At 71.3% G+C, this 57,366-nt stretch carries 52 protein-coding genes and 1 tRNA gene (2 of these 53 only partly in view); 7 read left to right on the forward strand and 46 right to left on the reverse strand.

What is annotated here, in order from left to right; genetic code table 11:
- The 6 genes from carB to pyrR form a co-directional block, all read right to left on the reverse strand.
- Positions 1–1,274 carry the 5' portion of a carbamoyl-phosphate synthase large subunit gene (gene carB / locus ACZ7MF_RS36185; RefSeq protein WP_471482426.1) on the reverse strand. It extends 2,035 nt beyond the left edge of the window, so only the first 1,274 of its 3,309 coding nucleotides appear in the window; its start codon is at positions 1,272–1,274; its stop codon lies off the left edge, out of view.
- The gene (carA, locus tag ACZ7MF_RS36190) at positions 1,267–2,409 is read right to left on the reverse strand and encodes a glutamine-hydrolyzing carbamoyl-phosphate synthase small subunit (RefSeq protein WP_471482427.1); all 1,143 of its coding nucleotides are present in this window, start codon (positions 2,407–2,409) and stop codon (positions 1,267–1,269) included. Before carA ends, carB begins: the two co-directional genes overlap by 8 nt.
- Entirely contained in the window at positions 2,406–2,981 is a 576-nt protein-coding gene (locus tag ACZ7MF_RS36195; RefSeq protein ID WP_471482428.1) for a PH-like domain-containing protein, read from the reverse strand. The genes carA and ACZ7MF_RS36195 overlap by 4 nt, the downstream gene beginning before the upstream one ends.
- Positions 2,978–4,264, reverse strand: coding sequence for a dihydroorotase (locus tag ACZ7MF_RS36200; RefSeq protein WP_356868845.1), 1,287 nt, complete (start codon positions 4,262–4,264; stop codon positions 2,978–2,980). The genes ACZ7MF_RS36195 and ACZ7MF_RS36200 overlap by 4 nt, the downstream gene beginning before the upstream one ends.
- 4 nt (positions 4,265–4,268) lie before the next feature.
- Positions 4,269–5,249: an aspartate carbamoyltransferase catalytic subunit gene (locus tag ACZ7MF_RS36205; RefSeq protein WP_003977339.1), complete on the reverse strand. Its 981-nt coding sequence runs from the start codon at positions 5,247–5,249 to the stop codon at positions 4,269–4,271.
- A gap of 114 nt (positions 5,250–5,363) precedes the next feature.
- Positions 5,364–5,945: a bifunctional pyr operon transcriptional regulator/uracil phosphoribosyltransferase PyrR gene (pyrR, locus tag ACZ7MF_RS36210; protein ID WP_003977338.1), complete on the reverse strand. Its 582-nt coding sequence runs from the start codon at positions 5,943–5,945 to the stop codon at positions 5,364–5,366.
- A gap of 297 nt (positions 5,946–6,242) precedes the next feature.
- Between pyrR and bldD the strand changes: the two genes are divergently transcribed.
- Entirely contained in the window at positions 6,243–6,746 is a 504-nt protein-coding gene (gene bldD / locus ACZ7MF_RS36215) for a transcriptional regulator BldD (RefSeq protein ID WP_007447547.1), read from the forward strand.
- 107 nt (positions 6,747–6,853) lie between these two features.
- On the opposite strand, the gene nusB is transcribed toward bldD, so the two are convergent.
- The 13 genes from nusB to ACZ7MF_RS36280 all read right to left on the reverse strand — a co-directional run bounded on the left by nusB (position 6,854) and on the right by ACZ7MF_RS36280 (position 20,411).
- On the reverse strand, positions 6,854–7,282 hold the full coding sequence (gene nusB / locus ACZ7MF_RS36220; protein ID WP_471482429.1) for a transcription antitermination factor NusB: 429 nt from the start codon (positions 7,280–7,282) through the stop codon (positions 6,854–6,856).
- A gap of 2 nt (positions 7,283–7,284) precedes the next feature.
- Positions 7,285–7,851, reverse strand: coding sequence for an elongation factor P (gene efp / locus ACZ7MF_RS36225; RefSeq protein WP_471482430.1), 567 nt, complete (start codon positions 7,849–7,851; stop codon positions 7,285–7,287).
- A gap of 63 nt (positions 7,852–7,914) precedes the next feature.
- A complete protein-coding gene (locus ACZ7MF_RS36230) occupies positions 7,915–9,021 on the reverse strand; it encodes an aminopeptidase P family protein (protein ID WP_471482431.1) in 1,107 nt (368 codons plus the stop codon).
- A gap of 163 nt (positions 9,022–9,184) precedes the next feature.
- On the reverse strand, positions 9,185–10,078 hold the full coding sequence (locus ACZ7MF_RS36235) for a Pro-rich N-terminal domain-containing protein (protein ID WP_471482432.1): 894 nt from the start codon (positions 10,076–10,078) through the stop codon (positions 9,185–9,187).
- Positions 10,079–10,244: 166 nt separating this feature from the next.
- Positions 10,245–11,891, reverse strand: coding sequence for a 3-dehydroquinate synthase (aroB, locus tag ACZ7MF_RS36240; protein WP_471482433.1), 1,647 nt, complete (start codon positions 11,889–11,891; stop codon positions 10,245–10,247).
- On the reverse strand, positions 11,888–13,072 hold the full coding sequence (gene aroC, locus ACZ7MF_RS36245; RefSeq protein WP_471482434.1) for a chorismate synthase: 1,185 nt from the start codon (positions 13,070–13,072) through the stop codon (positions 11,888–11,890). Before aroC ends, aroB begins: the two co-directional genes overlap by 4 nt.
- 206 nt (positions 13,073–13,278) lie before the next feature.
- Positions 13,279–13,644 (reverse strand): hypothetical protein, encoded by a 366-nt coding sequence (locus tag ACZ7MF_RS36250; RefSeq protein ID WP_471482435.1) that lies wholly within the window; start codon positions 13,642–13,644, stop codon positions 13,279–13,281.
- Between the two features lie 48 nt (positions 13,645–13,692).
- The gene (locus ACZ7MF_RS36255; RefSeq protein WP_471482436.1) at positions 13,693–14,532 is read right to left on the reverse strand and encodes a shikimate dehydrogenase; all 840 of its coding nucleotides are present in this window, start codon (positions 14,530–14,532) and stop codon (positions 13,693–13,695) included.
- The gene (gene mltG, locus ACZ7MF_RS36260) at positions 14,513–16,276 is read right to left on the reverse strand and encodes an endolytic transglycosylase MltG (RefSeq protein ID WP_471482437.1); all 1,764 of its coding nucleotides are present in this window, start codon (positions 16,274–16,276) and stop codon (positions 14,513–14,515) included. Before mltG ends, ACZ7MF_RS36255 begins: the two co-directional genes overlap by 20 nt.
- Before the next feature lie 128 nt (positions 16,277–16,404).
- Complete coding sequence (ruvX, locus tag ACZ7MF_RS36265) at positions 16,405–16,869, reverse strand: Holliday junction resolvase RuvX (RefSeq protein ID WP_046247773.1); 465 nt, start codon at positions 16,867–16,869, stop codon at positions 16,405–16,407.
- Positions 16,870–16,904: 35 nt separating this feature from the next.
- Complete coding sequence (gene alaS / locus ACZ7MF_RS36270) at positions 16,905–19,577, reverse strand: alanine--tRNA ligase (RefSeq protein ID WP_471482438.1); 2,673 nt, start codon at positions 19,575–19,577, stop codon at positions 16,905–16,907.
- A complete protein-coding gene (locus ACZ7MF_RS36275) occupies positions 19,577–19,954 on the reverse strand; it encodes a hypothetical protein (RefSeq protein WP_471482439.1) in 378 nt (125 codons plus the stop codon). Before ACZ7MF_RS36275 ends, alaS begins: the two co-directional genes overlap by 1 nt.
- Before the next feature lie 7 nt (positions 19,955–19,961).
- A complete protein-coding gene (locus tag ACZ7MF_RS36280; RefSeq protein ID WP_471482440.1) occupies positions 19,962–20,411 on the reverse strand; it encodes a DUF948 domain-containing protein in 450 nt (149 codons plus the stop codon).
- Positions 20,412–20,576: 165 nt separating this feature from the next.
- Here ACZ7MF_RS36280 and ACZ7MF_RS36285 point away from each other — a divergent pair, with 165 nt between their 5' ends.
- Positions 20,577–22,766 (forward strand): ATP-binding protein, encoded by a 2,190-nt coding sequence (locus ACZ7MF_RS36285; RefSeq protein ID WP_471482441.1) that lies wholly within the window; start codon positions 20,577–20,579, stop codon positions 22,764–22,766.
- Positions 22,767–22,810: 44 nt separating this feature from the next.
- Here ACZ7MF_RS36285 and rpsD read toward each other — a convergent pair whose 3' ends face one another.
- The 5 genes from rpsD to ACZ7MF_RS36310 all read right to left on the reverse strand — a co-directional run bounded on the left by rpsD (position 22,811) and on the right by ACZ7MF_RS36310 (position 27,961).
- The gene (gene rpsD, locus ACZ7MF_RS36290) at positions 22,811–23,425 is read right to left on the reverse strand and encodes a 30S ribosomal protein S4 (protein ID WP_003977321.1); all 615 of its coding nucleotides are present in this window, start codon (positions 23,423–23,425) and stop codon (positions 22,811–22,813) included.
- Positions 23,426–23,718: 293 nt separating this feature from the next.
- On the reverse strand, positions 23,719–25,074 hold the full coding sequence (locus tag ACZ7MF_RS36295; RefSeq protein ID WP_356866815.1) for a replication-associated recombination protein A: 1,356 nt from the start codon (positions 25,072–25,074) through the stop codon (positions 23,719–23,721).
- A gap of 42 nt (positions 25,075–25,116) precedes the next feature.
- On the reverse strand, positions 25,117–25,779 hold the full coding sequence (locus tag ACZ7MF_RS36300) for a vitamin K epoxide reductase family protein (RefSeq protein WP_030871078.1): 663 nt from the start codon (positions 25,777–25,779) through the stop codon (positions 25,117–25,119).
- 194 nt (positions 25,780–25,973) lie between these two features.
- Complete coding sequence (hisS, locus tag ACZ7MF_RS36305; RefSeq protein ID WP_471482442.1) at positions 25,974–27,233, reverse strand: histidine--tRNA ligase; 1,260 nt, start codon at positions 27,231–27,233, stop codon at positions 25,974–25,976.
- An 11-nt stretch (positions 27,234–27,244) separates the two neighbouring features.
- Positions 27,245–27,961 carry an MBL fold metallo-hydrolase gene (locus tag ACZ7MF_RS36310; protein WP_471482443.1) on the reverse strand — a complete coding sequence of 239 codons (717 nt, stop codon included), beginning with the start codon at positions 27,959–27,961 and terminating at the stop codon, positions 27,245–27,247.
- A gap of 183 nt (positions 27,962–28,144) precedes the next feature.
- Here ACZ7MF_RS36310 and ACZ7MF_RS36315 point away from each other — a divergent pair, with 183 nt between their 5' ends.
- Positions 28,145–28,981 (forward strand): peptidylprolyl isomerase, encoded by an 837-nt coding sequence (locus ACZ7MF_RS36315; protein ID WP_471482444.1) that lies wholly within the window; start codon positions 28,145–28,147, stop codon positions 28,979–28,981.
- 135 nt (positions 28,982–29,116) lie between these two features.
- Positions 29,117–30,346, forward strand: a complete 1,230-nt coding sequence (locus tag ACZ7MF_RS36320) for a DUF349 domain-containing protein (protein WP_471482445.1) — start codon at positions 29,117–29,119, stop codon at positions 30,344–30,346.
- 87 nt (positions 30,347–30,433) lie between these two features.
- Here ACZ7MF_RS36320 and relA read toward each other — a convergent pair whose 3' ends face one another.
- The 15 genes from relA to pgsA all read right to left on the reverse strand — a co-directional run bounded on the left by relA (position 30,434) and on the right by pgsA (position 46,057).
- On the reverse strand, positions 30,434–32,977 hold the full coding sequence (gene relA, locus ACZ7MF_RS36325) for a GTP pyrophosphokinase (RefSeq protein ID WP_471482446.1): 2,544 nt from the start codon (positions 32,975–32,977) through the stop codon (positions 30,434–30,436).
- A 173-nt stretch (positions 32,978–33,150) separates the two neighbouring features.
- On the reverse strand, positions 33,151–33,699 hold the full coding sequence (locus tag ACZ7MF_RS36330; protein WP_471482447.1) for an adenine phosphoribosyltransferase: 549 nt from the start codon (positions 33,697–33,699) through the stop codon (positions 33,151–33,153).
- Positions 33,696–34,817, reverse strand: a complete 1,122-nt coding sequence (secF, locus tag ACZ7MF_RS36335) for a protein translocase subunit SecF (protein WP_471482448.1) — start codon at positions 34,815–34,817, stop codon at positions 33,696–33,698. Before secF ends, ACZ7MF_RS36330 begins: the two co-directional genes overlap by 4 nt.
- Positions 34,818–34,820: 3 nt before the next feature.
- Positions 34,821–36,644: a protein translocase subunit SecD gene (gene secD, locus ACZ7MF_RS36340; protein WP_471482449.1), complete on the reverse strand. Its 1,824-nt coding sequence runs from the start codon at positions 36,642–36,644 to the stop codon at positions 34,821–34,823.
- 135 nt (positions 36,645–36,779) lie between these two features.
- Positions 36,780–37,289, reverse strand: coding sequence for a preprotein translocase subunit YajC (gene yajC, locus ACZ7MF_RS36345; RefSeq protein ID WP_356866834.1), 510 nt, complete (start codon positions 37,287–37,289; stop codon positions 36,780–36,782).
- A gap of 175 nt (positions 37,290–37,464) precedes the next feature.
- Entirely contained in the window at positions 37,465–38,538 is a 1,074-nt protein-coding gene (ruvB, locus tag ACZ7MF_RS36350; protein ID WP_471482450.1) for a Holliday junction branch migration DNA helicase RuvB, read from the reverse strand.
- 47 nt (positions 38,539–38,585) lie between these two features.
- Entirely contained in the window at positions 38,586–39,191 is a 606-nt protein-coding gene (gene ruvA, locus ACZ7MF_RS36355; RefSeq protein ID WP_373906344.1) for a Holliday junction branch migration protein RuvA, read from the reverse strand.
- Positions 39,188–39,754: a crossover junction endodeoxyribonuclease RuvC gene (ruvC, locus tag ACZ7MF_RS36360; protein WP_471482451.1), complete on the reverse strand. Its 567-nt coding sequence runs from the start codon at positions 39,752–39,754 to the stop codon at positions 39,188–39,190. The genes ruvA and ruvC overlap by 4 nt, the downstream gene beginning before the upstream one ends.
- 111 nt (positions 39,755–39,865) lie before the next feature.
- On the reverse strand, positions 39,866–40,618 hold the full coding sequence (locus ACZ7MF_RS36365) for a YebC/PmpR family DNA-binding transcriptional regulator (RefSeq protein ID WP_115741180.1): 753 nt from the start codon (positions 40,616–40,618) through the stop codon (positions 39,866–39,868).
- Positions 40,619–40,667: 49 nt separating this feature from the next.
- Positions 40,668–41,276: a pyridoxal 5'-phosphate synthase glutaminase subunit PdxT gene (pdxT, locus tag ACZ7MF_RS36370; protein WP_471482452.1), complete on the reverse strand. Its 609-nt coding sequence runs from the start codon at positions 41,274–41,276 to the stop codon at positions 40,668–40,670.
- A gap of 11 nt (positions 41,277–41,287) precedes the next feature.
- Positions 41,288–42,199, reverse strand: coding sequence for a pyridoxal 5'-phosphate synthase lyase subunit PdxS (pdxS, locus tag ACZ7MF_RS36375; RefSeq protein WP_471482453.1), 912 nt, complete (start codon positions 42,197–42,199; stop codon positions 41,288–41,290).
- A gap of 110 nt (positions 42,200–42,309) precedes the next feature.
- Complete coding sequence (locus tag ACZ7MF_RS36380; RefSeq protein WP_007447575.1) at positions 42,310–42,852, reverse strand: membrane protein; 543 nt, start codon at positions 42,850–42,852, stop codon at positions 42,310–42,312.
- A 393-nt stretch (positions 42,853–43,245) separates the two neighbouring features.
- The gene (locus tag ACZ7MF_RS36385) at positions 43,246–44,409 is read right to left on the reverse strand and encodes a glycosyltransferase family 4 protein (RefSeq protein ID WP_471482454.1); all 1,164 of its coding nucleotides are present in this window, start codon (positions 44,407–44,409) and stop codon (positions 43,246–43,248) included.
- The gene (locus tag ACZ7MF_RS36390) at positions 44,406–45,335 is read right to left on the reverse strand and encodes a phosphatidylinositol mannoside acyltransferase (protein ID WP_471482455.1); all 930 of its coding nucleotides are present in this window, start codon (positions 45,333–45,335) and stop codon (positions 44,406–44,408) included. Before ACZ7MF_RS36390 ends, ACZ7MF_RS36385 begins: the two co-directional genes overlap by 4 nt.
- A complete protein-coding gene (gene pgsA / locus ACZ7MF_RS36395) occupies positions 45,332–46,057 on the reverse strand; it encodes a phosphatidylinositol phosphate synthase (RefSeq protein ID WP_471482640.1) in 726 nt (241 codons plus the stop codon). The genes ACZ7MF_RS36390 and pgsA overlap by 4 nt, the downstream gene beginning before the upstream one ends.
- Before the next feature lie 207 nt (positions 46,058–46,264).
- Between pgsA and ACZ7MF_RS36400 the strand changes: the two genes are divergently transcribed.
- On the forward strand, positions 46,265–48,463 hold the full coding sequence (locus tag ACZ7MF_RS36400; protein WP_471482456.1) for an elongation factor G-like protein EF-G2: 2,199 nt from the start codon (positions 46,265–46,267) through the stop codon (positions 48,461–48,463).
- Positions 48,464–48,945: 482 nt separating this feature from the next.
- A complete protein-coding gene (locus ACZ7MF_RS36405) occupies positions 48,946–50,601 on the forward strand; it encodes a hypothetical protein (RefSeq protein ID WP_361010791.1) in 1,656 nt (551 codons plus the stop codon).
- Positions 50,602–50,688: 87 nt separating this feature from the next.
- On the opposite strand, the gene ACZ7MF_RS36410 is transcribed toward ACZ7MF_RS36405, so the two are convergent.
- The 4 genes from ACZ7MF_RS36410 to ACZ7MF_RS36425 form a co-directional block, all read right to left on the reverse strand.
- Positions 50,689–51,249, reverse strand: coding sequence for an HIT family protein (locus tag ACZ7MF_RS36410; protein ID WP_471482457.1), 561 nt, complete (start codon positions 51,247–51,249; stop codon positions 50,689–50,691).
- A gap of 89 nt (positions 51,250–51,338) precedes the next feature.
- Entirely contained in the window at positions 51,339–53,315 is a 1,977-nt protein-coding gene (thrS, locus tag ACZ7MF_RS36415) for a threonine--tRNA ligase (protein WP_471482458.1), read from the reverse strand.
- A gap of 92 nt (positions 53,316–53,407) precedes the next feature.
- A complete protein-coding gene (locus tag ACZ7MF_RS36420) occupies positions 53,408–54,682 on the reverse strand; it encodes a hypothetical protein (protein ID WP_471482459.1) in 1,275 nt (424 codons plus the stop codon).
- Positions 54,679–55,245, reverse strand: a complete 567-nt coding sequence (locus ACZ7MF_RS36425) for a DUF4365 domain-containing protein (protein ID WP_471482460.1) — start codon at positions 55,243–55,245, stop codon at positions 54,679–54,681. The genes ACZ7MF_RS36420 and ACZ7MF_RS36425 overlap by 4 nt, the downstream gene beginning before the upstream one ends.
- Before the next feature lie 171 nt (positions 55,246–55,416).
- Between ACZ7MF_RS36425 and ACZ7MF_RS36430 the strand changes: the two genes are divergently transcribed.
- Entirely contained in the window at positions 55,417–56,142 is a 726-nt protein-coding gene (locus ACZ7MF_RS36430; RefSeq protein WP_471482461.1) for an exonuclease domain-containing protein, read from the forward strand.
- 138 nt (positions 56,143–56,280) lie between these two features.
- On the opposite strand, the gene ACZ7MF_RS36435 is transcribed toward ACZ7MF_RS36430, so the two are convergent.
- The 3 genes from ACZ7MF_RS36435 to ACZ7MF_RS36445 form a co-directional block, all read right to left on the reverse strand.
- Positions 56,281–56,352 (reverse strand) — tRNA-Val (locus ACZ7MF_RS36435).
- A gap of 39 nt (positions 56,353–56,391) precedes the next feature.
- Positions 56,392–56,850, reverse strand: coding sequence for an SRPBCC family protein (locus ACZ7MF_RS36440; RefSeq protein ID WP_471482462.1), 459 nt, complete (start codon positions 56,848–56,850; stop codon positions 56,392–56,394).
- Between the two features lie 39 nt (positions 56,851–56,889).
- A protein-coding gene (locus ACZ7MF_RS36445) for an exo-rhamnogalacturonan lyase family protein (RefSeq protein WP_471482463.1) crosses the window boundary here: on the reverse strand, positions 56,890–57,366 show its 3' portion. It continues 2,262 nt past the right edge of the window; the window shows 477 of its 2,739 coding nt (coding positions 2,263–2,739); the start codon falls outside the window, past its right edge — the gene reads right to left on this strand; it ends in the stop codon at positions 56,890–56,892.

Here is a 57,366-nt window from a genome sequence, read left to right on the forward strand (position 1 = left end):
TCCAGCTTGTCGCCGGGCTCGCCGACGAAGGTGAACTGGCTGCCCTTCTTCTCCAGCGAGCGCAGCGCCTTCTGGAAGGCCTCGGTGAAGTTGCGGCCGATGGCCATGGCCTCGCCGACCGACTTCATGGTGGTGGTGAGGGTGGAGTCGGCGCTCGGGAACTTCTCGAAGGCGAACCGCGGTGCCTTGACGACCACGTAGTCGAGCGTGGGCTCGAAGGAGGCCGGGGTCTCCTGCGTGATGTCGTTAGGGATCTCGTCCAGCGTGTAGCCGACGGCGAGCTTCGCGGCGATCTTGGCGATGGGGAAGCCGGTCGCCTTGGAGGCGAGGGCCGAGGAGCGGGACACCCGCGGGTTCATCTCGATGACGATCACGCGGCCGTCCTCGGGGTCCACCGCGAACTGGATGTTGCAGCCGCCCGTGTCGACGCCGACCTCGCGGATGATCGCGATGCCGACGTCGCGCAGGGTCTGGTACTCGCGGTCGGTCAGCGTCATCGCGGGCGCCACGGTGATCGAGTCGCCGGTGTGCACGCCCATGGGGTCGAAGTTCTCGATGGAGCAGACGACCACGACGTTGTCGTTCTTGTCGCGCATCAGCTCCAGCTCGTACTCCTTCCAGCCGAGGATGGACTCCTCCAGGAGCACCTCGGTGGTCGGCGAGAGGGTGAGGCCCTGCCCGGCGATGCGGCGCAGCTCCTCCTCGTCGTGGGCGAAGCCGGAGCCGGCGCCGCCCATGGTGAAGGAGGGGCGGACGACCACGGGGTAGCCGCCGAGCGCGTCGACGCCCTTGAGGACGTCGTCCATGGAGTGGCAGATGTAGGACCGGGCGGACTCGCCGTGGCCGATCTTCTTGCGGACCTCCTCGACGACCTCCTTGAACAGGTCGCGGTCCTCGCCCTTGTTGATGGCCTCCACATTGGCGCCGATCAGTTCGACGCCGTACTTCTCCAGGACGCCGTTGCCGTGCAGCGAGATCGCGGTGTTCAGGGCCGTCTGGCCGCCGAGGGTGGGCAGGAGCGCGTCGGGGCGCTCCTTGGCGATGATCTTCTCGACGAACTCGGGGGTGATCGGCTCGACGTAGGTGGCGTCGGCGATCTCCGGGTCTGTCATGATCGTCGCCGGGTTGGAGTTGACCAGGACGACGCGCAGGCCCTCGGCCTTGAGCACGCGGCACGCCTGGGTGCCGGAGTAGTCGAACTCGGCGGCCTGGCCGATGACGATCGGGCCGGAGCCGATGACCAGGACGGACTGGATATCGGTGCGCTTAGGCACGCTGGCCCTCCATGAGGTTCACGAAGCGGTCGAACAGGTAGGCGGCGTCGTGCGGGCCGGCTGCCGCTTCGGGGTGGTACTGGACGCTGAAGGCCGGCCGGTCGAGGAGCTGGAGCCCCTCCACCACGTTGTCGTTGAGGCAGACGTGGGAGACCTCGGCGCGGCCGTAGGGGGTCTCGGAGACCTGGTCGAGCGGGGCGTCGACGGCGAAGCCGTGGTTGTGCGCGGTGACCTCGACCTTGCCGGTCGTACGGTCCTGCACGGGCTGGTTGATGCCGCGGTGGCCGTACTTCAGCTTGAAGGTGCCGAAGCCGAGCGCGCGGCCCAGGATCTGGTTGCCGAAGCAGATGCCGAAGAGCGGGGTGCCGCGCTCCAGGACGCCCTGCATCACGGAGACCGGGTGGTCGGCGGTGGACGGGTCGCCGGGGCCGTTGGAGAAGAACACGCCGTCGGGCTGGACGGCGTAGACGTCGTCGACGGTGGCCGTGGCGGGCAGGACGTGCACCTCGATGCCGCGCTCGGCCATGCGGTGCGGGGTCATGCCCTTGATGCCGAGGTCGACGGCCGCGACGGTGAACTTCTTCTCACCGATCGCCGGGACGACGTACGCCTCGGTGGTGGCGACCTCGGCGGAGAGGTCGGCGCCGCTCATCTCGGGGGCCTGGCGGACCTCGGCGAGCATGGTGCCCTCGTCGGGCAGGGCCTGGCCGGAGAAGATGCCGACCCGCATGGCGCCGCGCTCGCGCAGGTGGCGGGTGAGGGCCCGGGTGTCGATGCCGGAGATGCCGACGACGCCCTGGGCGGCCAGTTCCTGGTCGAGGGAGCGCGTGGAGCGCCAGTTGGAGGGCACGCGCGCGGGGTCGCGCACGACGTAGCCGGAGACCCAGATCTTCTTGGACTCCATGTCCTCGTCGTTGATCCCGGTGTTCCCGACGTGCGGGGCGGTCATCACGACGACCTGGCGGTGGTACGACGGGTCGGTGAGGGTCTCCTGGTAGCCGGTCATGCCGGTGGAGAACACGGCTTCGCCGAAGGTGGCCCCCACGGCCCCGTAGGCACGGCCTCGGAAGATCCGGCCGTCCTCCAGGACGAGTACGGCGGGAGTCCGGTGGGCTCCCCTGCTGGAGGTCGTCATCGTGCGCCTTCCGTTTCCGTCTTGTTGATCATGTCGTTCAGTTTTTCGACCCACTCGTTGTGCTCGGCCGCGTGGTCGGAGCGGAAGCCGGAGTCGATCAGCTTGTCGCCGTGCGCCCAGGTGACGACCAGCAGGCCGCCCTCGGTGAGGACCTTGCCGGCGATGCCCTTGTCGAGCCGGGCCTCGCGCAGCGCGGCGACGGGGACGAAGAAGTCCGCCGCGCCGGGGCGTACGACGTCCAGCCCCGCGTCGGTCAGGGTCAGCTCGACCCGGCTGCGGGTGCCCAGGCCGTGCGCGACGATGCGGTCCAGCCACTGACCGGCGGTGGTGGAACCGTGGTAGCGGCCGCTGAGCACCAGTTTCGCCGCGCCCGGGTCGTCCGGCGCGCCGGGCAGCTCGGGCAGGTCGCCCTGGAGCGTGCCGCGCCATTTCCAGCCCTCGCGCATCAGCCAGTAGACGAGCGCCACGAAGAGGCCGAGGCCGACGACCCAGCCGACCCGGGCGGCCCAGTCGGTCACTTCCGCCGATTCCTTCTCGGCGGCCAGCAGGATTACCGGTGCTACAGATGTCACGTGAGCTTCCCGTCGACGAGCGTGGCCTTGCCCCGCAGCCACGTGTGCGTCACACGGCCCGGCAGCTCGCGCCCCTCGTAGGGGGTGTTGCGACTGCGCGAGGCGAAGCCCGCGGGGTCCACCTGGCCACGGTATGCCGCATCGACGAGGGTGAGGTTGGCGGGCTCACCGGCCGAGACGGGACGGCCGTGTCCGGTGGCCTGTCCGATCTTGGCGGGCTTGAAGGACATCCGGTCGGCGACGCCGGCCCAGTCCAGCAGGCCCGTGTCCACCATGGTCTCCTGCACCACCGACAGCGCGGTCTCCAGGCCCACCATCCCCATGGCGGCGGCGGCCCACTCGCAGTCCTTGTCCTCGTGCGGGTGCGGGGCGTGGTCGGTGGCGACGATGTCGATCGTGCCGTCGGCGAGCGCCTCGCGCAGCGCCATGACGTCGCGCTCCGTGCGCAGCGGCGGGTTGACCTTGTAGACCGGGTTGTACGACCGGACCAGCTCGTCGGTGAGGAGCAGGTGGTGCGGGGTGACCTCGGCGGTGACGTCGATGCCGCGGGACTTGGCCCAGCGGACGATCTCGACGGACCCGGCGGTCGACAGGTGGCAGATGTGCACGCGGGAGCCGACGTGCTCGGCGAGCAGCACGTCCCGTGCGATGACCGACTCCTCGGCGACGGCGGGCCAGCCGCCGAGGCCCAGCTCGGCGGAGACGACGCCCTCGTTCATCTGGGCGCCCTCGGTGAGCCGGGGCTCCTGGGCGTGCTGGGCGACGACGCCGTTGAAGGCCTTCACGTACTCCAGGGCGCGGCGCATGATCACGGCGTCGTGGACGCACTTGCCGTCGTCGGAGAAGACCGTGACACCGGCCGCGGACTCGTGCATGGCGCCCAGCTCGGCGAGCTTGGCGCCCTCAAGGCCGACGGTGACGGCGCCGATGGGCTGCACGTCGCAGTAGCCGGACTCCTGGCCGAGCCGCCAGACCTGCTCGACGACACCGGCGGTGTCGGCGACCGGGAAGGTGTTGGCCATGGCGAAGACGTTGGTGTAGCCGCCGCTCGCGGCCGCGCGGGTGCCGGTGAGGACGGTCTCGGAGTCCTCGCGGCCGGGCTCGCGCAGGTGGGTGTGCAGGTCGACCAGGCCCGGGAGCAGCACCTTGCCGTCCGCCTCGACGACCTCCGCGCCCTCGGCGGACAGGTTCGGGCCGACCGCCTCGATGACGGCGCCGTCGATCAGGACGTCCTGCGGCTCGCCGCCGAGCACCTTCGCACCGCGGATCAGGGTCTTGCTCATCTTCTTACTTCTCCTCGGTGGGGCGGGCGTGGGACACGGCGGGCTCGTTGCCGCCGAGCAGCAGGTACAGGACGGCCATCCGGATGGAGACGCCGTTGGTGACCTGCTCGACGACGGTGCAGCGGTCGGAGTCGGCGACCTCGGCGGTGATCTCCATGCCGCGGACCATGGGGCCGGGGTGCATCACGATGGCGTGGTCGGGCATCTTCGCCATCCGGTCGCCGTCGAGGCCGTAGCGGCGGGAGTACTCGCGCTCGGTGGGGAAGAACGCGGCGTTCATCCGCTCGCGCTGCACGCGCAGCAGCATCACCGCGTCGGACTTGGGCAGCGTGGAGTCGAGGTCGTAGGAGACCTCGCAGGGCCAGGTCTCGACGCCGACCGGCAGCAGGGTGGGCGGGGCGACGAGGGTGACCTCGGCACCGAGGGTGTGCAGCAGGTCGACGTTGGAGCGGGCGACGCGGCTGTGCAGGATGTCGCCGACGAGCGTGATCCGGCGGCCGTCCAGGTCCTTGCCGAGCCCGGCGTCCCGGCCGACCAGGCGGCGGCGCATGGTGAAGGCGTCGAGCAGGGCCTGGGTGGGGTGCTGGTGGGTGCCGTCCCCGGCGTTGACCACGGCGGCGTCGATCCAGCCGGAGGTGGCCAGGCGGTAGGGGGCGCCGGAGGCACTGTGCCGGATGACGACGGCGTCGACGCCCATCGCCTCCAGGGTCTGGGCGGTGTCCTTGAGGGACTCGCCCTTGGAGACGCTGGAGCCCTTGGCGGTGAAGTTGATGACGTCCGCGGACAGCCGCTTCTCGGCGGCCTCGAAGGAGATCCGGGTCCGGGTGGAGTCCTCGAAGAAGAGATTGACGACGGTACGGCCGCGCAGGGTCGGCAGTTTCTTGATCGGCCGGTCCGCGACCCGGGCCATCTCCTCGGCGGTGTCGAGGATCAGGACGGCGTCGTCGCGGGTGAGGTCGGCGGCCGAGATGAGATGACGCTGCATCTGTCAGGCTCCGTAAGGCGATTCATGCGGAAGAGCGGGATAATTCGGGCGGCCGGGCGCGCGCGGGGGCGCGCCGAGCACGCGTACGGCACGAAGGGGTGCGTACGCGGGGTGCTACGGGTGGGCGCCCGGGGCGGCCGGCTTGGCACCGAGCAGCACGGTGTCGCGACCGTCCTCCTCGGCGAGCTGGACCTTGACCGTCTCCCGCAGCGACGTCGGGAGGTTCTTGCCGACGTAGTCGGCGCGGATGGGCAGTTCGCGGTGGCCGCGGTCGACGAGTACGGCGAGCTGCACCGCGCGCGGGCGGCCGATGTCGTTCAGCGCGTCGAGGGCGGCGCGGATGGTGCGGCCGGAGAACAGCACGTCGTCGACGAGGACGACGAGGCGGCCGTCGATGCCGTCACCGGGGATCTCGGTGCGGGCCAGGGCGCGCGGCGGGTGCATGCGCAGGTCGTCGCGGTACATGGTGATGTCGAGCGAGCCGACCGGCATCTTGCGTTCGGTGATCTGCTCCAGCTTGTCGGCGAGCCGCCGGGCGAGGAAGACGCCCCGGGTCGGGATGCCGAGGAGCACCACGTCGTCGGCACCCTTGGCGCGTTCGACGATCTCGTGGGCGATGCGGGTCAGCACCCGCGCGATGTCGGGCCCTTCGAGAACGGGCCGGGCTTCCTGCTGCTGGTCCTGCTGCTTGTCCATACGAAACGGACCCCCTTCTCCGCCTCACGGGACGGATCTTAAAGGACGTCGGATATGCGCCACCTACGGTAGCAGGCTCACAGATCCTCTTCGATGACCCCCCTGACACTCCCCCGTCACTCGTCTGCCCCACATCGATCACCCGCACGGAGTAATGGATGGCGAATACCACGGAAGAGTCGGTGCGGACCATTCGGCTTGACGCAGCAGAGTAACGCTGCGTAACCTCACAGTGAGTTACCAGCCGCGCGGCCGACAACACAGCCTGCCGCGTCGACACCTTGTCCGGGGAGCCATATGTCCAGCGAATACGCCAAACAGCTCGGGGCCAAGCTCCGGGCCATCCGCACCCAGCAGGGCCTTTCCCTCCACGGTGTCGAGGAGAAGTCCCAGGGCCGCTGGAAGGCCGTCGTGGTCGGTTCGTACGAGCGCGGCGACCGTGCCGTGACCGTGCAGCGCCTCGCCGAGCTGGCGGACTTCTACGGCGTCCCCGTGCAGGAGCTGCTGCCGGGCACCACCCCGGGCGGCGCCGCCGAGCCGCCGCCGAAGCTGGTCCTGGACCTGGAGCGGCTGGCCACCGTGCCGGCCGAGAAGGCAGGCCCGCTCCAGCGGTACGCGGCCACCATCCAGTCGCAGCGCGGTGACTACAACGGCAAGGTGCTCTCGATCCGCCAGGACGACCTGCGCACACTCGCCGTCATCTACGACCAGTCGCCCTCGGTCCTCACCGAGCAGCTGATCAGCTGGGGCGTCCTGGACGCGGACGCCCGCCGCGCGGTCGCGTCCCACGAGGAGCTCTGAGCCCCCACCGCCTCAGCAGAAACGTGCCGCCGGGGTGGCCGGAACCATTCGGTTCCGGCCACCCCGGCGGTTCTTGCGTGTGTGCGGCGCGGGCACGGCTCGTGGAGCTACTCCCGGCGCAGCGAGGGCTTCAGGTCCTTCAGCCGGCCCAGCAGCCCGTTGATGAACGCGGGCGACTCGTCGGTGGAGAACTCCTTCGCCAGCTGCACCATCTCGTCCAGGACGACGGCGTCCGGGGTCGCGTCGACCCAGATCAGCTCGTACGCACCCAGGCGCAGGATGTTGCGGTCGACGACCGGCATCCGGTCGAGCGTCCAGTCGACCGAGTACTGGGCGATCAGCTCGTCGATGCGCCGCGCGCGCTCGGCGTAGCCCTCGACCAGCTCCATCGTGTACTCGCTGACCGGCGGCTGCCGGGTGTCGGACCGGGAGTGCCGGACCCAGTCGGCGAGGACCGTCAGGACGTCGGCGCCGCGCTGATCGCCCTCGAAGAGGATCTGGAAGGCGCGCTTGCGGGCCGTGTTGCGAGCAGCCACGGTTAGCTGTTCACCCGGCCGAGGTAGCTGCTGTCGCGGGTGTCGACCTTGATCTTCTCACCGGTGGTGATGAAGAGCGGGACGTTGATCTGGTGACCGGTCTCCAGGGTGGCCGGCTTGGTGCCGCCGGTGGAGCGGTCGCCCTGGACGCCGGGCTCGGTCTCCTTGATGACCAGCTCGACGGCGGCCGGCAGCTCGACGAAGAGCACCTCGCCCTCGTGCTGCGCGACGGTGGCCTCGAAGCCCTCGATGAGGAAGTTGGCGGCGTCGCCGACGACCTTGCGGTCGATCATCAGCTGGTCGTACGTCTGCATGTCCATGAAGACGAAGTAGTCGCCGTCCATGTACGAGAACTGCATGTCACGCTTGTCGACAGTGGCCGTCTCGACCTTGACGCCGGCGTTGAAGGTCTTGTCGACCACCTTGCCGGAAAGCACGTTCTTCAGCTTGGTGCGCACGAAGGCCGGGCCCTTGCCGGGCTTGACGTGCTGGAACTCGACGACGGACCAGAGCTGGCCGCCTTCGAGCTTGAGCACCAGGCCGTTCTTGAGGTCGTTCGTGGAAGCCACGGTTGCGGAATCTCCTGGACTGGACTGACGTGGACGACCCGGGAGCGTACGCACAGCGCGAGGCTAGAGCGCGAGCAGCTCCTTGGTCGTGATGGTGAGTAGCTCGGGTCCGCCGTCCGCCTCGGGGCGCACGACGAGCGTGTCATCGATCCGGACCCCGCCCCGGCCCGGGAGGTGAACCCCCGGTTCGACGGTGACCGGCACACAAGCGTCCAGTTTACCCATGGCCGCGGGGGCCAACTGAGGGTCCTCGTCGATTTCGAGTCCGACACCGTGCCCGGTGAGTGCCGGAAGGTGCTCCGCGTACCCCGCGGAGTCCAGCGGCTGGCGGGCCGCGCGGTCCACGTCGCGGCAGGCGGCACCGGGTGCGAGGGCCTCCCGTCCGGCGCGCTGGGCCGAGAAGACGAGATCGTACAACTCGATCTGCCAGTCGGCCGGCGAGGTGCCGATGACGAACGTACGGCCGATCTCGCAACGGTAGCCGCGGTACGTCGCGCCCAGGCACACGGAGAGGAAGTCGCCCTCCTCGACCCGCCGGTCGGTGGGCCGGTGACCGCGGCGGCCCGAGTTGGGTCCGGTGCCGACGGAGGTGGGGAAGGCGGGGCCGTCGGCACCGTGGTCGACGAGGCGGCGTTCCAGCTCCAGGGCGAGGTGCCGCTCGGTGCGGCCGACCAGGATGGACTCCAGGAGCTCGCCGAGCGCCTGGTCGGCGATCTCGGCGCCGATGCGCAGGCAGGAGATCTCCTCCTCGTCCTTGACCACCCTCAGCTGCTCGACGGCCTGTCCGAGGTCGGTCAGGCGCAGCGCCGGCGCGACCGAGCGCATGGCGCGGTGCCGGACCACGGTGAGGTGGTGGTCCTCGGTGGCGAGGGACTCGGCGCCCTGGTCCGCGGCGAGGTCGGTGGCCGCGACGGCCGGGTCGCCGCCGGGACCGGGCAGCGCACGCACCGGCAGCGACTCGTCGGGGCGGCCCTGCGTCGGCCGGTCGTCCGGCGGACCCGAGCAGACCAGCAGGTCCTCGGTCCTGCCGAGGAGCAGCACGGCGCCGTGCGGGGCGGCGCCCGCGAGATAGCGCACGTTGGCGGGCCGGGAGACGAGCGCCGCCGCGCTGCCGCCCGCGTTGCAGCGTTCCCGTAGGCGCGTCCGGCGGGCCGCGTAGACCTCTGACATGAGCCGAGCGTATGGCTCCGCCGGTTCGTGTGCCGCTTGGGTGGGCCGAGTGGGCGGGGCCGGGGGATGCGGGGTGCGCCTGTCGGGGTGGGGCCTTGTGTCGTGTGGCGTCCGAACGCCGGTGGGGGTTGCTCGCGCAGTTCCCCGCGCCCCTGCGGGGCGCTTACCAGTTCGGGGGGCTGGCTATCGAGCGGGAGAGGACCTCGTCGAGGAGGTGGGCGGTTTCCGGGATGTCGAGTTGGGAGTTGTCGATGATGGGGAGGCCGGAGCCGTACCAGCCGGCCATGCGGCCGTGGATGCGGGCGACCTCCTCGTCGGTCAGGCGCCGGTTGCCGCTGCGTTCGCCGTTGCGCTCCAGGACGATGTCCAGGCCCGGCAGGAGGACGACCGGGAGCAGGCCGGGGCCGACGTGCCGCTTCCAGCCGCCGAGGCCGACGACCGGGCGGTCCGGGAAGACCGCGTCGTCGAGGATGCAGGAGATGCCGTTGGCGAGGAAGTTGCGCGCGGAGAAGCCGCAGGTGCGGCGGGCGAGGCGGTACTGCGCCTCCGAGTGCTCGTTCCACCCGGTCTGGGGGTCGGCGAAGCCGGAGCGGACCCATTCGCGCACGTCGTCGAGGCTGATGTGCGCGGTGGGGACCCGGCGGTGGTCGGCCCAGTACTTGGCCACGCTGGTCTTGCCCGCGCCCGCGGGGCCGATGAGCAGCACCGCGAGGGTGGTCGTGGTGGGGTCGGGCGCGGCGGCCGTGGCGGGGGGCACGCTGGGTACGGCCACCGGACCGCCGGGCGGCAGCGGCACGTGGCCGGTGGTGTCCGGCGCGGGCGGGCCGGGAGCCGGCTGGTGCGGGGCCGGGACGGGCGCGGGCTGGTGCGGGGCCGGGCCGGAAGCCGGGTGCGGTGCCGGGGCCTGCCGCGGTGCCATGGGGTATCCCGGCGCCGGAGGGGGCGCGGGGGCGGGATTCTGGGGCGGTCCGGGGTGGTGTGCGGCCGGGGACCAGCCGAGGGCCGGTCCGTGCCCCGGCTGATGGGGCGGCAGCGGAGAACCCACGGGGTGCTGCATCCGGTGCCACTCCGTCTCGTGCAGGCGATGGGCGCTGACGACGGGAAGGGGCCCGCCGTCGTGCTACCGAACGGTACAGCCCCCGGCCGTCGTTTGGTGAACGGCCGGGAGCGGCCCGAAGTGCCCGTCCCACCCGGCGAATCGGGCGGAACGGCGCACCGGGGTACTACTCGCCCACCTCGCCGTAGGCGGCGAGGAGGACGGCCGGGTCGGGGCCCTCCAGCACGGTGGGCCTGGCGAGGCCGTCCAGGACGATGAACCGCAGCAGGTCGCCGCGGGACTTCTTGTCGACCTTCATGTTCTCGACCAGCTTGGGCCACTGGTCGTAGCGGTAGTGCAGCGGCAGTCCGACCGCTTCGAGGATGCTGCGGTGGCGGTCGGCGGTGGCGTCGTCCAGCCGCCCGGCCAGGCGGCCCAGTTCGGCGGCGAAGTGCATGCCGACCGATACGGCGGCGCCGTGCCGCCACTTGTAGCGCTCGTTCTTCTCGATGGCGTGGCCGAGGGTGTGGCCGTAGTTCAGGATCTCCCTCAGGCCCGCTTCCTTCAGGTCGGACGAGACGACCTCGGCCTTGACCTTGATGGAGCGCACGATCAGCTCGGCGGTGTGCGGACCGGCCGGCGTCCGGGCGGACTGCGGGTCGGACTCGATCAGGTCGAGGATCGCCGGGTCGGCGATGAAGCCGGCCTTGATGACCTCGGCGAGGCCCGAGACGTAGTCGTTGACCGGGAGGGAGTCCAGGGCGGCCAGGTCGCACAGGACACCGGCCGGCGGGTGGAAGGAGCCGACCAGGTTCTTGCCCTCGGCCGTGTTGATGCCGGTCTTGCCGCCGACGGCCGCGTCCACCATGGCCAGCACGGTGGTGGGGACGGCGATCCAGCGCACCCCGCGCAGCCAGGTCGCGGCCACGAACCCGGCCAGGTCGGTGCTGGCACCGCCGCCGACCCCGACGATGACGTCGGTGCGGGTGAAACCGGACTGGCCCAGCGCCTTCCAGCAGTACGCGGCGACCTCGGCGGTCTTGGCCTCCTCGGCGTTGGGCACCTGGATCGCGATCGCCTCGTAGCCCTGCCCGGCGAGGTCGGCGCGCAGCGCGTCACCGGTCTCGGCGAGCGCCTCGGGGTGGATCACCGCGACCCGCTTCGCCTTCGCCCCGATCAGACCGCCCAGCTCACCCAGGAGCTGACGGCCCACCAGGACCTCGTAGGGCTCGGACCCCGCGGTGCCGCCGATCTCGATCCTTGTCACGTCGTTCACCACAGCGTCCTCCGGCCGGGGGTCCGGGGGTTGTCCCCCGGGAGATACAGTCAACTCCACTGCGTCCAGGGCGGCTTGGGTGACTTCTTCCGGCGTGCGGCCGTCGGTGGCCACCACGGCCGTGGCGACCTCCTCGTAGAGGTGCCGGCGGGCCTCCATCAGCTCGCGCCACTGCTTGCGCGGGTTGACGGCCAGCAGCGGACGCGCCACGTTCAGGCCGGTGCGCCGCACCGCCTCCTCGACGTCCATCGAGAGGTAGACCACCCGATGCCCGGCGAGCAGCGCGCGCGTGTCCGCGTCGAGGACCGCGCCGCCGCCGAGGGCGAGGACGCCGTCGTGCTCGCCGAGCGCGGTGCGCACGGCCTCCTTCTCCAGCTCGCGGAAGACCGGTTCGCCCTCGTCCACGAAGATCTCGGCGATGCTCCGTCCCTGGGCGGTGACGATGTCCTCGTCGGTGTCCCGGAAGACGGTGCCGAGCCGCTCGGCCAGCAGCTGTCCGACGGTGGACTTGCCGACGCCCATCGGGCCGACGAGGACGACCAGCGGGCCCCCGCTCATCGGATGACCAGGTGGTCGAGGTAGGAGCGCACGTTGCGGCGGGTCTCGGTCACGCTGTCGCCGCCGAACTTCTCCGCCACCGCGTCCGCGAGGACCAGCGCCACCATCGCCTCCGCGACGATCCCGGCGGCCGGCACCGCGGACACGTCGGACCGCTGGTGGTGGGCCTGCGTGGCCTCGCCGGTGGTCACGTCCACGGTCCGCAGGGCGCGCGGCACGGTCGCGATGGGCTTCATCGCGGCCCGCACCCGCAGCAGCTCACCGGTGGTGAGGCCGCCCTCGGTGCCGCCGGAGCGGCCCGAGACCCGGCGGATGCCCTCCGGCGTGCCGACGATCTCGTCGTGCGCCTTCGATCCGGGCACGCGGGCCAGCTCGAAGCCGTCGCCGAGTTCGACGCCCTTGATCGCCTGGATGCCCATGAGGGCGCCCGCCAGCCGCGCGTCGAGCTTGCGGTCCCAGTGGACGTGCGAGCCGAGGCCCACCGGCACGCCGTAGGCGAGGACCTCGACGACGCCGCCGAGGGTGTCGCCGTCCTTGTGGGCCTGGTCGATCTCGGCGACCATCGCCTTCGACGCGTCCGCGTCCAGGCAGCGCACGGGGTCGGCGTCCAGCTTCTCGACGTCGGCCGGCGTCGGGTACACGCCGCGCGGCGCCTTCGCCGAGGCCAGCTCGACGACATGGCTGACGATCTCGACGCCGGCCGTCTCCTTCAGGTACGACCGGGCCACCGCGCCCAGGGCGACGCGGGCCGCCGTCTCACGGGCGGAGGCGCGCTCGAGGATCGGCCGGGCCTCGTCGAAGCCGTACTTCTGCATCCCGGCGAGGTCCGCGTGGCCGGGGCGCGGCCTGGTCAGCGGGGCGTTGCGCGCGAGGCCGGCCAGCACCTCCGGGTCCACCGGGTCGGCCGCCATGACCTGCTCCCACTTGGGCCACTCGGTGTTGCCGACCATCACGGCGACCGGAGAACCCATGGTCAGCCCGTGCCGGACGCCGCCGAGGAAGGTCACCTCGTCGCGCTCGAACTTCATCCGCGCACCGCGGCCGTATCCGAGCCGCCGCCTGGCCAGGTGGTCCGCCACCATCTCCGTGGTGATCGGCACACCGGCGGGCAGCCCCTCCAGCGTCGCGACGAGTGCGGGGCCGTGGGACTCCCCCGCGGTCAGCCAGCGCAACCTGCTCAACGGTGCTCCTCAGTACTCGCGCCCCGGTATGCCCCGTGTACGCGCCTTCTTCGCGTACACGACGGTCCGACCGGGTGCGCGGCCCCGGTCCGCCGCCTTTGATCCTCCCACGTCCGCCCGCCGGACCCGGTCGCCGGTCCATTTGCCGGACGCCCGGACGGACACGCGGGGGGACACGCGCGACGCACCTACGTCCCCGGACGGCGTCAGGCGGGTCGGTCGCCCTGCCGCTGCGGCGGCGCATGGGAACCGAGGAAGTCCGCGCCGCTCTCCTGCCGCTGTGCCGGAGCGTAGGGACCGAGGAAGTCGGCCCCGCTCCGCTCCGGCTGCGGTGGAGCGTAGGGCCCCAGATGGTCGGCTCCGGTGCCCTGCCGCGCCGCCCCGGGCAGGGGCGGCCCCGCGCGACGCGCGCGCCGCCGGGCGATCCCGCGCCGCACCTTGACCACCCAGCTCGCGACGACGGCGAGCACGATCAGCGCGAGCACCGCGATCTGCACCCAGTCGGGCAGAAAGCCCAGGACGGCCTCGAAAATCTGACTCTTGGCGGAGGCCAGCGGCACGCCTGTGTACATGGATCGTCTTCCCCTCCCGTTCCGCCCCCTGCGGAACCGGACGGGATCCTAGCGATCCGCGAGCGCGTGCTCCCCCGCTTTTCGCATGGCGGTCAGCGGGGCGGGCGCCCTGCCGGTCATCTGCTCCACCTGGAGCACGGCCTGGTGGAGCAGCAGGTCGAGGCCGCTGACGACGGCACCGCCGTGCGCCGACCAGCGGGCGGCGAGCGCGGTGGGCCAGGGGTCGTAGAGCACGTCGAAGAGCGTGGTGGGCATCTCGGGGACGGCGGCCGCGAGCGCGTCGGTGGCACCGGCCGGGGTGGTGGCCACGACCAGCGGAGCGCGCAGTGCCTCCGCGGCGTCCGCCCAGTCGGCGAGGCGTACGTCGACGCCGAGCCGTTCCGCCCAGCCCCGCATCTCGGCGGCCCGCGCCTGACTGCGCACGTAAACGGTGACCTCGCCGGTGCAGATCCGGGCCAGCGCGGCGAGCGCGGAGGACGCGGTGGCGCCGGCGCCGAGGATCGCGGCGGACTCGACCTTCTCGATGCCGTGCTCGCGCAGGGCGGCGACGATGCCGGGGATGTCGGTGTTGTCGCCGGTCCTGCGTCCGTCCTCGGTGAGGACGACGGTGTTCACCGCGTCCACGGAGGCGGCCGTCTCGCTGACCGAGTCGAGCAGCGGGATCACCGCCCGCTTGAGCGGCATGGTCAGGGACAACCCCGCCCACTCGGGCCCCAGCCCCTCGAGGAAGCCCGGCAGGGCCGCCTCGTCCACGTCGAAGCGGTCGTACGTCCAGTCCGCGAGGCCCAGTTCCGCGTAGGCGGCGCGGTGCAGCACCGGGGAGAGGGAGTGGGCGATCGGGGAGCCGAGTACGGCGGCCCGGCGCCGGTCAGTTGCCGGAGCTGGCATCGAACTTGTCCTTCAGCTTCAGGAACTCGTCGTGGGTCTTGGCGAACTCGGTCTTCTTCACGCCGTCGGTGGCCACGAAGTAGATCCAGCCGTCCTCGGTGGGGTTGAGCGCCGCTTGCAGGGCCTCTTCGCCGGGGTTGCTGATGGGTCCGGGCGGCAGGCCCCGGTGGTAGTAGGTGTTGTACGGGTCCGGGTTGGTGTTGATCTCGGACTCGCTGATGTGGATCTTGCTCTGCCGCATGAGGTAGTTGAAGGTCGAGTCGAACTGGAGCTTCTGGTTCGTCTCGGTGTTGTCGGTCTTGAGCCTGTTGTAGATGACCTCGGCCATCTTGCGGAAGTCTTCGTGCGTCTTGCCCTCCGCCTGCACCAGGCTCGCGGCGGTGAGCAGCTCCCACGGGCCTTCGAGGCCGAGGCCCTCCGCCTTCTGCTCCAGGCCGATCTTCTCGTACTGCTCGCTGGCACGTGCCACCATCTGCTTGAGCACGTCCTCGGGCTTCTGTCCCTTGGCCGCCGAGTAGCTGGACGGGTAGAGGAAGCCCTCCAGGGGGTCCTTGACGTCCTTGTGGTTCAGCGCCCAGTCGGGCAGGCCGAGGCTCTTGTACTCGGACTTGGCGACCTTGGCGGTGGTGCCGTCCTTCACTTCGAGGCGTTTGTCGATGAGCTTGTAGACGTCGGCGTTGCGCCTGCCCTCGGCGATGATCAGGTTGCTGCGGCTCTTCGGGCTGAGCAGGAGTTCGACCGCGCTCTCGGCCGACATCTCCTTCTGCAGCGTGTACACGCCGTCCTGGATGCTCTTGCCGCGGGGGTTGCCCTGCTGGGCGGCGATGAACGCGTCGACGCTCTTCACCACGCCCTGCCGCTTGAGTTCCTGGCCGATCGTGGAGCCGCCAGCGCCCTTGGGGATGGTGACGGTCACCTGCTCGCCGTTGCCGCCGCCCGCGTAGTCCGGGGCCGCGCCGAAACGATCCTGGTAATACTGGTAGCCGAAATATCCGATGCCCGCCACGCCGCCGCCGAGCACCAGGCAGACCACCAGGCAGGCGCATCCGCTGCGGCGTTTCTTGGGCTTGCCGCCGCCCCTGGTTCTGCGGTCCTCCCGGCCGTCGCGGCCGTCGCCCGGCGCGTCGTCGTCCTCGTCCGCGTCCCCGCCGGCGAAGAAGGCGTGCTCCCCCTCGTCCGGTCCCGGGTCCCAGTCGGTGCGCTGCGGCTCGGGCTCGGCGCGCCTGCGGGTGGGCGGCTCCGGCGGCGGGTACGCCTCGGGGGTGCCGTAGAAGTCGGGCTGCTCGGCGCCGTAGCCGCCGGCCTGCTGTCCGTAGGGGTCGGACGGGTCGGCCGGGTACTGCGCCTGGGGGTGTGCGCCGCCGCCCCAGCCGCCGTTGTCGTAGCCCTGCTGCGGCTGGGCCTGAGGCGCGTACTGCTGGTCGTACTGCTGCTGACCGTACTGGTGCTGGTCGTACTGCTGCTGGTCGTACTGCTGCTGACCGTACGGGTCGTACTGGGGTTCGGGGTGCTGGTGGGCGTACTGGTCGTACTGGGGCTGCCCGCCGCCGTACGACGACTGGCCGCCGTTGCTCCAGTCGCCGTAACCCTGCTGCGCCTGCTGCTCCGGATACTGCTGCGGCTGGCCGCCGTAGGGGGACTGCTGACCCGCATGGGCCTGCTGTCCGCCCCATCCGCCGTCCCCGTACAACGGGTCCTCCGGATGCCACGGTTCGGAGCCTGGGCCCCGGCCATACTCAGTCATCGATCCCCTAGAGCCGCGAGGCGACGGGGGGCGCGACCTGTGCCGAAGGGCCCGCTTCCGTTCCGCCTCTTGCTGTGCGGTGGCTGTTCGAATGCCTCCGCATCGCGCGGAACGTTACCGTACCGCGATCAGATGACCACTTCGACGCCCTCGCCGGGTGGCCTGCCTGACACCCGTTCGGATTCGAGTGCCTGCTGGAGGATGATCACAGCGGCGGCCTGGTCGATGACGGACCGGCCCTTCTTGGACTTCACTCCGGAGGCGCGCAGCCCCTGGCTGGCGGTGACCGTCGTCATGCGTTCGTCGACCAGCCGGACCGGGACCGGCGCGATGCCCTTGGCCAGCTCCTGCGTGAAGCGCCTGACCTTGGCCGCGGCCGGGCCCTCGCCCCCCTTGAGGGAGCGAGGGAGGCCGACGACGACCTCGATCGGCTCGTACTCCGCGACCAGCTGCCTCAGGCGCCGGTGCGCCGCCGGGACGTCGCGGCCGGGGACGGTCTCCACAGGGGTGGCGAGGATGCCGTCGGGGTCGCAGGACGCCACCCCGATGCGGGCGTCGCCGACGTCGACGGCCAGGCGACGGCCACGGCGCATCTTCGGGCCGTCCACCTGGTCGTTCTCGGGCGTGCTCACTTGGCGGTGTCCGCCACGAGGCGCTCGACGGCGTCGACGGCGTCGCCGATGGCGGCCGCGTTCTGGCCGCCGCCCTGGGCGACGTCCGGCTTGCCGCCACCGCCGCCGCCGAGGGTCTTGGCGGCGGTGCGCACCAGGTCACCGGCCTTGAGGCCGCGCTCGCGGGCGGCGTCGTTGGTGGCGATGACCGTGAGGGGCTTGCCGTTGACGGTCGTGAACAGGGCCACGACGGCGGCCCGGCCGCCCTGGATGCGGCCGCGCACGTCGAGCACGAGCTTGCGCAGGTCGTCGGCGGTGGTGCCGTCCGGGACCTGCCCGGTCACCAGGGCCACGCCGCGCACGTCCTTGGCGGAGTCGGCGAGGCCGCCGGCGGCCTGGAGGACCTTCTCGGCCCGGAACTTCTCGATCTCCTTCTCGGCGTCCTTGAGCTTGCCGAGCATCGCGGAGACCTTCTCCGGAAGCTCCTCCGGGCGGCCCTTGATCAGCTCCTGGAGCTGGGCGACGACCGTGTGCTCGCGGGCGAGGAAGCTGTAGGCGTCCACGCCGACCAGCGCCTCGATGCGGCGCACGCCGGAACCGATGGAGGACTCGCCGAGCAGCTTGACCAGGCCGAGCTGGGCGGTGTTGTGCACGTGGGTGCCGCCGCACAGCTCCTTGGAGAAGTCGCCGATGGTGACGACGCGCACGCGCTCGCCGTACTTCTCGCCGAACTCGGCGATGGCGCCCTGCTTCCTGGCCTCGTCGATGCCCATGACGTCGGCGCGCACGTCGAGGTCGCGGGCGAGCACCTCGTTGATCTTCTGCTCGACGTCGGTCATCACGGCGGTCGGCACGGCGGACGGCGAACCGAAGTCGAAGCGGAAGCGACCGGGCTGGTTCTCGGAACCGGCCTGCGCGGCCGTCGGGCCGAGCGCGTCGCGCAGCGCCTGGTGGGTGAGGTGGGTCGCCGAGTGGGCGCGGGCGATGGCCTTGCGGCGGCGGTCGTCGATGGAGGCCTGGGCCTTGGCACCGACGGTGACCTCGCCGACCTGGACGACGCCCTTGTGGACGTACACGCCCGGCACCGGCTTCTGGCAGTCGCGGATCTCGATCACGGCGCCGGTGTCGACCCGGATCCGTCCGGTGTCGCCGATCTGGCCGCCGCCCTCGGCGTAGAACGGGGTGCGGTCGAGGACGATCTCGACCTCGTCGCCCTCGGTGGCGGCCGGGGAGGAGGCACCGTCGACGAGGATGCCGACGATCGTGGACTCGGTCTCGGTGTCGGTGTAGCCGACGAAGTCGGTGGCGCCGGCCTTGTCGGCGATCTCCCGGTAGGCACCGGCACCGGCGTGACCGGTCTTCTTGGCCTGGGCGTCGGCCTTGGCGCGCTCCCGCTGCTCCTTCATCAGGCGCCGGAAGCCGTCCTCGTCCACGGACAGCCCCTGCTCGGCGGCCATCTCCAGGGTGAGGTCGATCGGGAAGCCCCAGGTGTCGTGGAGCAGGAACGCCTTGTCACCGGCGAGGACGGTGCCGCCGGAGGCCTTGGTGTCGGTGACGGCGGTGTCGAGGATGTTGGTGCCGGCCTTCAGCGTCTTGAGGAAGGCGTTCTCCTCGGCGAGGGCGACCTTCTCGATGCGCTCGCGGTCGGTGACCAGCTCGGGGTACTGCTGCCCCATCATCTCGATCACGACGTCGATGAGGTCCTTGACGACCGGCCCGGTGGCGCCGAGGAGGCGCATGTTGCGGATGGCGCGGCGCATGATGCGGCGCAGCACGTAGCCGCGGCCCTCGTTGCCGGGGGTGACGCCGTCGCCGATGAGCATCACCGAGGTGCGCATGTGGTCGGTGACCACGCGCAGGGAGACGTCCGAGGCCTGGGCGTCTCCGTAGGCCACGCCGGTCAGTTCGGTGGCCTTCCTGATGACGGCCATGGAGGTGTCGATCTCGTACATGTTCTGCACGCCCTGCAGAATCATGGCGAGGCGTTCCAGGCCGAGGCCGGTGTCGATGTTCTTGCTCGGCAGCTCGCCGAGGATCTCGAACTCCTCCTTGCCGATGCCCTCACCCCGCTCGTACTGCATGAAGACGAGGTTCCAGATCTCCACGTACCGCTCGTCGTTGACGGCGGGGCCGCCCTCGACGCCGAACTCGGGGCCGCGGTCGTAGTTGATCTCGGAGCAGGGGCCGCAGGGGCCGGGGACGCCCATGGACCAGTAGTTGTCCTTCTTGCCGAGGCGCTGGATGCGCTCGGAGGGGACGCCCACGACGTCGTGCCAGATGCGCTCGGCCTCGTCGTCGTCCTTGTAGACGGTGATCCACAGGCGCTCGGGGTCGAGGCCGTAACCGCCCTTGTCCTGGGGGCTGGTGAGCAGCTCCCAGGCGTACTTGATGGCGCCTTCCTTGAAGTAGTCGCCGAAGGAGAAGTTGCCGCACATCTGGAAGAACGTGCCGTGCCGGGTGGTCTTGCCGACCTCTTCGATGTCCGGCGTGCGCACGCACTTCTGCACGCTGGTGGCGCGGTCGAAGGGCGGCTTGACCTCACCCAGGAAGTAGGGCTTGAAGGGCACCATGCCGGCCGGGACGAGGAGCAGAGTCGGGTCGTCCGCGATGAGCGACGCCGAAGGGACGACGGTGTGACCGCGCTCCTCGAAGAAGCTCAACCAGCGGCGACGAATCTCGGCCGACTCCATCAGTGGTCCTCATTCCGGTTGTACGAGTGCGTCGTCCTGTCGTCGGCGACGTACTTCGGCTTGCTGCTGTTGCTGTTCTCGATGGCGTGGCGGGGCCGCGGGGCGGCGAGCCCGTGGTTGAGGGGGCCCGGGTCGACGGGGGCCTTCAGGCCCAGCGCGTCGTCCAGTTCGGCCTCCCGCTGGGCCATGTTGTCGCGGACGTCGAGCGCGAAACCCACCGCGCGGTCCCTGACCCGGGTGCCCACGTCGAGCGCCTTGTTCGCCGCGGTGGCGGCGAGGCTCTCGGGGGTGAGCTGCTTGAGCTTCCGGTTGACCTTGGTGGTGGCCCACACACCGGCGGCCACGCCGGTGCCGAACCAGAACGTACGGCGGAACATCGCTCGGTCAGCCCTTCTTCCGCTTCGTCCGCCGCGCGGCCGGGAGCGTACGGCCCACGATCACGGTACGCCGCGCCTGGGCGGCCGGGGCGGACATGTCCTCCTTGCGACCGCCGAGTGCCCGGCGCACGCCGTACCCGAACGCCGCGACCTTGACCAGCGGGCCGCCGAAGGTGGAGGCCACGGTGGTGGACAGCGCGGAGGCGTTCGAGGTGACCTCCTGGACGTCGGAGGCGATCGCGTCGACCCGGTCGATCTGGGTCTGCGCGCTGCGCACCGCCGTCGAGGCGTCGGCCAGCAGCGGCACCGCCTGGTCGGTCACGTCCGCCACGAGCTTGGTGGTCGTCCTGAGCGTCTGGGCCAGCCTCGCCAGTGCGACGGCGAGGAAGGAAACCAGGATCGCCCAGAAGACGGCCACCAGGATCCCGGCCACCTCGCCACCGGACACTGTGTGCACCCGCTCCCTGAAAGACGTGCCTGAACATCGGGAAAGTCGTGCACCGAGCCTATCGCGCCGGGCGCGGGGCTCCGCACCGGATTCCCCTTCGCGCGCGGCGCGCTGCGGTCGAGTTCGGTGAAGCGATTGTACGGAGTGAATACGGTTCAGTACGCTCCGTGTTTCATGCGAGACCATCGGCGCGACGGCATCCCGCACGGCAACCTCCCACTGGAGCTCGACACCTTCGTCGGGAGAGGAGCACAGCTGGCGGAGCTGGCGCGGACGCTGGATTCCGCACGGCTGGTGACCGTCACCGGCTCCGGCGGAGTGGGCAAGTCCCGGCTGGCCGCGCGGGCCGCCGCGCGCCGCTCGCCCCGGGACGGGGTCTGGCGGGTGCAGTTGGCGCCGGTGCGGGACGAGGAGTTCGTCGACTACGCGGTCGTGGAGGCGCTGGGCCTGACCGACCACACCACCCGGCTGCCCCGCGAGACGCTGCTCGCGCATCTGGCCGAGCGGGAGCTGCTGCTGCTCCTGGACGGGGTCGAGCACCTGGTGGACGCCTGCGCGGGGCTGGTGACCGAGTTGCTGGGCCGTGCTCCGGGGCTCAGGGTGCTGGCCGTGGGGCGCAGACCGCTGGGCGTGGCCGGCGAGCGGCTGGTTCCGCTGGCGCCGCTGGGCACGGAGGAGGCGGTCGAGCTGCTGACGGTCCGGGCCGGGCAGCGGAGCGTCACCTGCGGCCACGACGCGGACCCGGACGCGGACCAGCGGGAGGTGCGCGAGCTGTGCCGGCGTCTCGACGGCATCCCGCTGGCGATCGAACTGGCGGCGGGGCGCCTGGACGCGCTGTCGCCGGGGCAGGTGCTGCGCCGCCTCGACGACCGGTTCCGGCTGCTGACGGGCGGGGACCGCACCGCGCTGCCCCGGCACCGGACGCTGCGCACGGCGATCGGCTGGAGCCACGAGCTGTGCACGCCACCGGAGCGGCTGCTGTGGGCGCGCCTTTCGGTGTTCGCCGGGCCGTTCGACCTGGAGGCCGCCGAGTACGTGTGCAGCGGGGACGGGATGCCGGCCGACGACGTGCTCGACGTGCTCTCCGCCCTGCTCTCCCAGTCCGTGCTGACCCGCGAGGAGTCCCCGGCCGGGGTGCGCTACCGGATGCTCGACACGGTGCGGGCGTACGGCGCCGACTGGCTCGAGGCGACGGGGGACGCGGACCGGCTGCGGCGGCGGCACCGGGACTGGTACGTGGGCCTGGCGACCTGGTGCGAGCTGGAGTGGTTCTCGCCGCGCCAGGGCGAGGTCGCGGCGCGGGTGGACGCGGAGCTGCCGAATCTGCGCAGCGCCCTGGAGCACTGTCTGGACGAGCCGGACGGCGCACACCTGGGCCAGTACCTGGCGGGCGCCCTGTGGTTCCACTGGGTCGGCTGCGGACGGCTGTCGGAGGGGCGGCACTGGCTGGAGCAGGCGGTGCGGCTGGACGCGGAGCCGACGGCGGGCGAGCAGTCGCGGCTGAAGGCGCTGTGGGTGCTCGCCCACGTGGCGATCCTCCAGGGCGACACGGTGCCCGCGCTGGCGGCGCTCCAGGAGTGCCGCCAGGAGGCGGAGCGCTCGGCGAATCCCACGGCGGTGGCGTACGCGGAGCACCGCACCGGCTGTCTGGCGCTGGTGACGGACGACATGCCGCGCGCGGAGACGCTGCTGCGCTCCGCGCTGCACCGCTACCGGGAGATCGGCGAGCTGAACAGCAACGTGCTGATGGGCCAGGTGGAGCTGGCGATGGCCCGGGCCTTCCAGGGCGATCTGCCGGACGCGGTGCGCCTGTGCGAGGACGTGCGCCAGGTGTGCGAGGACCACGGCGAGCGCTGGGCCCGCGGGTACGCCCTGTACGTCCTCGCCTACGCGGCCTGGAGCGACGGTGAGCCGGTGCGCGCCCGCGAGCTGCTGGCCGACTGCCTGGGCAGTGCGCACCGCTTCCGCGACCAGCTGGGCTCGGTGCTCGCGGTGGAGCTGCTGGCCCTGGTCACGGTGGCGGAGGGCGACGCGGCGGAGGCGGCGGTGCTGCAGGGCGCGGCGGGGCGGATGTGGCCGTCGGTGGGACTGCCGCTGTTCGGCTCGGCGCACTACAACGCGCCGCACGAGCTGTGCGAGGCGGCGGCCCGGGAGCAGCTGGGCGACGAGCGGTACGAGGAGTGCGTACGGCACGGGACGCTGCTCGGCCGCCGGGAGGCGGTGGCGCGGGCGCTGCGCCGGCCCGGGGCGAGGGCCTCGCTGCCGGCGCCGCGCCCGACGGCCGTGCGGCGGGGCGCGGCGGGCTCCCGCACGGCGAAGCCCGCCGCCTCGCCCACCCGGAAGGGCGGGGAGACGGCGGGCTGAGGTACCGCTGGTACTGCGCCTGCTCGTTCAGCGTTTCCGCTGGATCAGCGGGCGTAGTACTCGACGACGAGCTGCTCGTCGCAGATCACCGGGATCTCCTTGCGGTTCGGCTCGCGGTCCAGGCGGAACGCCAGGGCCTTGAGGTTCACCTGGAGGTAGCGCGGGGTCTCGCCGTCGGGGGCGAAGCCACCCTCGCGGGCGATGGTGAAGAGCGTCTTCTCCTTGGAGCGCTCGCGCACCTGCACCACGTCGTCCGGGCGGACGCGGAAGGACGGCTTGTCGACCTTCTGGCCGTTGACCTGGATGTGGCCGTGGACGACCATCTGGCGGGCCTGGTAGATCGTGCGGGCGATGCCCGAACGCAGGACCAGCGCGTCGAGACGGCGCTCGAGCTCGATGACCAGGGCCTCGCCGGTCTTCATGTTGGTCTTGGAGGCACGCTCGTAGGCGCGGACGAGCTGACGCTCGCTGAGGTCGTACTGCGCGCGCAGACGCTGCTTCTCGAGCAGACGGACCTTGTAGTCCGAGTTCTGCTTGCGGCCGCGGCCGTGCTCACCCGGCGGGTAGGGGCGGGCCTCGAAGTACTTGACGGCCTTCGGGGTCAGCGCGATGCCGAGGGCACGCGACTTCTTGACCTTGGGGCGGGGCTGGTTCGCCACTGTCTGTGTCTCTTTCCTGGATTTCCGGCTTGTCAGGGTTGAGGGAGGTCGCATCCGCAGCCGGGGAAACCCGCCGGGTCCGCTCGGGACCTGCCGGGCAGCCGCTCCCTGGTCTGGGCACATACGTGCAGCACGCGAGTGGCCCACCGACCGCTCCCGGAACTCCGGGTGGTGGTGGGCTGCCCGCGACACCATCGACGGTGCGCGACGCTCCTGGAACCCGTGAGGGTTCCGGCCGGTCGTCCCGTTCTGACTGCACGGGACACGGCACTGCGAGGCAGTCTACAGGCCGCTCAGGACGGCTTGCGACCGAGGTGCCCGCGGGTCCACTCCACGGCGTCCGCGTACCGGGCCTCGGCGCCGTGCCGGGTCGGTGTGTAGTACGTCCGGTCCTTGAGTCCGTCCGGGGCGTACTGCTGGGCGGCGATGCCCTCGGGCAGGTCGTGCGGGTACACGTAGCCCTGGCCGTGTCCGAGCTTGCCCGCGCCCTTGTAGTGGCTGTCGCGCAGGTGGGCGGGGACCGGTCCGGTGTGCCCCTTGCGCACGTCGTCCAGGGCGGCGCCGATGGCGGTGGTCGCGGCGTTGGACTTGGGGGCCAGCGCCAGGGCGATGGTGGCGTGGCTGAGGGTGAGGGCGGCCTCGGGGAAGCCGATCATGGCGACGGCCTGGGCGGCGGCGACGGCGATCTGCAGCGCGTTGGGATCGGCCAGGCCGATGTCCTCGCTGGCCGAGATCATCAGGCGCCGGGCGATGAAGCGGGGGTCCTCACCGGCCTCGATCATGCGGGCCAGGTAGTGCAGGGCGGCGTCCACGTCGGAGCCGCGGATGGACTTGATCAGGGCGCTGGCGACGTCGTAGTGCTGGTCGCCGTCGCGGTCGTACTTCACCGCGGCCCGGTCGACCGTCTCCTCCAGCGTGGTCAGGCCGATCTCCGCCTCGCCCTTGTCGAGCGCGGCCCCGGCGGCGGCCTCCAGCGCGGTGAGCGCGCGCCGGGCGTCGCCGCCCGCGATGCGCAGGAGGTGCTCCTCGGTGTCCTCGGGCAGGGTGACGGCACCCTTGAGTCCGCGCTCGTCGGTCAGGGCGCGGCGCAGCAGGTCCCGGACGTCGTCGTCGGTGAGGGGTTCGAGGGTGAGCAGGAGGGAGCGGGAGAGCAGCGGGGAGATCACCGAGAAGTACGGGTTCTCGGTGGTGGCGGCGATCAGGGTGACCCAGCGGTTCTCGACGGCCGGGAGCAGGGAGTCCTGCTGGGCCTTGCTGAAGCGGTGGATCTCGTCCAGGAAGAGGACGGTCTCCTTGCCGTACCCGCCGACCGCGCGGCGGGCGCCGTCGATGACCGCGCGGACCTCCTTGACGCCCGCGGTGATCGCCGACAGCTCCACGAACCGCTTGTTGGTGGCCTTGGAGACGACGTACGCCAGGGTGGTCTTGCCGGTGCCCGGCGGGCCCCAGAGGATGACCGAGGAGGGCCCCGCCGGCCCGGACGCGCCCTCGCCGACCAGGCGGCGCAGGGGGGAACCGGGCTTGAGCAGGTGCTGCTGGCCGACGACCTCGTCGAGGGTGCGCGGGCGCATCCGCACGGCGAGAGGGCTGCCGGTCGGGTCCTTCTCCTGGCGTTCTTCGGCTGCGGCGGTGAACAGATCGGGCTCCACGCTCTGAACCCTAAATGACCGCACTGACAAGCGAGACGCCCGTCAGCTGGTCCAGAAGTCCCACCAGCGGGTGAGGATCATCATGCCGATGATGCCGATGTGCAGCACCGGCAGGACCCAGGTGAACTCGCCGAAGAAGCCGCGCAGCCAGCCCGGCGCGGGCAGGAAGCCCTTGCGGACGTTGAAGGACGTCACGTACCAGAACATCAGGATCGTGGCGACCCAGGCCAGGCAGCACCACAGGCACAGCGAGTTGATCCGGTACAGGGACTGGAACTGGAGCCACGAGACGAACGCGACGCCGAAGAGGCAGCCGGCGTTGAAGGTCAGCCAGTACCAGCGCGGGTAGGTGGCGCGCGCGAGCAGGCTCATGCCGACGCAGATGACGATGCCGTAGGCGACGAGGCCGAGCATCGGGTTGGGGAAGCCGAAGACGGAGGCCTGGTCGCTCTCCATGATGTTGCCGCAGGAGACGACCGGGTTGAGGCTGCAGCCGGGCGTGAACGTGGTGCCGGCGACCTTGGCCTCGAGGATCTTCTGCTTGTCGATCGTGATGACCCACGCGGCGAGCAGCCCGGCCGCGCCCGTGATCACCAGGAGCAGCGCGAGGGCCCGGCTGCCGCCCTCGGTGCGCGGGGTGCGGGTGCCGCTGTCCGGCGCGGACTCTGCCACGGTGGAGACGTCCTTCACTGTCGTCTTGCTCATCACGCCGATTCCGTCGCTGGGGAGTGGGACCTGCTTCGGGCAGGGGCCATTGTGCCGCACAAGCCTGTATGGGCACCGTTCGATGAGCCTATGAACGGATCGGCGATCACTCCGGAGCGGCGCCTTCCGGCCACCACCCGTTCCTCAGGGGCACGCGCGAGCGAAAACACGTGCCCCTGAAGGGTGTCGGCCCGCTAGCCGAGCCTCGACTCCAGCTCCGCCACGATCTCGTTGACGCCGATCGCGGTCTGCTCGCCGGACTCCATGTCCTTGAGCTGGACGACGCCCTCGGCCAGGTCGCGCTCGCCCAGGATCAGCGCGTAGCGGGCGCCCGAGCGGTTGGCCCCCTTCATCGCGGCCTTGAGGCCCTTGCCTCCGTAGGAGAAGTCGGCGGCGACGCCGTTCTTGCGCAGCTCGGTGACCTTGGCGAACAGGATCCGGCGGGCCTCCTCGCCCAGCGGGACCGCGAAGACGGAGGTGGTGGACGGGATGTCCAGTTCGATGCCCTCCGCCTCCAGGGCGAGGACGGTGCGGTCGACGCCGAGGGCCCAGCCGACCGAGGGCAGGGCGGGGCCGCCGATCATCTCGGACAGGCCGTCGTAGCGGCCGCCGCCGCCCACCGCGGACTGGGAGCCGAGGCCGTCGTGGACGAACTCGAACGTCGTGCGCGTGTAGTAGTCCAGGCCGCGCACCAGCTTGGGGTCGTCCTCGAAGACCACGCCCGCCGCCGTGATCAGCTCGCGCACCTCCTCGTGGTACGCCTTGCAGGCGTCGCACAGGTAGTCGCGCAGCAGCGGAGCCTCGGTGAGCTGCTTCTGGACGTCCGGACGCTTGTCGTCCAGGACGCGCAGCGGATTGATCTCCGCGCGGCGCAGGGTCTCCTCGTCCAGGTCGAGACCGCGCAGGAAGTCCTGGAGCGCGGCGCGGTAGACGGGGCGGCACTCCTGGTCGCCCAGGGAGTTGAGCAGGATGCGGAAGTTCTGCAGGCCGAGCGCGCGGTACGACTGGTCGGCCAGGATGATCAGTTCGGCGTCCAGGGCCGGGTCCTCGGCACCGATCGCCTCGGCGCCCACCTGGGAGAAGTGGCGGTAACGGCCCTTCTGGGGGCGCTCGTAGCGGTACTGCGAGCCCGAGTACCAGACCTTCACGGGCAGGCCCGCCTTGTGCAGGTTGGCCTCCAGGACCGCGCGCAGTACGGGAGCGGTGGTCTCCGGGCGCAGGGCGAGGCGGTCGCCGCCCCTGGTCTCGAAGACGTACATCTCCTTGGTCACGATGTCGGTGGACTCGCCGACTCCGCGCGCGAACAGCTCGACGTTCTCGAAGCCGGGCGTCTCGATGTAGCCGTAGCCGGAGTTGCGCAGCGGGGCGGCGATCGCCTCGCGGACGGCCAGGAACTTGGCGGAGTCGGGCGGCAGCAGGTCGTACGTGCCCTTGGGGGCCTTGAAGGTGCTCACGGAAGGTCTCGTCACATTCCTCGTCGGGGCGCGTCGGGAGCGCTGTTCCCTTGGCGGCCTGCGGCCACTTGCCGCAAGTACGGGTTGGTGGCGCGCTCCTGGCCGATGGTGGTCTGGGGGCCGTGTCCGGACAGCACCACGGTCGAGTCGTCGAGCGGCAGGCACACGCGTGCCAGGGACTCGAGCATGTCGTCCATGGAGCCACCGGGGAAGTCGGTGCGTCCGATGGAGCCGGCGAACAGCAGGTCGCCCGAGAACATGACCGGCGGGATGTCCGCCGCCTCGGGCAGGCCGAAGGTCACCGACCCCTTGGTATGGCCCGGGGCGTGCGCGACGGTCAGCTCCATGCCCGCCAGCGCCAGCTTCGCGCCGTCGGTCAGCTCCTTGACGTCGTCCGGCTCCCCGACGGTCAGCTCGCCCATGAGCGGCATGCCGATGCTGCGGCCGATCCCCTTCTCGGGGTCGCTCATCATGAAGCGGTCCTCGGGGTGGATCCAGGCGGGCACGTCGTGCGCGCCGCACACCGGGACGACCGAGGCGACGTGGTCGATGTGGCCGTGGGTGAGGACGACGGCGACGGGCTTGAGCCGATGCTTTCGGATCGCGTCCTCGACTCCGGCGGCCGCCTGGTGGCCCGGGTCGATGATCACGCACTCCTCACCGGCGGCGGGGGCGACGAGATAGCAGTTCGTCCCCCAGGCCCCGGCGGGGAACCCGGCAATGAGCACGATCGTCCTTCGTTTGGGTCGGTACGGGTGGGCTTGCGAACGGGTCGCGCCCATGGTCAGAGCCTACCGGCGGTGCCGATTCCTCAGCGAACCCATATACGGTACGGGGCTACACGCCCACGGTCGGCTCATCGCACCCACGCGTACCGGTCGGCACACGAAGACGCATGAGGAGAGAACCCGGTGGTCACCCAGGAGCAGCGGCGGCGTCAGCTCGCCCGGGAGAAGTTCTTGCGGCAGCAGCAGCGACGCACCTCCGCGCGACGCAAGTCACGCATGCGCAACGCCGCGATCGCGTCGGTGCTCGGCGTGATTCTGATCGGCAGCGTCGCGCTGTACACGACCGGAGTGGTCCTGGGGGACGACGACGACAGCAAGACGAACGCGGGCGCGGAGGTCACGCCGAGCGCCTCGGCTCCGAGCAAGGCGCCGGACCCGTGCGACAAGCCCGCCGAGGGCAAGGTCGAGACGCAGACCTGGAAGAAGGAGCCTGCGCTGACCGTCGACGAGTCGGCGAAGTACTCCATGAAGCTGGCGACCACGTGCGGTGACATAGACATCGCGCTGAAGGCGAAGGCGGCACCGCACACGGTCAACTCGTTCGACTTCCTGGCCGGCAAGGGCTACTTCGACCACACCAAGTGTCACCGGCTCACCACCGAGGGCATCTACGTGCTCCAGTGCGGCGACCCCACGGCCCAGGGCAACGGCGGTCCGGGCTACAACATCCCGGACGAGAACCTGAAGGACAAGAGCCTCAAGGACAACGTGTACCCGGCGGGCACGGTGGCGATGGCCAACACCGGTCAGCCGGACTCCGGCGGGAGCCAGTTCTTCCTCGTGTACCAGGACAGTCAGCTGCCCCCGAGCTACACCCCGTTCGGCACCGTGTCGGAGGAGGGCATGACGGTACTGAAGAAGATCGCCTCCGCGGGAGCCCAGCCCGCGGACCCCACGACCGGCAACACGGCGCCCAACGCGACGGTCGTGATCGACAAGGCGACCGTCACGAAATCCTGACCCTCATCAGCGAAAGTTCGACTCGCGCGGGTGCGGACAGGCCACCCGCCGGTCGCCTATGTTGGCCGAGACGAAACTGTGGACGATGCCCGGGGGTAGCGAAGCCCTCCGCAGGCATCATGTGGAGGAGGCGCTGTGAGCAGCGACCCGTGGGGCCGCGTCGATGAGACGGGGACCGTGTACGTGCGTACGGCCGACGGCGAGCAGGTCGTCGGATCCTGGCAGGCAGGCTCCCCCGAGGAGGCACTGGCCTACTTCGAACGCAAGTACGAAGGCCTGGTTGTCGAGATCGGCCTCCTCGAGAAGCGGGTGAAGACCACCGACCTGTCGGCCAAGGACGCCCAGACCGCCGTCGACCACCTGCGCGAGCAGGTGGACGCGCACCACGCGGTCGGCGACCTGGAGGCCCTGCGGTCCCGGCTGGACCAGCTCGTCGCGCTCGTGGAGACACGGCGCGAGGAGCGCAAGGCCCAGCGGGCCAAGCAGTCCGACGAGGCCCGCGGTGCCAAGGAGGCCCTGGTCGCCGAGGCCGAGGAGCTGGCCCGCTCGGACCAGTGGCGGGCGGCCGGTGAGCGGCTGCGGTCCCTGGTCGACACCTGGAAGGGTCTGCCGCGCCTGGACCGCAAGTCCGACGACGAGCTGTGGCACCGCTTCTCGCACGCCCGCTCGGCGTTCTCCAAGCGCCGCAAGCAGCACTTCGCGCAGCTCGACGCACAGCGCGAGGAGGCCCGGCGGATCAAGGAGCGGCTGGTCTCCGAGGCCGAGGCGCTGTCGAAATCGACGGACTGGGGGCCGACGGCCGCGCGCTACCGCGACCTGATGTCCGAGTGGAAGGCCGCGGGCCGGGCCCAGCGCGAGCACGAGGACGACCTGTGGAACCGTTTCCGCGGCGCCCAGGACGTGTTCTTCGCCGCCCGCAGCTCGGTCTTCGCCGAGCGGGACGCCGAGCAGGCGGAGAACCTGAAGCTCAAGGAGGAGCTGGTCGCGGAGGCCGAGAAGCTCGTCCCGGTCACAGACCTGAAGTCGGCCCGCGCCGCGTTCCGTTCGGTCAACGAGCGCTGGGAGGCCATCGGCCACGTGCCGCGCGACGCCCGGCCGAAGGTCGAGGGGCGGATGCACGCGGTCGAGCGGGCGCTCCAGGAGGCCGAGGAGGCCGAGTGGCGCCGGACCAACCCGGAGGCACGCGCGCGTGCCGAGGGCCTGACCGGTCAGCTCCAGGCCGCCGTGGACAAGCTGCGCTCCCAGGTCGAGCAGGCGCGCGCCCAGGGCAACGACGCCAAGGCCGACAAGCTCGCGCGTGAGCTGGAGGGCCGTCAGGCGCTCCTCGACCAGGCGCTCAAGGGGCTGCACGAGTTCGGCGGCTGACGGTCGCGGACCACACACGAGAGGGGCTCCCGTACGCGCGTACGGGAGCCCCTCTCGTGTGTGCGCCTGTGCGGCCGCCTACGACGCCTACGACGGCCTGCGGGCCGAAGTCACCCGGTACACGTCGTAGACGCCCTCCACGCCGCGTACGGCCTTCAGGACGTGCCCCAGGTGCTTCGGGTCGCCCATCTCGAAGGTGAAGCGGGAGGTGGCCACCCGGTCGCGGGAGGTCTGGACGGCCGCCGAGAGGATGTTGACGTGCTGGTCGGACAGCACGCGGGTGACGTCGGACAGCAGCCGGGAGCGGTCCAGCGCCTCGACCTGGATGGCGACCAGGAAGACCGAGGACTGGGTCGGCGCCCACTCGACCTCGAGGATGCGCTCCGGCTCGCGCGACAGGGAGTCCACGTTCACGCAGTCGCTGCGGTGGACGGAGACGCCGCTGCCGCGGGTGACGAAGCCGATGATCGGGTCGCCGGGCACGGGCGTACAGCAGCGGGCCAGCTTGACCCACACGTCGTCGACGCCCTTGACGACCACGCCCGGGTCGGCGTTCGCCCGGCGCTTGTGGCCGCGGCCGCGGGACGGCGGAACCGACTCGTCGATCTCCTCGGTGGCGGCCTCCTCGCCGCCGAGCGCCTGGACCAGCTTCTGCACGATGTTCGGCGCGGAGACGTGGCCCTCGCCGATCGCCGCGTACAGCGCGGAGATGTCCGAGTAGCGCATCTCGTGCGCGAGCGTCACCAGGGAGTCGCCGGTCAGGATGCGCTGGATCGGCAGGTTCTGCTTGCGCATCGCGCGGACGATGGCGTCCTTGCCCTGCTCGATCGCCTCGTCGCGGCGCTCCTTGGAGAACCAGGCGCGGATCTTGTTGCGGGCGCGCGGCGACTTCACGAAGCCCAGCCAGTCGCGGGAGGGGCCCGCACCGGCCGCCTTGGAGGTGAAGACCTCCACCAGGTCGCCGTTGTCCAGGGTGGACTCGAGCGGCACCAGCCGTCCGTTGACCCGTGCCCCTATGGTGCGGTGGCCGACCTCGGTGTGGACGGCGTAGGCGAAGTCCACGGGGGTGGCGCCGGCCGGCAGCGCTATGACGTCGCCCTTGGGGGTGAAGACGAAGACCTCGTTGCGGGAGAGGTCGAAGCGCAGGGACTCCAGGAACTCGCCGGGGTCCTCGGTCTCCTTCTGCCAGTCCAGCAGCTGGCGCAGCCACGCCATGTCGTTGAGGTGGTCGTCCTTGCTCTTGCCGGACGACCTGGGGGCGTCGGTGCGCACCTTGGAGGCGCCGGCGACGGCCTCCTGCTTGTACTTCCAGTGCGCAGCGATGCCGTACTCCGCGCGGCGGTGCATGTCGAAGGTGCGGATCTGCAGCTCGACCGGCTTGCCGCCGGGCCCGATGACCGTCGTGTGCAGCGACTGGTACATGTTGAACTTGGGCATCGCGATGTAGTCCTTGAACCGCCCCGGAACCGGGTTCCAGCGCGCGTGGACCGTGCCGAGCGCCGCGTAGCAGTCGCGGACGGTGTCCACCAGGACGCGGATGCCCACCAGGTCGTAGATCTCCGCGAAGTCACGGCCGCGGACGATCATCTTCTGGTAGACGCTGTAGTAGTGCTTGGGGCGGCCGGTGACGGTCGCCTTGATGCGGGCCGCGCGCAGGTCCTGCTGGACCTCGTCGGTGACGACGGCCAGGTACTCGTCGCGCTTGGGGGCGCGCTCGGCGACCAGGCGGACGATCTCGTCGTACATCTTGGGGTAGAGGATCGCGAAGGCGAGGTCCTCCAGCTCCCACTTGATGGTGTTCATGCCCAGCCGGTGGGCGAGCGGCGCGTAGATCTCCAGGGTCTCGCGCGCCTTCTTCTCCTGCTTCTCGCGCTTGAGGTAGCGCATGGTGCGCATGTTGTGCAGGCGGTCGGCGAGCTTGATGACCAGGACACGGGGGTCCTTGGCCATGGCGACGACCATCTTGCGCACGGTCTCGGCCTGCGCGGCCTCGCCGAACTTGACCTTGTCCAGCTTGGTGACGCCGTCGACGAGGAGGGTGACCACGTCGCCGAAGTCGCGGCGCAGGTCCTCCAGGCCGTACTCGGTGTCCTCGACGGTGTCGTGCAGCAGCCCGGCCATCAGCGTGGCCGGATCCATGCCCAGCTCGGCGAGGATGGTGGTGACGGCGAGCGGGTGCGTGATGTACGGGTCGCCGCTCTTGCGCTTCTGGCCGCGGTGCCAGCGTTCGGCGACCTGGTAGGCGCGCTCGATCTGGCGCAGGGTCGCCGTCTCGATCTTCGGGTCGTTGCCGCGCACTATGCGCAGCAGCGGCTCCAGGACCGGGTTGTACGGGTTGGCGCGCTGGACGCCGAGGCGGGCCAGGCGGGCGCGGACGCGGTTGGAGGAGCCGGAGCGGGCGGGCTGACCCGCGGGGGCGCGGACCACCGGCGCGTTCTGCGGGCGCTCGGCGGGCAGCGCCTTGGGGCGCGGCTGCTGCTCGGCGGGCTTGTCGACCGGCGCGGACGGGGCGTGCTGGATCGGCCCGCGTGTGTCGTTCTTCGCCTGGGGCGCGCTCGGCGCGGGCTTCGCCGCGGACGCCGAGGCGGACTCGGGCTTTGCGGCGGTCAGTGGCTGGGCCTCGTCTGGCAAGAGGACTCCTCGTGCGCGATCCGGGTCCCCCGGTCAGGCTCCGGATACCCCATGGTAGCGATCCTGCCCTCCGGGATCGCCTTCTGGCCAATGTGAGGGCTGTCAACCCCTGCAACGCCCGGGGCGGGCGCCGGATTCCTCCGGGCCCGCCCCAGTCGTGCGGTTCGCGTGGTTCAGACCGTGAGCAGCGCCTTCAGCGGGGCCCCGGCCAGCGCGGGCTCCAGCCGGGCCCGCCCGGCGAGAAAGCCCAGCTCCATCAGTACGGCGAGGCCAGCGACCTCGGCTCCGGCCCGCCGGATCAGCTCCAGCGAGGCCTCGGCGGTGCCGCCGGTGGCGAGGACGTCGTCGACGACCAGCACGCGGTCGCCCGCGGTGAGGTCCTCGGCGTGCACCTCGATCTCGGCGGAGCCGTACTCCAGGTCGTACGCCTGGCTGAGGGTGGCTCCGGGGAGCTTGCCCGCCTTGCGCACGGGGATGAAGCCGACGCCCGCCCTGAGGGCCACCGGGGCGCCGAGGATGAAGCCGCGGGCCTCCAGGCCGACGACCTTGGTGGCACCGGTGTCCCGGGCCACGCCGGCCAGGGCGTCGGTGAGCGCGGCGAAGGCGGCCGGGTCCGCCAGGAGCGGGGTGATGTCCTTGAACACCACGCCCGGCTCCGGGTAGTCGGCCACGTCACGGATGCGGCTGAGCAGCAGCTCCGTGATGCCCATCGTCCCGGTCATCGGCGCTTCCCCGAGGGTCGGCCGCGGCCCCTGCCGCGGGACGCGGGCTGGTTGCGGGGCCCGACGACCGCGGGTGCGGCGTCGTCCGGCTCGTCGGCGTCGTACGTCTCCTCGTCGGCCGCGGACTCCGCGCCCTCGCCCTTGGCGGCCGCCTGGGCACGCTTGGCGAGGACCCGCTTCTTGAGGGCCTTCATCTGCGGCTCGGCCTCCTTGAGGTCGGCGACGAGCGGCGTGGCGATGAAGATCGACGAGTAGGCGCCCGCGGCGAGACCGACGAACAGCGACAGCGAGATGTCGTTGAGCATGCCGGCGCCGAGGACACCGCCGCCGATGAACAGCAGACCGCCCACCGGCAGCAGCGCGACCACCGTGGTGTTGATGGAGCGGACCAGGGTGCTGTTGATCGAGCGGTTGGCGATCTCCGCGTAGGTCCAGCGGGTCTGTTTGGTGATGTCCCGGGTCTGCTCCTTGAGGCTGTCGAAGACGACGACCGTGTCGTAGAGCGAGTAACCGAGGATCGTCAGCAGACCGATCACCGTGCCGGGTGTGACCTCGAAGCCGACGAGGGCGTAGATGCCGACCGTGATGGTGATGTCGTGGATCAGTGCGACGAAGGCGGCGAGCGCCATGCGCCACTCGAACGCGATCGCCAGGTAGATCACCACGAGGACCATGAAGATCCCGAGGCCCTGCCAGGCCTTGTTCGCGATCTGGTCACCCCAGCTGGGGCCGACCAGGTCGGCGTTGATCTTCTCCGCGGAGACGTCCAGGTTCTTGGAGAGGTCCTCCTTGATCTGGTCCGACTGCTGGGTGTCGGTGCCCGCGATCTGGATGCGGAGGCTGCCGTCGCCGAGCTTCTGGACGATCGCGTCGTGGCCGGAGGCCTCCTCCGCCCAGGTCTCGGTCTGGGCGACCGAGGCGCTCATGTTCTTCGGGGTGGTGAAGACCGCGCCGCCCTGGAACTCGATGCCCATGTGCAGGCCGCGCACCGCCAGGCCGACAATGGCCGTGATGGTGATGAGGATCGAGATGCCGTACCAGATCTTGCGGTTCTTGACGAAGTCGTAGCCGACCTCGCCGTGGTGCAGTCGGGCGCCGAGTGTGCCGAGCTTCGACATCTCTCACGCCTCCTTCGGGTCGACAGGGCCGGCGGCAGGACGGGACGGACGGCGGGTGCGGCGCAGCGGAGGCTTGGCGCCCAGGGCCTTGGGGTCGAGGCCGGACCACTTGTGACCGCTCGCGAAGAACTTGCGTCGCGCCATCAGCGTCAGCAGCGGCTTGGTGAACAGGAACACCACCACCACGTCGAGCAGGGTCGTCAGACCGAGCGTGAACGCGAAGCCCTGCACCTTGCCGACGGTGACGACGAAGAGCACCGCGGCGGCGAGGAAGGACACGAAGTCGGAGACGAGGATGGTGCGCCGGGCGCGCGGCCAGGCCCGCTCGACGGCGGGACGCAGCGTGCGGCCCTCCCGGATCTCGTCGCGGACGCGTTCGAAGTACACGATGAACGAGTCCGCCGTGATGCCGATGGCGACGATGGCACCGCACACGGCCGGCAGGTTCAGCGCGAAGCCGATGGTCGGGCCGAGCAGCGACATGATCACGTACGTGAGGCCGGCCGAGACGAGCAGCGAGCAGACGGCGATGAACGACAGCCCGCGGTAGTAGAACAGCAGGTAGAGGACGACCAGGGCGAGCCCGATCGCGCCCGCGATCAGACCGGCCTTGAGCTGCTCACCGCCGAGCGCTGCGGTGACGGTGGTGACGCTGTCCTCCTTGAAGGTCAGCGGCAGCGCGCCGTAGGACAGCATGTTGGCGAGGCTCTGGGCCTCCTCCTGGTCGAAGCTGCCGGAGATCTCCGCGTTGCCGCCGGTGAGCGCCTGGCTGACGTACGGGTCGGAGACGACCTCGTTGTCCAGGACGATGGCGAACTGGTTCTGCGGGGACTGGTTCTGCGCCAGCTTGCCGGTGATGTCCGCGAACTTCTTGCTGCCCTTGTCCGTGAACTTCATCGTCACGGTCCAGCCGGCGGCGGTCTGCGTGTTGTAGACGGCCTCGGCCTCGTCGACCTCGGTGCCGTCGACCGCGGCGGGGCCGAGGATGTACTTCTGCCACTGGCCCTGCGAGTTCTGACCGCAGGCCACCGTCGCGTCGCCCGGCTTGGCACCGTCACCGGCCTTGGCGCGGGCGTTCTTGTCGGTGCAGTCCAGGGCCGCGTACTGCTGCTGCAGCTTGGCGGTGGCGTCGTCGCCGGAGGCGCTGGCGCTCGGGGACGGGGAGGCTCCGTCGGAGCTCGTCGCGGACGGGCTCGGGTCGGCCTTCAGGGCGTCGCTGGCGGCGCGGCCCTGGGAGGTGGCACTCGCCGAGGCGGAGTCGGACGGCGTGCCGCTCGCCTTGTCGCCGTCGGTGGCCTTGTCGCCGTCGGTGGCCTTGTCCGTGGCCTTGTCGGTGGCCTTGTCCGTGGCCTTGTCGGTCGCCTTGTCCGAGGCGCCGCCGGTCTCGCTCGCCGAGGGGGTGCCGGTCGCGTTGGCGCCGGAGAGTTCGGTGGCGAGGACCGGACGGAAGTACAGCTTGGCGGTGGTGCCGACCTGCTGCCGGGCTTCCTTCGAGTTCGTCCCCTTGGGGATGTTGACGATGATGTTCCGGTCGCCCTGGGTCTGGACCTCGGCCTCGGAAACACCCAGACCATTGACACGGCGGTTCATGATCTCGACCGCGGTGTCCATGTTGGTCTTGTTGATCGCGGACTCCTGGCCCGCCTCCGGCACGGCCCGGAGCGTGATGCTCGTGCCGCCCGCCAGGTCGATGCCGAGACGCGGAGTCGTGTGCCCGGAGGCGAACATGCCCCCGGTGAGCGCCACGATGGCGATCAGAATCAGGGCCAGCGAGCGCCCGGGCTTACTCTGAGCGCTCGCATTCTTTCCCTTTTTAGGTGCTACCACCTTTGTGTACTCCCTCTCGGGCCGCTTCGCGCCCAGAAGGCGTCACCGGCGGCCATCACATGGTGTCCGGATCCGTGCGAGCCGCGCGTCACGCGGGGTGCGCGGGAACCCGTCCCGCGCACCCCGGGGCACGGCTTACTTCGCCTCGGAACCGCCGTCGGACTTCTTCGCCTGCTCGTCCGTCTTCGCCTCGGCGGGCGCGGCGTCGACCGTCGGCTCGTCGGCCGTCTCGTCGGCGGGCTCGGCCTTCTTGCCGAGGTCGACGGACTTGTCGTCGGAGGCGTCGTCGTCGGAGGCGTCGGACTCGGTGAGGGAGGAGGCGTCGTCGGGGACGACGTCCGCGTCGGACTTCAGGTCGTGCTCGATGCCGTGGACGATGCGGTTGTACTCGTCGTCGGTGAGGACGGCACCGATGGAGTTCTTGGCGAAGAGCAGCTCGACGCCCGGGCCGGCGTCGAGGAGGACCGTGTCGTCGTTGACCTCCTTGACCGTGGCGTACATGCCCCCGATGGTGCGGACACCGGTTCCGGGCTGCATCTCGTTCCGCATGTTGGCGGCCTGCTGCTGCTTCTTCTTCGCCGACCGGGTCATCAGGAACATGGCCCCGATGAGCACGATGAACGGGAGGAGGGTCACGAGACTCACGGGTCGGTACTTCCTTCACACGACCGCGATGGGGAGCGGCCTGATGGTTGGGGGTGTGTACGCCACCGACAAGGGCGGCATCGGCGGAGTCTAGGCGAGTCCGCGCGCATGGAACAACGCCCAGCATGGCACCGGGGTTCCTGCTCCGGCGAATGTGCCCCGCGTGAGCGGGTCGTCACGCCCCGAACAAGTCCTGTTGTCCGTTTCCTGAACTCTGCGAACGCGGCGGGGTGAGGCCGAGGTGCGCCCAAGCGGCCGGAGTGGCCACCCGCCCGCGTGGGGTGCGGGCGAGCAGACCCTCCCGTACGAGGAAGGGTTCGGCGACCTCTTCCACTGTCTCACGCTCCTCCCCCACGGCGACGGCGAGCGTGGACAGGCCGACCGGTCCGCCGCCGAACAGCTTGAGGAGCGCCTCCAGCACCCCGCGGTCGAGGCGGTCCAGGCCCCGGGCGTCGACCTCGTACACGGCGAGGGCGGCCGCGGCGATCTCCTGGGTGATCAGGCCGTCGGCCTTGACCTGGGCGTAGTCGCGGACCCGGCGCAGCAGTCGGTTGGCGATGCGGGGGGTGCCGCGGGAGCGGCCGGCGATCTCGGCGGCGCCGGTGGTGTCGATCTCGACGTCGAGCAGGCCCGCGGAGCGGTGGATGACGCGTTCCAGCTCGGCCGGTCCGTAGAACTCCATGTGGGCGGTGAAGCCGAAGCGGTCGCGCAGCGGGGGCGGCAGCAGGCCCGCGCGGGTGGTGGCGCCGACCAGGGTGAACGGGGGCAGCTCCAGGGGGATGGCGGTGGCGCCGGGTCCCTTTCCGACGATGACGTCGACGCGGAAGTCCTCCATCGCCATGTACAGCATCTCCTCGGCGGGCCGCGACATGCGGTGGATCTCGTCGAGGAAGAGGACCTCGCCCTCCTGGAGGGAGGAGAGGATCGCCGCGAGGTCGCCGGCGTGCTGGATGGCGGGGCCCGAGGTGATGCGGATGGGGGCTTCCATCTCGGCCGCGATGATCATCGAGAGGGTGGTCTTGCCCAGGCCCGGGGCGCCGGAGAGGAGCACGTGGTCGGCGGTCGCCCCGCGCGCGCGTGCGGCCCGCAGCACCAGGTCGAGCTGCTCGCGGACCTTCTCCTGGCCGATGAACTCGCCCAGGTCCTTGGGGCGCAGGGCCGCCTCCACGGCCTGGTCCTCGCCGTCGGCGACGGCACCCACCAGCCGCTCGGCGGCGGCCTCCGCGTCGGTCGTGTCGTCCCAGTTCACTTGATTCTCCTTGCCGTGACGCACCGGGTCGGTGGTGGCGGGCGTGGTCAGCGGGCGCGGTTCAGCGTCTGCAGGGCGGCCTTGAGCAACTGGCCCACCTGCGGCGCGCCCCCGGCGGCCTCGGCCTGCGGCGCCACGGCGGAGACGGCCTCGTCGGCCTCGCGCGTCGCGTACCCGAGGCCGATCAGGGCGGCGTGCAGCTGGTCGCGCCAGCCGGTGCTGACCGGAGCGCCGACGGCGGGGGCGCCGATGGGCTCGCCGAGCCGGTCCCTCAGTTCCAGGAGCAGCTTCTGCGCTCCCTTCTTGCCGATGCCGGGGACGGCGGTGAGCGCCTTCTCGTCCCCGGTGGAGACCGCTCTGCGCAGGGCGTCGGGCTGGTGCACGGCGAGCATCGCCTGGGCGAGGCGGGGGCCGACGCCGCTGGCGGTCTGGAGCAGCTCGAAGACCTGCCGCTCGTCGTCGTCGGCGAAGCCGTAGAGGGTGAGCGAGTCCTCCCGTACGACGAGGGAGGTGGCGAGCCTGGCGGGCTTGCCGAGCCGGAGGGTGGAGAGGGTGTTGGGCGTGCACTGGACGGCCATGCCGACGCCGCCGACCTCGACCACCGCGGCGTCGGGTGCGAGGGCGGCGACGGTGCCGCTGACGAAGGCGATCATGCGGGGCGGCCTTTCGACGGGTGGGGCTTCTGGGGGCGGCGCGGGCCCTGTGAGGTGTGCAGGGCCACGGCCTGCTGGAGGCGGTTCTGGGCGGGCGCGCGCCAGATGTGGCAGATGGCGAGGGCGAGGGCGTCCGCGGCGTCGGCGGGCTTGGGCGGGGCGGCGAGCCGGAGCAGGCGGGTGACCATGGCGCCGACCTGTGCCTTGTCGGCGCGGCCGCTGCCGGTGACGGCGGCCTTCACCTCGCTCGGGGTGTGCAGGGCGACGGGGATGCCGCGGCGGGAGGCGCACAGGATCGCCACGGCGCTGGCCTGGGCGGTGCCCATGACGGTGCGGACGTTGTGCTGGCTGAAGACGCGCTCCACGGCGACGAACTCCGGCCGGTGCTCGTCGAGCCACTGCTCGATGCCCTGCTCGACGGCGACGAGGCGGTGGCCGAGGTCGGCGTCCGCGGGCGTGCGGACGACGCCGACGCCGATCATGGTGAGCGGCCGGCCCGCGACGCCCTCCACGACGCCGATCCCGCAACGGGTCAGCCCCGGGTCCACCCCCAGTACGCGCACGCTCTGCCCACCCCTCTCGCCGATCACCTGTTTGTGCAGGCTATCGGGTGCCACCGACAAAGCGACGGGCCGACGGGTTGTGTCCCCGTCGGCCCGCTGAGCAGGGACGCGTTACGCGTCGACCTTCTCCATGATCTCGTCGCTCACGTCGAAGTTGGCGAAGACGTTCTGCACGTCGTCGCTGTCCTCCAGGGCGTCGATGAGCCGGAAGATCTTCCGCGCACCGTCCTCGTCCAGCTCGACCTGCATGGTCGGGACGAAGTTGGCGTCGGCGGACTCGTAGTCGATGCCGGCCTCCTGGAGGGCGGTGCGGACCGCGACCAGGTCGGTGGCCTCGCTGAGCACCTCGAAGGACTCGCCGAGGTCGTTGACCTCCTCGGCCCCCGCGTCCAGGACGGCGCCGAGGACGTCGTCCTCGCCCAGCTCGCCCTTGGGCACGATCACGACGCCCTTGCGGTTGAACAGGTACGACACCGAGCCCGGGTCGGCCATGGAGCCGCCGTTGCGGGTCATGGCGACGCGGACGTCGGAGGCGGCGCGGTTGCGGTTGTCGGTGAGGCACTCGATGAGCACCGCGACACCGTTCGGACCGTAGCCCTCGTACATGATCGTCTCGTAGTCGGCGCCGCCGGCCTCCAGGCCGCCGCCGCGCTTGACCGCGGAGTCGATGTTCTTGTTGGGGACCGACTGCTTCTTCGCCTTCTGGATGGCGTCGTACAGCGTCGGGTTACCCTCGATGTCGACGCCGCCCATGCGCGCCGCGACCTCGATGTTCTTGATCAGCTTCGCGAAGAGCTTGCCGCGTTTGGCGTCGATCACGGCCTTCTTGTGCTTCGTCGTAGCCCATTTAGAGTGGCCGGACATCTGCCTGTCTCCTTCGCGTAACCCATCTCCTGCAACGAACGCAGGAATCCTACAAGGACTGAGCCGCCCGGTTCGCGCGCACCATGTCGGCGAAGAGCCGGTGCACGCGGTGGTCGCCGGTCAGTTCCGGGTGGAACGACGTGGCCAGCGCGTTGCCCTGGCGGACGGCGACGATGTGGCCGTCGTGCTCGGCGAGCACCTCGGCGGCCGCGCCCACGGACTCGACCCAGGGGGCGCGGATGAAGACCCCCTCCACGGGCTCGCCGTCGACGCCCTCGACGTCGACGGCCGCCTCGAAGGACTCGTTCTGCCGCCCGAAGGCGTTGCGGCGCACGATCATGTCGATGCCGCCGACCGTCTCCTGACCGGAGCGCGGGTCGAGGATCTTGTCGGCCAGCATGATCATGCCGGCGCAGGTGCCGTAGACGGGCAGGCCGTCCCGCACGCGCGCGCGGAGCGGGTCCATCACTCCGAAGAGGACGGCGAGCTTGGAGATGGTGGTGGACTCGCCGCCGGGCAGGACCAGGCCGTCCACCTCGGCGAGTTCCTCGGGGCGCCGCACCGGCCTGGCCACGGCGTCGGCCACGGCCAGGGCGACGAGGTGCTCCCGTACGTCGCCCTGGAGCGCCAGGACGCCGATGACGGGGGTGTCACTCATGGCGGGACGCCCTACCAGCCGCGGTTGGCGTAGCGCTCGGTCTCGGGGAGGGTGTCGCAGTTGATGCCGACCATGGCCTCGCCGAGGTTGCGGGACGCGTCCGCGATGACCTTCGGGTCGTCGTAGAAGGTGGTCGCCTTCACGATGGCGGCGGCGCGCTTGGCCGGGTCGCCGGACTTGAAGATGCCGGAGCCGACGAAGACGCCCTCGGCGCCGAGCTGACGCATGAGCGCGGCGTCGGCCGGGGTGGCGACACCACCGGCGGAGAAGAGGACGACCGGCAGCTTGCCCAGCTCGGAGACCTCCTTGACCAGCTCGTAGGGGGCGCGCAGGTCCTTGGCGGCGGCGTACAGCTCGTTGTTGTCGTAGCCGCGCAGCCGGGCGATCTCGTTCTTGATCTGGCGCAGGTGCCGGACGGCCTCGACGACGTTGCCGGTACCGGCCTCGCCCTTGGAGCGGATCATCGCGGCACCCTCGGCGATCCGCCGCAGGGCCTCGCCCAGGTTGGTGGCACCGCAGACGAAGGGGGTGGTGAAGGCGAACTTGTCGCTGTGGTTGACCTCGTCGGCCGGGGTGAGGACCTCGGACTCGTCGATGTAGTCGACGCCGAGGGACTGCAGGACCTGGGCCTCCACGAAGTGGCCGATGCGGGACTTGGCCATCACCGGGATGGAGACCGCGCCGATGATGCCCTCGATCATGTCCGGGTCGGACATCCGGGCCACGCCGCCGTCCTTGCGGATGTCGGCGGGGACGCGCTCCAGGGCCATGACGGCCACGGCGCCCGCGTCCTCGGCGATCTTCGCCTGCTCCGGCGTGACGACGTCCATGATGACGCCGCCCTTGAGCTGCTCGGCCATGCCGCGCTTCACGCGGGCGGTGCCGGTCTCGGGTGCCTGGTTTTCGGAGAGCGTGCTGGACACGGGTACCTCGCTGGGGAGAAGGGGGTTGTGCAGCAACGAGGAAACGCGAGGCGAGCAGGCCACAGCAAGGGCCAATGAGAAGGCGGTGGATCGTTTTCGTCCCCCGCGGGCTACGCCGCCCGCTCCACCAGGGCCGCCGGCGACTCGTCGTCCATCTCGAAGGCCAGCGGGAAGGGCGCGTGCCCGGCGAGGCGGAACCAGCGGACCTTGCGGTGCTCGCGCAGCCGGCGGGCGGCGCCCACCGCGTCGTTGTGGAAGCGCCGGGCCATCGGCACCCTCCGTACGGCCTCGGCCAGTTCGTGGGCCGCCGCCTCTCCCCCGGGCGCCTCGCGCAGGGCGTCCACCTGGTGCGCGTCGGCGAAGACGGCGCGCAGGGCCTGGCTCAGTTCGCTCTCGGCGACCTCCCGCAGCTCCTCCTCGGCCTGCCGGGCGGCGTGTGCGGCCTCGTAGAGGACCATGGAGGCAGCAGGGTCGAGCACGCCGGAGGTGGCGAGTTCCTGGGCCACGGACGCCCTGCGCAGCAGCTGGGCGTCCAGGGCGGCACGGGCGGCGTCGATCCGGGCGTGCAGCCGGTCCAGGCGGCCCGCCGTCCAGCTGAGGTACAGGCCGACGGCGACGAGGACGACCAGGATCCAGATGAGGGTTGCGGTCACGGGCCGCAACCCTATCGGTGGGCCGGGCGGGCCCGGTGGGCCCCGTGCGCGCCGCTGCACGCGAGACGACCGGCTCGCATCCGCCGGCGACGCTCGCCCGGCCCGCGCCCACTGGTGGCCCCCGCCGGTGACTCGGCGCACGACGGTGACTCCGTGCACCACGGCTGCCCCGTACCCGCCTGCCCGCCGGGGCGTCGCCCGGTCCGCGGCCCCGCCCGGTCAGCCCGTGCACACCGGAGGCCCCACCCGGTTCGCGGTACGCCGTACGACCGGCCCCTGCCGCCTGTGTCACCCACCCGCTGACTCGGTGCCGTTGCACGGCAGTGGCTCCGTGCGCCACGGCTGCCCCGTACCCGCCTGCCCGCCCGGCCAGCCCGGGCGCGCCCGGTGGGGTCAGTCCCTTGCGAGGCCGAAGCGGGCGCGCAGGCCCGTCGCCCGGTCGTCCGCCGCCACCGCCGCCGCTCCCGCGGTGACCGTCTCGTAGACGGACAGGATGTCCGCGCCGACCGTGGACCAGTCGAAGCGCCGTACGTGGGCGCTGCCCCGCTCCCGCAGTGCGGCGCGGCGCTCCGGGTCGGCCAGCAGGCGTACGGCCGCCTCGGCCAGGGCGTCGGCGTCCTCGTTGGGGAAGAGTTCGCCGGCCGCCCCCTGGTCGAGGACCTGGGCGAAGGCGTCCAGGTCGGAGGCGAGGACGGGGGCGCCCGCCGACATGGCCTCGACGAGGACGATGCCGAAGCTCTCGCCGCCGGTGTTGGGCGCCACGTACAGGTCGACGCTGCGCAGGAAGCGGGCCTTGTCCTCGTCGCTGATCATGCCGAGGAACTCCACGCGGGAGCGCAGTTCCTTCGGCAGGCTCTCGACGGCCTCCTCCTCGTCCCCGCGCCCGGCGACGAGCAGCCGGGTCTGCGGGCGGGCGGCGAGGATCCCGGGCAGTGCCCGCATGAGCACCGGCAGACCCTTGCGGGGCTCGTCGATGCGCCCTATGAAGCCGATCGTGTCGCCCTGCCACTCCGGTTTCGGCTCCGCGTCGGCGAAGAAGTCGACGTCGACGCCGTTGGGGATGACGACCGCGTCGCCGCCCAGGTGCTCGACGAGCGTGCGCCGGGCGTACTCGCTCACGGCGATCCGGGCGCTGATCTTCTCCAGGGCGGCCTGGAGGATCGCATACGCGGCGATCATCGCGCGGGAGCGCGGGTTGGAGGTGTGGAAGGTGGCCACGATCGGGCCCTGCGCCGCCCAGCAGGTCAGCAGGCCCAGCGAGGGCGAGGTCGGCTCGTGGATGTGGATGACGTCGAAGGCGCCCTCGTGCAGCCAGCGCCGGACCCGGGCCGCCGAGAGGAAGCCGAAGTTCAGCCGGGCCACCGAGCCGTTGTACGGCACCGGCACCGCGCGGCCCGCGGAGACGACGTACGGCGGCAGCGGCGTGTCGTCGTCGGCCGGGGCGAGGACGGACACCTCGTGGCCGAGCCGGATGAAGTACTCGGCCAGGTCCCGGATGTGGAACTGGACGCCGCCCGGCACGTCCCAGGAGTACGGGCAGACGATGCCGATCCTCACTGGGTGCCCCGCTCGCGGGCCCCGGGCGCCTTGGCCGGGTCGAGGTCCTTGAGCCACAAGCGCTGCAGCATGTGCCAGTCCTCCGGGTGGTCGGCGATCCCCGTGGCGAAGGCATCGGCCAGCGCCTGTGTCATCACAGACGCCTTTTCGGCCCGGGTACCTGACTCGGGCACCTCGACCGGCGGGTGCACCCGGCCCTGCATCACCGGCGAGTCGTCGTACCAGAGCGTCACCGGCAGCAGCAGCGCGCCCGTCTGCTGGGCGAGCAGCGCGGGACCGGCCGGCATCCGGGCCGTCTCGCCGAAGAAGCCGACCTCCACGCCGGAGGCGGACAGGTCCCGGTCGGCGACCAGGCAGACCAGGCCGCCCTCGCGCAGCCGCCGGGCCAGCGTGCCGAAGGCGGTGCCGCCGCTGTGCGGCAGGACCTCCATGCCGAGGCCCTCCCGGTAGGCGACGAAACGGTCGTACAGGGTCTCCGGCTTGAGGCGCTCGGCGACGGTGGTGAACGGGATGCCGAGCTTCGTGGTGACCCAGGCGCCCGCGAGGTCCCAGTTGGCCAGGTGCGGCAGGGCGAGTATCACGCCCCTGCCGGCGGCCATGCCGTCGGTGAGGTGGTGCAGGTCCTTGGGGGCGAAGCCGCCCTTGATCCGCTCGGTGCTCCAGGCCGGGAGCCGGAACGACTCCATCCAGTAGCGCAGGTACGAGCGCATGCCCGCGCGCGAGAGGGCGGCGAGCCGCTCCGGGCTCGCGCCGGGCACCACGCGCGCGTAGTTGCTCTCCAGACGGCGCACCCCCGCGCCGCGCCGCTTCCAGGCGACGTCGGCGACGGTGCGGCCGAGGCGCACGGCGGCGGGCTCGGGGAGCTTCTTCACGGTGCCCCAGCCGGCGCCGTACAGACCGTCGGTCAGCCGGTCCCGAGCGCTCACTTGGCCGCCTCGGTGCCCTGGCTCTGCTGTGCGGCGGCGTCCGCCTCGGCGGCCTCCCGGCGGACCGTGACGACCCGCTGGACCAGCGTGACGAGGCTGCCGACGGCGACGATACACAGGGCGATCGGCAGCAGGTACTGGATGCCGGGCACGCCGAACTTGTGCAGCCCGGCGAATCCGGCGGCGACCAGCGAGATGACGAGGCGCTCGGCGCGCTCGACCAGTCCATTGACGGCGACCGGCAGGCCGATCGCCTCGCCGCGCGCCTTGGTGTACGAGACCACCTGGCCGCTGGCCAGGCAGAAGATCGACACCGCGCACAGGACGATGTCGTCGCCGCCGCCCGCGTACCACAGGGCGAGGCCGCCGAAGATCGCGCCGTCGGCGACCCGGTCGAGGGTGGAGTCCAGGAACGCGCCCCAGCGGCTGGACCGGCCCAGCTGGCGGGCCATGTTGCCGTCGACGAGGTCGGAGAAGACGAAGAGCGTGATCACCACCGTGCCCCAGAAGAACTCACCCATGGGGTAGAAGACCAGCGCACCCGCGACCACACCGGCGGTGCCGATCAGCGTGACCGTGTCCGGGCTGACGCCCCGGCGGATGAGAAACGCGGCGAACGGTGTGAGGACACGCGTAAAAAATGCACGCGCGTACTTGTTCAGCATGGCCTTCCCGACGGTCGGTGTGGCGCCGCGGCCCTTGCTGGCCACCGGCTGGCCCATCGTAGCCACGCGCGCGCGTGGACGGTGGCCGGGCACCCTGAGCCCCCGGTGAGCGGCCGGTGGTCGCCGGGATCGGGTCCTTCGTATGGACGCGGCGTGACGGGAGTGGAAAGCTCGAAGGACCGCGGGCGTCGCCGGAGCCGCCAGTGCACGCGGTCCCGCGTGTCCGCGCCCACAGTGACCTCACCGTGCACGGGAGGCAAGGACATGGGCGACAAGGCACACACCCATCCCGGAGCCGCCGGAAGGGCAACGGCGGCCGACCACCCCGCGTCCGTACGGAACGTGGTGCTGGTCGGCCACTCCGGATCGGGCAAGACGACATTGGTGGAAGCTCTCGCGCTGACGGCGGGAGCGGTGAACCGGGCGGGCCGCGTGGAGGACGGCGGCTGCGTCTCGGACTACGACGACATGGAGCACCGCCAGCAGCGCTCCGTACAGCTCTCCCTGGTGCCGGTCGAATGGGACGGCATCAAGATCAACCTCTTGGACACTCCCGGGTACGCCGACTTCGTCGGTGAGCTGAGGGCCGGTCTGCGCGCGGCGGACGCGGCCCTCTTCGTCGTCTCGGCCTCCGACGGGGTGGACGGCTCGACCCGCATGGTCTGGGAGGAGTGCGCCGCCGTCGGCATGCCGCGCGCCATCGTGATCACGCACCTGGAGGCCGCCCGCGCGGACTTCGAGGAGATGACCCGGATCTGCGCGGAGGCCTTCGGCGGCGACGACCCCGACGCCGTACTGCCGCTGTACCTCCCGCTGCACGGCCCGCCCGCCCCCGACGGACACGCGCCCGTGGCGGGGCTCGTGGGACTGCTGTCGCGGAAGCTGTTCGACTACGCGTCCGGCGAGCGCGTGGCCTCGGAACCGGGCGAGGCGGAGCTGCCGCAGCTCGACGAGGCCCGTTCCATGCTCATCGAGGGGATCATCTCGGAGAGCGAGGACGAGACACTCATGGAGCGCTATCTCGGCGGCGAACAGGTCGACGTCAAGACGCTCGTCCAGGATCTGGAACGGGCCGTCGCGCGCGGGGTGTTCTTCCCCGTGCTGGCCGCCGCGCCCGCCGCCGACGGCGCCCGGCAGGGACTGGGCACGGTCGAACTCCTGGAACTGATCACGCGCGGCTTCCCGACACCCCTGGAGCGCGCTGCGCCCAGGGTCACCACCCCCGAGGGCGCCGGGCGCGAGCTGCGGATGTGCGATCCGGAGGAGTCGCTGGTCGCGGAGGTCGTCAAGACGTCCTCGGACCCGTACGTCGGCCGGATCTCGATGGTCCGCGTCTTCTCCGGCACCCTGCGTGCCGACCAGACGGTGCACGTGTCCGGGCACGGGATGACCGACCGGGGCCACGAGGACCACGACGTCGACGAGCGGATCGGCGCCCTGTCGACGCCGTTCGGCAAGCAGCAGCGGCCGGTCTCGCACGTGATCGCGGGCGACCTCGCCTGCGTGGCCAAGCTCACCCGCGCGGAGACCGGGGACACGCTCTCGGCCAAGGACGACCCGCTGCTCATGGCCCCCTGGGAGATGCCCGACCCACTGCTGCCGCTCGCCATCGAGGCGCACAGCAAACCCGACGAGGACAAGCTCTCCCAGGGGCTGGCCCGGCTGGTCGCCGAGGACCCGACGATGCGACTGGAGCACAACCAGGACACCCACCAGGTGGTCCTGTGGTGCCTGGGCGAGGCGCACGCCGACGTGGCCCTGGAGCGGCTGCGCAGCCGCTACGGCGTCCAGGTCGACGTCGTACCCCACCGGGTCTCCCTGCGCGAGACCTTCGGCGGCCGGGCGGCCGGACGCGGGCGGCACGTGAAGCAGTCCGGCGGGCACGGCCAGTACGCCATCTGCGAGATCGAGGTGGAGCCGCTGCCGGGCGGCTCGGGCATCGAGTTCGTGGACAAGGTGGTCGGCGGCGCGGTGCCCCGGCAGTTCGTCCCGTCCGTCGAGAAGGGCGTGCGCACCCAGGCGGCCAAGGGGGTCGCCGCGGGCCACCCGCTGATCGACGTGCGGGTCACGCTGCTCGACGGCAAGGCGCACTCGGTGGACTCCTCCGACGCCGCCTTCCAGACGGCGGGCGCGCTGGCGCTCAGGGAGGCCGCGGCCGAGGCGCGGATCCACCTGCTGGAGCCGGTGGCCGAGGTGAGCGTGCTGGTCGGCGACGACTACGTCGGCGCGGTGATGAGCGACCTGTCCGGGCGGCGCGGCAAGGTGCTGGGCACCGAGCAGACCAGCGGCGGCCGGACCCTGATCAGGGCCGAGGTGCCCGAGATCGAGATCGGCCGCTACGCCGTGGACCTGCGCTCCCTCTCGCACGGCACCGCGCGCTTCGACCGCCGCTACGCACGGCACGAGCCGATGCCGGCGCAGGTCGCGGACCGGCTGCGCGAGGAGGTGCAGGCGGCGTCCTAGGGCCTGTCCGTCGGATCATGCCGCAGACGCGGGGTCCGGCACGCCCGCCCCCACTGCCCCAAAGGCGTGGGAGGTACCCCCAGCGGCGTTGTCGTCGGTTGCCGACTCCCCCACGCTCGACTGCGCTCGCGCGGGAGGGCCCCCATCGCCCCCGCTCACCAGCGCCGACGAAGTACCGCTTCTTTCCTGCGACCTGATCCGCCGGACAGGCCCTGGAGGAGGTGCGGGCGGCGTCCTGCCGCAGCGCGGGGCTCCGGTGTGCGGTCCGGCCGCACCGGGGCCCGCTCCCCCGCACCACAGGGGGCTCGCCCCGGCGTACGACGGCGCGTCAGGCGGTCAACCCGCTCGGCTGAGGGCGCCTTTGGACGTCCCGTGACGCACGACGGTCCCGGCGGATACGCTGATGACCAGATCAACAGGTGTGCGGGGCAGGGAAGTCGGGAAGGCCGCAGGAGCGACAGTGGTGGCGATCGGGGGCGGGAATGACCGTTGACGGCGGTTACGCGGACTTCTTCGGACCGCAGGTGCCGCGCACGGACGACGGCGGCCAGACGGCCACGTTCGCGCTGGCCTCGGCCGCCTACCGGGACAGCGAGGCCGAGGAGATACTCAAGGCCAACAGCGAGTGGCACAAGTCGGCCGTGAGCAAGCCGCGGATCAAGCTCTTCCGGCCCAACCTGGGCGAGGCGTTCTCCCGGGCGATCATCGACCGGATGCTGGGTCCCAAGCGGGCCCCGCTCATCCAGTCCTTCGGAACCCAGCCGCAGGTGGTCGTCGAGCACAGCCTCGCGGCGCACCGCATCCGCAGGGACCGGGACAACTGGCTGAGCGCCGTCATGGTGCTGTGCGGACTGCTGTTCCTGCCCGGACTGCTGATCTGGCTCCTGGTCTTCCAGATCCGCACCACCGTCGCCCGGCGCGAGGACAAGCGGGCCGGCGCGCTCGCCACCGCCCTGCTGCTCGCGATGGCGGTCCTGGCCGTGCTCTTCCTGCTCAAGATGCCCTTCAGCGGCTTCTGGGCCTGGTACGCACGTGCCTGCGTCGTCGCGCCGGTGATCGGCTGGTTCTGGGCCAAGCGGATCTGCGAGCGCACGGCACGGGACCTCCGGGAGCGCTGGAGCGGTCTGCTGTCCGGCGCCGGCGTGGGCGCCAAGGTGCCCGAGGCGGTGCCGAGCAGCCCCGGCGAGACGGCGGCCGAGGAACTGCGGCAGTCACTGGCCCGGCTCAGCGCCGAGCAGCAGTCCAACTCCGTCTTCTACGCCGGTCCCAAGGGCATCCTCGGGATGGGCACCCGCTGGGGCAACTGGCAGCTCGCCGAGGAGCTGGTCCCCGTCGACCCGGACCGGGAGATCAACCCGTTCCGCAGCTGGGACGTCATCAAGGCCATCCACGACCGGCTGCGGATGCTGGAGCGCGGCCCGCTGCACACCGGCGGCTTCACCAAGCCGACCGTGCGGCACTGGATCGTGACCCCGATCGGTGAGAACGCCGACTCGGTGTCCCGGCCCGAGGGCACGGACGTCGAGGCGTACCAGGTCAAGCAGCACGCCATACAGGAGATCTGCGACAAGCAGCAGTTCGGCGCGGGCGACCGGCACTACCTGGGCGTCCAGTGGACGCTGTGGGACGGCCAGTTGGTCATCTCCATGCTGATCACGGTGACGGTGCTGCACGAGACGCTGCGCATCGAGGTCACCGGACACGCGCTGGGCCCGGTGCACTCCCTGTTCACCAGCAAGCCCGCGGCCAAGGAGAAGCAGGTCCAGAAGTCGGTCAAGTTCTGGGAGACCCGCACGGTCAAGCTCCCGCTGGTCGACACCGACGAGGTGGTACGGCTGACCGCACGGGCACCGCTGACCTGGTACCCCCCGCTGCTGTACTGGCTGGGCGGCAAGCTCACGCTGCCCGAGCCCTTCGGCGTGCGGCACGCCTGGGCGGACCGGCCGTGGCGGCACCGCTTCATGGCCGACGACGCGCTGCGGGCGGCCACGCCGGTGCTGCGGGCGGTGCACTCGGCGGCGATCAAGGTGCTGAAGGAGAACGGCGTGGACACGGAGAAGTTCGGTGCCCGCGCGGGCGGTCTGAGCGGGGCGGTGCAGGAGGCCGTGCCGAAGAAGGCGGACGTCTACGACGCGTAGCCCTCCGGCGGTTGGGCGGGGCTGCTCGGGTGGGCGTCCCCGGGGGCTGCGCCCCCAGACCCCGCTTCGGCCTGGACGGCCTCGTCCTCAGACGCCGGACGGGCTGGAGGGCCAGGCCTCTGCAAGCATCTTGCGGGTGTCGCCCAGGAGCTGGGGCAGGACCTTGGTGTGGCCGACGACCGGCATGAAGTTCGTGTCGCCGCCCCAGCGGGGGACGACGTGCTGGTGCAGGTGGGCGGCGATGCCCGCGCCGGCCACCGTGCCCTGGTTCATGCCGATGTTGAAGCCGTGGGCACCGGACGCGGTGCGCAGGGCCGTCATCGCCTGCTTGGTCAGCTCGGCCAGCTCCGCGGTCTCCACGGGGTTCAGCTCGGTGTAGTCGGCGACGTGGCGGTAGGGCACGGTCATCAGGTGGCCGCCGTTGTACGGGTACAGGTTGAGCACCGCGTAGACATGCTCGCCGCGCCGGATGATCAGACCGTCCTCGTCGGACTTGGCCGGGATCGAGCAGAAGGGGCAGCCGTCGTCGGCGCCGGGGCCGCTCGGCTTGTTCTCGCCCTGAATGTAGGCCATCCGGTGGGGCGTCCACAGACGCTGGAACGCGTCCTGCGTCCCCACCCCCAGCTGCTGCTCCGGCTCACTCGTCATACGTGCAGCATATGGCGTCGGTGCCGGGAGACCGAAAGGGCCCCCGGGAGCTTCTCCCGGGGGCCGGTCCCCGCGTTTGCGGGGGAATGTCACACCTGAATCCGGCGCTCCACCACATCAACGAGCTTCGCCAGTGCCTGGTCGCGCGGAATGCCGTTCTCCTGCGAACCGTCGCGGTAGCGGAACGACACCGTGCCCCCGTGCATGTCCTCGTCACCGACGATGATCATGAACGGGACCTTCTGCTTCTGCTGCGTGCGGATCTTCTTCTGCATCCGGTCGGAGGACGAGTCCACGTCGACACGCAGCCCCTTCCGCCGGGCCTCGGCCGCGAACTCCTCCAGGTACTGCACGTGCGCGTCCCCCACCGGGATGCCCACCGCCTGCACCGGGGCGAGCCAGGGCGGCATCGCGCCCGCGTAGTGCTCCAGGAGCACCGCGAAGAACCGCTCGATGGAGCCGAACAGCGCGCGGTGGATCATGACCGGGCGGGTCTTGGCGCCGTCCGCGGCCGTGTACTCCAGGCTGAAGCGCTCCGGCAGGTTGAAGTCGAGCTGGATGGTCGACATCTGCCAGGTGCGCCCGATGGCATCGCGCGCCTGGACGGAGATCTTCGGGCCGTAGAACGCGGCGCCGCCCGGGTCGGCCACCAGCTCCAGGTTCTGCTTCTCGGCGACCTGGCGGAGCGTCTCGGTGGCCTCTTCCCAGGCCTCGTCGGAGCCGACGAACTTCTCCGGGTCCTTGGTGGACAGCTCCAGGTAGAAGTCGTTCAGGCCGTAGTCGCGCAGCAGGTTCAGGACGAAGGTGAGGGTCTTGTCCAGCTCCTCCGACATCTGCTCGCGGGTGCAGTAGATGTGCGCGTCGTCCTGGGTGAAACCGCGGGCCCGGGTCAGGCCGTGCACGACGCCCGACTTCTCGTACCGGTACACGGTGCCGAACTCGAACAGGCGCAGCGGCAGTTCGCGGTAGGACCGCCCGCGCGCGTCGAAGATCAGGTTGTGCATCGGGCAGTTCATGGGCTTGAGGTAGTAGTCCACGCCCTCGTCGAGCTGCATGGGCGGGTACATGCCGTCGGCGTACCAGTCCAGGTGGCCCGAGGTCTCGAAGAGCTTCCCCTTGGTCGCGTGCGGCGTGTAGACGAACTCGTAGCCCTCCTCCTCGTGGCGGCGCCGCGAGTAGTCCTCCATGACCCGGCGGATGATGCCGCCCTTGGGGTGGAAGACGGCGAGGCCGGAGCCGATCTGCTCCGGGATGGAGAACAGGTCCAGCTCGCTGCCGAGCTTGCGGTGGTCGCGCTTCTCGGCCTCGGCGAGGAACTCCAGGTGCGCCTTCAGCTCGTCCTTGGTGGGCCAGGCGGTGCCGTAGATGCGCTGGAGCATCGGGTTCTTCTCGCTGCCGCGCCAGTAGGCGGCGGCGTTGCGCATCAGCTTGAAGGCCGGGATGTTCCGGGTGGTGGGCAGGTGGGGACCCCGGCAGAGGTCCTTCCAGCACAGCTCGCCGGTCTTGGCGTCGAGGTTGTCGTAGATCGTCAGCTCGCCGGAGCCGACCTCGACGTCCGCGCCGTCGTCGTGGGACGCGGAGCCCTTGAGGCCGATCAGTTCCAGCTTGTACGGCTCGTCGGCGAGCTCCTCGCGGGCGGCCTCGTCGGTGACCACGCGGCGGGAGAACCGCTGCCCGCGCTTCTGGATCTCCTGCATCTTCTTCTCGATGGCCTTGAGGTCATCGGGGTGGAAGGGCTTCTCGACGTCGAAGTCGTAGTAGAAGCCGTCCTTGACGGGCGGGCCGATGCCCAGCTTGGCCTCGGGGAACAGCTCCTGCACGGCCTGGGCCATGACGTGCGCGGTGGAGTGCCGCAGGATGTTGAGGCCGTCCTCGGAGGTGATCTCGACGGCCTCGACGGTTTCGCCGTCCTTGACCTCGTGGGCGAGGTCCTTGAGGTCGCCGGAGACGCGGGCGGCGATGATCGAGCGCTCGCCGGCGAAGAGCTCGGCGGCCGTAGTGCCCGTCGTCACCACGCGTTCTTCCCGCTCGGAATCCCGCTGGATGATCACACGGACGTCTGACACCGGTCTCTCCTGACTGAAGGTGGGGCCGCGGCGCCATACCGGAGCGCACGCATGAGGGCGATCGTACCGACCCGGGCCCGCCCACCGCGAAATCAGTCTCCGCAGTCCCCTCCGTCGCCGCAGGCCTCCTCGAAGAAGGCCGCGACCTCGACGTGCTCCTGGACGGCCTTCAGCAGCCGGTCCCGCTCCGCGTCGTCGACCTGGACGGGCGTGATCTCGCAGGCGCCGGTGAGCCGGCGGAACCCGCCCCGGCTCTCCAGCCGCCCCAGCATCCGCACCGGCAGCCCGACGAGGTGGGCGTGCCCGGCGATCCGGTAGGCCTCCTCGTCCAGCGCGACGCGCACGTGCGGCACCTCGGCCCCGGCCAGCACCCGCAGCCGTACGGTGCCCGGGCCGCGGGGTCCGGGCCGGCGCATACGGACGACGGTGCCGGTGATCCGCACCGGCACGGAGGGCTCGGCGCGCAGGTAGCGGGCGGCGGCCTCGCGCAGGGCGGGCAGGTCGCCCGGCGAGAACTCGACGGGTTCGGTGAGGGTGCCGCAGCCCTCGGGCACGCCCGCGGCAGGCGCCCAGCCGATGGCTATCCGGGCACCCTCGGTGCCCCGGACCAGGGCCACCAGGGACTCGGTCAGCTCGTGGCTGACCCCCGCCGCGACGGCGGAGTCGAAGGCTTCCGCGCCACCGGTGGCCCGCCGGTAGTCGACGGCCTCACGGGCGGCGTACAGGGCCTGGTGCAGGCGTACGGCCAGGGGGCGGCCGGCGCCGACCGGCAGGAACGCCGCGAGATGGCGGCCACCGGGGGCGGGGCCCACCAGGACGTTCTCCAGGGCGGTCTCGGCGGCGCGCCGGTGCCGGGCCCCGTAGTAGCCGGCACGCGCGCGTGTGGCGAGCGCCCCGGCGAGCAGCATGCGGCGGGCAGCGGAGCGCAGCTGCTCCTCCGCCGTCCAGGTCGCCGTGGAGCCGGGCCCCGTCGGCATGTCGCGTTCCCAGCGGATCTCGTCGCTGGGGACGGCGAGGGAGAGCAGGATCTCGCGGGCGGCGGGCGTGCCGCTGCGGGACAGGGCGAGCAGCGCCTCGCCGAGCAGGTCGTCGCTGTCGGGGAAGGCGCGGCTGACGGGCACCAGGAGGCTGGTGACCCCCGCGGCCGGGCCGGGCGGGGTCCAGCGGCCGTAGCGGCCGGGGGCACCGCCGCGCCGCTGCCAGCCGTGCCGGTGGAGCAGGGCGGTCAGCACGGCCGGGTCGACGGTGCCGGGCTCGGGCGGGGTGCCGTCGCGGGGGCGGTCGTCGAGGGCGTCGGCCGGGTGCGCTCGTACGGACCGCAGGGGTTCGACGGGCCGCGGGGGGCCGCCGGCCGGGCGGTGCGTCATGGTTTCCCTCCCGTCCCGACCCGCGTCATGATCTCGCACAGCGCCCGGTCGTCGAAGATCCGCGCGGTCGGTATCCGCACGGTGGTGCGCTGCCGGCCCGTGATCGGGTGTCCGGCGAGGTTGGTCCAGTAGCAGCAGTGCCTGAGGTCGAGCCGGTCGTGTCCGGCGCGCAGCCACTGGTCCCGGGAGCGGGGGACGATCATCACGACCAGGATCTTGTGCACCGACACCGGGGTGCGGGCGAGCTTCGCCAGGTGGTCGTTGTCGAGGGTGAAGGAGAAGAAGCGGCCGGGCGGTCCGGGCGCGATCTGGTAGGTCGCCTTGAGCTGCACCTTGATGGTGACCTCGTCGTCGACGGTGTGGCCCGGGGCGCTGTGGCTCACGTGCCAGTCGATGCCGTTGTCCGGGAAGGGCTGGGAGAGTGAGCAGCCCGCCGCGGCGGCGACCGCGTGAAGGTAGCCGACCTGCAGGGTCTCCATGCAGGCGGTGGTGGCGAGAGAGCCGCGTGAGGGCGTGGTGCGCTCCGGCAGCAGCCCGCCCCGTTCGGGCTGCGCAATGGCCATGACCAACAGCCTTCCGAAACTGGTGAATCCCCGCTGCGGGTCTGTGAACTGCAAAGACCCGTACTCCTGTTGTGTCCTTCCGGCGTACGTCGCAAACAGCCCGGGTATCACCGAACCGGGACATGGGACGGCGCGTCAGCTGCCGCGCTCGGACGAGGAGTTGAGTGCCCTATGACGAGCTGGTTCGAGGGGCCGTTGGCCGCCTTCGACACGGAGACGACGGGTGTGGACACCGAGACCGACCGGATCGTGTCGGCCGCCCTCGTCGTCCAGGACGCGCCGGGACTGCGCCCGCGGGTGACCCGCTGGCTGGTGAACCCGGGCGTGCCGGTGCCCGAGTCGGCGACGGCGGTGCACGGGCTGACGGAGGAGTACGTGCAGCGCCACGGGCGATGGCCTGCGCCGGTGATGTACGAGATGGCGGAGGCGCTGACCGAGCAGTCCCGCGCGGGGCGTCCGCTGGTGGTGATGAACGCGCCGTTCGACCTCACGCTGCTGGACCGGGAGTTGCGCCGGCACCGCGCCTCGTCGCTGGGCCGCTGGCTGGAGCGGACGCCGCTGCACGTGCTGGACCCGCACGTGCTGGACAAGCACCTGGACCGCTACCGCAAGGGCCGTCGTACCCTCACCGACCTGTGCGCGCACTACGGCGTGGAGTTGGAGGGAGCACACGACGCGGCGGCCGACGCGCAGGCGGCGCTGGAGGTCGTACGGGCGGTGGGGCGCCGCTTCCAGGCGCGCCTCGAGCGCCTCTCCCCCGCCGAGCTGCACACCCTCCAGGCGGTGTGGCACGCCGGGCAGGCACGCGGGCTTCAGGCGTGGTTCGCGCTCAACGGCACCGAGGAAGCGGTGGACCCGGCCTGGCCCCTGCGCCCGGACCTGCCGGCGGCGGCGTGAGCCTTCGTCCCCGGCCCGCGTGAACGCCGGGGCGGGGGTGTGGGTGGCGGAGCCCCCACTACGCGCGGCGAAGCCGCGCAGAAACGACGAAGCGACGTGGTCCGCGTAGTCTGCGGACACACGTCACTGTCGCGAGAGTGGGCGATACTGGGTTCGAACCAGTGACCTCTTCGGTGTGAACGAAGCGCTCTCCCACTGAGCTAATCGCCCGGGAACGCACTGAACAATACAGGGCGCCCCGCGTTTCCATCAAACCGCTTGCCGGCCGTCCGCCAGGTGCCCGGCGAGGCCCTGCCGCCCGGCCCGCATCATGAGGCGGTGGTTGGCCCGGAACAGGGGTCTCCCGGGCACGGCGAGGCGGCGCAGCAGCGGCTTGCGGACGACGACCTCCTGGTCGTAGCGGACGAGGGTGGCGGAGCCGCGCGGGGCGACCGTCCAGCGTGCCCAGCCCTCCATGTCGCCACTCATCGCGACCTCCAGCACCCCTTCGGCCGGGTCCCGGCGCCCCTCCCGCACGGTCGCGGTGAGGTCGTACGGAAGCAGGGAGCGGAACCGGAGGACGCCGCTGGTGTCGTCGAGCCGGGTGACCTCGCGGACCTGCGGCCACCAGCGGGGGTAGTCCTCGATGCGTTCCAGGGCCCGGTAGACGTCCGGGGCGGGCGCGGGCAGCGGCCACAGGCTGCGGAAGCGGTAATGGTTCCAGTCCACCCGTGCAGTGTGCCCGCGCCCGCGCCCCGTACGGGCCCGCTACGGCATCCTGTCCCCCAGGAGTGCGAGGTTCTCGATGGCGGCCAGGCCGTAGAGCGCGGTGTCGTTGGTGGACACCCAGCTCGCCTCGCTGCCCGGGACCAGGGCGACGGGGCCGCTCAGCTTCTCCGTCGTCCAGGGTGCCGACTCCTTGTAGCCGTCGGAGTCGTAGAACTTCTGCCACGCGCGCGTGGCGAGCTTGTCGTCGCCGGTGCGTACGGCCGCGTACGCGTCGAGGCGGGAGTGGCCCTGGAAGAGGATGAGGCTGCCGAAGTTGGATCCGTAGCGCTCGGCCTGTTCGGTCTTGCTCGCGTTGAAGTAGCGGCAGTAGTCGTAGTACGCCTCCTCGAACTTCGGCATGTCGACGAGGTCGATGAGTTCGGCGCACAGCTCGCCCAGGCCGAAGACGGCGGACAGGTGGGAGACCTCGACCTTCGGGGCGTCGGCGACGGCGAACTTCCCGGTGTCCAGGTCGTA

Source organism: Streptomyces sp. NPDC111628, assembly GCF_055635195.1.

Coding starts and splice junctions, on each gene's coding strand:
- carA (WP_471482427.1), bottom strand. CDS start 2,409: ATGACGACCTCCAGCAGGGGAGCCCACCGGACTCCCGCCGTACTCGTC.
- ACZ7MF_RS36200 (WP_356868845.1), bottom strand. CDS start 4,264: ATGAGCAAGACCCTGATCCGCGGTGCGAAGGTGCTCGGCGGCGAGCCG.
- ACZ7MF_RS36205 (WP_003977339.1), bottom strand. CDS start 5,249: ATGCAGCGTCATCTCATCTCGGCCGCCGACCTCACCCGCGACGACGCC.
- pyrR (WP_003977338.1), bottom strand. CDS start 5,945: ATGGACAAGCAGCAGGACCAGCAGCAGGAAGCCCGGCCCGTTCTCGAA.
- bldD (WP_007447547.1), top strand. CDS start 6,243: ATGTCCAGCGAATACGCCAAACAGCTCGGGGCCAAGCTCCGGGCCATC.
- ACZ7MF_RS36230 (WP_471482431.1), bottom strand. CDS start 9,021: ATGTCAGAGGTCTACGCGGCCCGCCGGACGCGCCTACGGGAACGCTGC.
- ACZ7MF_RS36235 (WP_471482432.1), bottom strand. CDS start 10,078: ATGCAGCACCCCGTGGGTTCTCCGCTGCCGCCCCATCAGCCGGGGCAC.
- aroB (WP_471482433.1), bottom strand. CDS start 11,891: ATGAGCGGGGGCCCGCTGGTCGTCCTCGTCGGCCCGATGGGCGTCGGC.
- ACZ7MF_RS36250 (WP_471482435.1), bottom strand. CDS start 13,644: ATGTACACAGGCGTGCCGCTGGCCTCCGCCAAGAGTCAGATTTTCGAG.
- ACZ7MF_RS36255 (WP_471482436.1), bottom strand. CDS start 14,532: ATGCCAGCTCCGGCAACTGACCGGCGCCGGGCCGCCGTACTCGGCTCC.
- mltG (WP_471482437.1), bottom strand. CDS start 16,276: ATGACTGAGTATGGCCGGGGCCCAGGCTCCGAACCGTGGCATCCGGAG.
- ruvX (WP_046247773.1), bottom strand. CDS start 16,869: ATGCGCCGTGGCCGTCGCCTGGCCGTCGACGTCGGCGACGCCCGCATC.
- alaS (WP_471482438.1), bottom strand. CDS start 19,577: ATGGAGTCGGCCGAGATTCGTCGCCGCTGGTTGAGCTTCTTCGAGGAG.
- ACZ7MF_RS36275 (WP_471482439.1), bottom strand. CDS start 19,954: ATGTTCCGCCGTACGTTCTGGTTCGGCACCGGCGTGGCCGCCGGTGTG.
- ACZ7MF_RS36285 (WP_471482441.1), top strand. CDS start 20,577: ATGCGAGACCATCGGCGCGACGGCATCCCGCACGGCAACCTCCCACTG.
- ACZ7MF_RS36300 (WP_030871078.1), bottom strand. CDS start 25,779: ATGAGCAAGACGACAGTGAAGGACGTCTCCACCGTGGCAGAGTCCGCG.
- ACZ7MF_RS36330 (WP_471482447.1), bottom strand. CDS start 33,699: ATGACCGGGACGATGGGCATCACGGAGCTGCTGCTCAGCCGCATCCGT.
- secF (WP_471482448.1), bottom strand. CDS start 34,817: ATGTCGAAGCTCGGCACACTCGGCGCCCGACTGCACCACGGCGAGGTC.
- ruvA (WP_373906344.1), bottom strand. CDS start 39,191: ATGATCGCCTTCGTCAGCGGCACCGTCGCCGCCCTCGCACCCGACGCC.
- ACZ7MF_RS36365 (WP_115741180.1), bottom strand. CDS start 40,618: ATGTCCGGCCACTCTAAATGGGCTACGACGAAGCACAAGAAGGCCGTG.
- pdxT (WP_471482452.1), bottom strand. CDS start 41,276: ATGAGTGACACCCCCGTCATCGGCGTCCTGGCGCTCCAGGGCGACGTA.
- pgsA (WP_471482640.1), bottom strand. CDS start 46,057: ATGGGCCAGCCGGTGGCCAGCAAGGGCCGCGGCGCCACACCGACCGTC.
- ACZ7MF_RS36400 (WP_471482456.1), top strand. CDS start 46,265: ATGGGCGACAAGGCACACACCCATCCCGGAGCCGCCGGAAGGGCAACG.
- ACZ7MF_RS36405 (WP_361010791.1), top strand. CDS start 48,946: ATGACCGTTGACGGCGGTTACGCGGACTTCTTCGGACCGCAGGTGCCG.
- ACZ7MF_RS36410 (WP_471482457.1), bottom strand. CDS start 51,249: ATGACGAGTGAGCCGGAGCAGCAGCTGGGGGTGGGGACGCAGGACGCG.
- ACZ7MF_RS36420 (WP_471482459.1), bottom strand. CDS start 54,682: ATGACGCACCGCCCGGCCGGCGGCCCCCCGCGGCCCGTCGAACCCCTG.
- ACZ7MF_RS36425 (WP_471482460.1), bottom strand. CDS start 55,245: ATGGCCATTGCGCAGCCCGAACGGGGCGGGCTGCTGCCGGAGCGCACC.
- ACZ7MF_RS36430 (WP_471482461.1), top strand. CDS start 55,417: ATGACGAGCTGGTTCGAGGGGCCGTTGGCCGCCTTCGACACGGAGACG.